Here is a 50827-nt window from a genome sequence, read left to right as displayed (position 1 = left end):
GCTTTCTCTACGGGGCCTACGCCGGATTGGTTTTTTGCCCCGTCTACAACTGGCTGAACCGGCGCTGGGGTCGGGGTTAGATACGGAGGGCCATGGGGCTTTCGGGACTCCCAGGATCGGGGGACGCTTACCGCGCGGGTCACGGGCCCGTTGCAGACCCGATAAGAGAAGCACGAGTGGAAAACCACTGACTGGCGTCGTCATGGCGCCCGTGTCACGACCGTTCACCCTCACCCTCGTCGATGCCGGGTGGCGGCCCCGTAAACTCCAGGCTCGCCGCGCGTCATGGCCAGCACGGGCCGACGATTGTCGCCGACCCGACCAGCCTCAAGGAGGATCGCCATGACTGAAGCCAAAGTCCTGCCGGGACGCACCCGCCTGCGTGTCCTTCGCGTCGCGAGCACGGGCGCATTCGCGACGCTATGGCTCTTTGTTCTGGGGTGGATATGGGCCGCCCTGGGCCTGCCCGGAGCCGACGCCTTCATCGGCCTGTTCACAACGCAACTGACAGACCAATCCGGGGGTTCTGTCGCGGCGCTGGGGATCGGCAGCCTGTGCGCCTTCATCGTGGGCGGAATTTTCGGCGTGCTGATAGCCCACTGCTACAATCTGGCGGGACGGGTGCTCGGCGAATAACGCCCATTGATCCGCCTCAGTGAAACAAACGTGCTGCAGCACGCGGTCCGGCTCGATGATCGGCGGGTGGTGGACCTGGCGGCGATCCATTTCGCCGGCAGAAGCCGCAATCCGGCTCATCCTGCACCGGAGAGGCGGGTTCGAAGCGGTCGTCCGGCCGCGCGGGACGGAAGCCTTGTAATGTCGGGGCGCGGGCGCGCGTCAGTCATCGATGAGCGTTCAGTTCAGATCACCGCGAAAAGGCCGGAAGATGTCTGTCGTCCATTCCTTGCGCCACAGGGCGCGCCCGTTCCTGCTGGGCGTCTTTGGGGCGCTGTCGCTGGCGTCCTGCCAGGCCGAGCCCTCCCATGACCCCTCGCAGACCGTGGACGGCCAGTCGCAGACCTTTGACGGTCAATCCCAGACCGTTGACGGGCTGCGACTTGAGTACGGCGTGGTCGATAGCGCCACCGTGGCCGCCCACCCCCGGTCCCACCCCGAGGCCCGGATGCACGAGGGGCCGCCTTCGGGGACCGATCACGTCACGCTCGCTGTGTTCGACGCCGCAACAAACCGGCGCATCGATGACGCCGAGGTGTCCCTGAGCATCAGCGGGCCACATAACCCCGGGCCCGGAGCCGGGCCGCTGGAACTCATGCCCCTGGACGGTTTCGCCACCTACGGCGGCTATGTCTCGCTTCGGCGACCCGGGCGCTACCTGCTGACCTTTCACGTGGCGCGCCCTGGTCGGCGTGATGATCCGGTCAGGGCCGTCTTCGCCTATGAACGGTCGTGACAGGCCGCGCCGGGTGACGGTTTGACGGCGCCGGGGCACTCATCAATGTTGGCCACGGCTGCCGGCAGAACGAGGACCGGCGCGAAACCACCGCCCGGCGTGCGCATGTTGGTGGTCTGCCCCTGGTAGAGCCGGGCGGCCGCGAGCAGCATCCTCCCCCCGTAGGTGTAGAGGCGCACATCGACCTTCAGACTGACCGGCTCGGCGGCGGGCGGGATGCGTCGTTCCCCCGGAGCGGCATAGGTCTGGGCGACGTAGGTGGCGTTCTTGATCTCTTCCCAGACCCGCCGGGTGAGTTTGTCGCCGCGGTAGGCCGCCTTGCTGGCGTGGCCCCGGGCCGGCTTGAAGAACCAGTTGCGCCGGTCCGCCCAAAGCTCGGCGGCGTTTTCCGGCCGTACGAGGATGGTGCGGGGAACGGCCGCCGCAAGAACCGCGGCCGGCTCCGCCGCCAGTCCCCAGCTGCGCAGGCTGTCGGGGTCGGACAGCAGGGTGAGGTTCTGCTTGTCCGCGAGGCGGCTATAGATGTGGGGGTTGGGCGTGACCACCACCAGGCCTCGCTCATAGGCCTGCCTCAGGACCCCGTGGGTCGGCTGCTCCAGCAGAAAATCGACGAGGCGATTGTAGACGATGTCCACCCGGACGCCGCCGAGCATCAGCGCATCACCTACGATCGTCAGATCGCGAGGGTCCGCGACAAGGGCTTCAAGGCCGGCCGCCCGAAGCTGGGCCTGGGCGAGCCTGAACTCCGGGTAAAGCGGCTGCGCCTGCGGATCATCATCGAGGATGGCCACCGTTGCGGGCGTCCCTTTCCCGTTTTGCAGTCGCCACTCTTTACGGAACATCTCGCCGACCTGCTGCTGGAACGCAGCGGGTCCGGGCGTTTCGACACCGGCGACGACGCCGGCGCAACAGATCTGCTGCGAGCGGGCGAGAACCGCGTTCAGGAAGGCGCCTCCGGCGTTGGTGTTGATCTCGATGAGCTTGGGGCCGGACGGCGTGACGTGGAAGTCATACCCCATGAAGACGCCACGGGGACCGGGATCCCGACGTGCGAGCGGGGGCGTCCATGCAGCCGCCGCTTCGCGATAGCCGGGTAGCATTACAGCCGTTTCCGCGGCCGCGACCACGGCCATCATCCGGTCGAGCGTCTCCGCGGGCAGGAAGACGGGGGACCGCGCGAACAGCCAGGGGTGGGTTTCCGCCAGGTCCGCGGCAAATCCGGGGATCCCCGTCTCACGATCAAGCGCGGCCGCGAGGGCCGTCTGATCCACCCCCACGCAGAAGCAGCCGCCGTTCAGCTGGTCTGCGCGTACGGAGCCGGCCGAGGGCGACAGGTCGGACATCAATGAACGGGCCTCCTTGTGGTGGCGAACCGGCGTGAACCGCGCCGGGTCACCGGTCAAGGCCGAGCAGCCGCGACGTGTGGCGGGCGATCACGCGTTCTTCATCTGTGCGGATCATCCGGACGGTGACGGGAGCGCCGACCGGGCTCAGGCGTCCAGAACCGCGACGATTGGCGGCCGGGTCGAGTTCGACCCCCAACCAGGCGAGCCGTGCGCAGGTCTCCGCGCGGATCCGCGGCGAATTCTCGCCGATGCCCGCGGTGAAGACCAGACCGTCGAGACCCTCCAGGCTCCCCGCCAGGGCCGCGACCTCGCGCGCCGCCCGATAGACGAACAGATCGACCGCCTCCCGCGCGGCCGGGCTGTCGCTTTCCAGCAAAACCCGCATGTCGCCACTGAGACCCGAGACGCCCAGCAGGCCGGAGCGCCGATAGAGCAGATCGACCAATCCGGCGGCGTCGAGGCCCCCGGCTTGCTGCAGATAGAGCACCACCCCAGGGTCCAGGCTCCCACAGCGCGTGCCCATGACCAGGCCGTCGAGCGGCGTGGCGCCCATGGTGGTGTCGATGCTCCGGCCGTTCCTCAGCGCGCAAAGGCTCGCGCCCGAACCCAGATGGGCCGCAACCACGCGTCCCTCAGCCATCGACGGATCGAGCACCGCGAGCTGTCCGGCCACGGATTCGTAGGACAGGCCGTGGAAGCCGTAGCGGCGAAGCCCTCTGGCTTCCCAGAGCCGGGGCAGACCCAGCCGATCCGCCACCGGTTCGTGACCGCCATGGAAGGCGGTATCGAACGTCAGGACCTGAGGCAGATCGGGACACGCCTTGCGGAGCGCCCGGACCCCCGCAAGTCCTTGCTGCTGGTGCAGGGGCGCAAGCGGGGCAAGGGCCTCAAGGCTCTCGAGAACCGGTTCGGAGGCGGCGACCGCCTGGCTGAAGTCGGGGCCGCCGTGGACCACGCGATGTCCGACCGCGGCCACGGGCCCGGCCAGTCGCGCCTCCACCCAACGCAACAGATCTGACGTCGCGTCGTCGCCCCCGGCGACCCAGGGCGTTTCGGACAGGACGCCGCCGGCGGCGTCCTGGCTCACGAGCCGTCGACCCGCGCCGTTAGATTCGATCCGGCCCCGCAACACCGGTGCAAGGTGTCCCCGGGCGGCTTCGAACACGCCGAACTTGACCGTGGAGGAGCCGACGTTGAGGGCGAGGACAGGCGGCATCCTGGCGTTGACCTCGGGCTGGCGCACGCCGGGCGTGCTGTTCACGTCCTGACGCAGCCAATCCTCGCCCGTTACAGACTCGACCGCGCCGGCCGCCTCGCCGCCCTCACCCTCGATCCGGGCGCGGCGTAATACTTTGCCGCCGGCGGCGTCTGACAGGCAGCGATGTTCAGTCTCTCCCGAAAGGATTCAGCCCCATGGCTTCGAACCGACCAGGACGCATCCTGAATCTCCTCACCTTCGCAGCCTTCGGCGCAGGGTTGGCCTATCTGCTCATCGGGGAGCATCGTGTTCATCTCCTCGGCTGGCTGCCGTTCCTCCTGATCCTGCTCTGCCCGCTGCTGCACATGACCATGCACGGCGGTCATGGGCGCGGGCATCGTCAGGGACCGCCGGGCCCTTCGGCCGCCGATTCCTCCCGTCCGCACCAATCCTGAGCGAGGTTCCCATGCCCGAACCGCAAGCCTACGGCCTCTGGTCCCTGGTCATCCTGAACTCGGTCCTCTTCATCTTTTTCGCCTTCACCTTCTTCAAGCCGAGGACGGGCCGGGACTGGCGCTCGTTCGGCGCCTTCAGCGCCTTCCTGGTGGCGCTCTTCACCGAGATGTACGGCTTTCCGCTCACCCTCTATTTCCTGTCCGGCTGGCTGCAAACGCGCTTCCCCGGCGTCGATTGGTGGTCGCACGACGCCGGCCACCTCCTGGAGACGATGTTCGGCTGGAGGGCGAACCCCCATTTCGGACCCTTCCACATCCTCAGCTTCGCCTTCATCGGCGGCGGCTTCTGGCTCATCTCCGCGGCCTGGCCGGTGCTCTATCGCGCTCAGCAGGAAGGCGCATTGGCCGCCAGCGGACCCTATCGGTCCATCCGCCATCCGCAATACGTCGGCTTCGTCCTGGTGATGTTCGGCTTCCTGTTGCAGTGGCCGACGGTTCTCACCCTGGCCATGTTCCCAGTCCTGGTCTTCATGTACTGGCGGCTGGCAAGGAGCGAGGAACGCGAGACCGAAGCCCGCTTCGGCCCGGAGTACGCAACCTACAGGCGGGCCACGCCGGCCTTCATTCCGCGGCTGCGCTCCCGGGCGGCCCCGGCGCCTTCCCGCCTCTGATATTCCGTTCGGGTCCCGATCTCAAAGCTCCCTACGCCCATTACAGGTCGGCGGTTGGCGCCGGCGGCATCCGAAGGGCGCTCCCCACACGACCGCAGGATTCGTTTCAGCTTTCGCCGGACGGCCCTGCCTCGCTCACAGAGCCAATACGCGCCGCAAAGGACAATCCCTCGGAATATCGGCTGCAAATATTCTTGATCTGACCGTTTGATCTATCGCAATCCCGGCCGACATTTCCGAACCGATCCTGCTTTCAAGTTGAAGGACGGGATTTGTCAGATGCGCCTGAATTACGCCTCCATATCGACCCCGCCCGGGACGGCGCGCGCTCCGCTTGGCCTTGTTCCGGCGTCGGCCCGACCCGAGGACATCCAACAGCTCGTGGAACTCCAGCTGCGGACGGGCCGGGCCGGCCATTTGCGTTTCCTCAGGCGACGCCTCCGGTCCCAGGAAGACGCCGAGGACGTTCTGCAGGAGTTCGCCCTGAAGGCCACCCAGGGTGCAAGACGCCTGACCAACCCCGGCAAGATTGACGCATGGCTTGGCATCGCGCTGCGCAACGCCCTGTTCGACCGCTACAGGCGCAATGCGAGCCGCACCCGACTGAACGAGGCCATACGCTCCGAGCTCCCTCGTTCCGCCGGGGATGACGCGTCCGAGGGTCTGGACCGGGCTTTGCAATGCCTGGCGGGAGCACTGGACGACCTGGGGCCGGAGACCGCCCAGCTCCTGCGGCGCGCCGAGCTCCAGGAGACGCCGCTGAAGGTGATCGCCGTCGAGATGCAGCTGACCACCAACAACATCGGTGTTCGGGTCCACCGCGCCCGGGCGGCGCTGCGTGAACGCATGCAGGCGCGTTGCAGCGCCTGCCCGGAGCCCTGCGCCCTCGCGGCGCGGTGGAGGCAAGCCGTCGATACGGCGGGTCAGGCCTCGATATCGATCATATCGCCATGCGACGCCGCATAGTCGAGCGCATAGGCGAGTTCGCCCGCCGTCTCGGCGTGCACCGTCAACAATGGCTGGCCCGCTGAGACTTCCGTGCCCAGGCGCACCTGCATCTGGACGCCGGCGGCCTTGCGTTCAGGCGCGCCAGCCAGCTTGGCCAGCGTAGCGACCTGGCGGTTGTTGATGAGGATGACGCGGCCGGATCGGGTCGCCTGGATGGGCGCCCGCTGGGCCGCGACCGGCGGTGTGCGCATGCCCCCTTGCGCCTCGCAGATCCGCTCAAATCGCGCCCAGGCGCGACCATCAGCGAGAACAGCCTCGGCCGCTTCGGCGCCCAGACCCGCTTTCGCCACGCCGGCGAGTTCGAGCGCGGCGCCCGCCAGCAGGCAGGCGCGCTGGCGCAGGTCCTGCGGCGCTTCGGGTCGGTTCTGCAGCACCGCCAGGACATCAAGCGCTTCCAGCGCCGGGCCGATGCCGACGCCGACCGGCTGCTCCCCGTCGGTCTGAACGCAGAGGGCCTTCAGGTCGAACCGGGCCGCGATCTCGACGAGCCGTTGCGCCAACTTCGCGGCCGCCTCTCTCGTCCGCACCTTGGCGGTGGCGCCGACGGGAATGTCCAGCACCACATGGGTGGAACCCGCCGCGATCTTCTTGGACAGGACCGAGGCGATCAGCTGGCCTTCGGTGTCGACGTCGAGGACCCGCTCCACGCGGATAAAGATGTCGTCGACCGGGCTGAGCTTCACAGCTCCGCCCCAGACGACGCAGCCGTTCTCGGCTTCCACCACGCGGCGCATGGCGGGCAGATCGAGATCGACCGGCGCCAGGGTCTCCATGGTGTCGGCCGTGCCGGCCGGCGAGGTGATGGCCCGCGAGGAGGTCTTGGGCGTGACCAGGCCGCAGGCGGCGAGGATGGCGACGACGATCGGCGTCGTGCGGTTGCCGGGAAGTCCGCCGATGCAGTGTTTGTCCATGACGATATCCGACGGCCAGCTCAGGCGGTCGCCGACGTCCACCATGGCCCGGGTCAGCGCCCCCGTCTCGGCGTCGTCCATCGGCAGCACCGATGTCGCGGTCAGAAAGGCCGCGAGATGGATCGGCGTGTATCGCCCGGCGGCCACGTCCTGGACGACACCCCGGATCGCGGCCTCATCCAGCCGCGCTCCATAGATCCGGCGGCGAACGCTGGACATGGAGTCGATGGCCGGAGCGTGTCGCACGACGACGGGATCGCCCGGCGCCACCGCCAACTGCCGCCAGGCCTCTTCGGAGAGCGCCGCCTCGTCGAGGCCGAGAACGTCGCCGTCCATCTGGTACAGGGTGGCGTAGACCTCCCGGCCGGCGGCCGAAAGCACCACCTGGGAGCGGGACGACAGGCCTTCGGAGCGGCAGACGTGGCAGTCGCGCCGCATCAGCACGATCGACTCGTGCTGGGCGTACAGGCCGAAGCGGCGCGCCTTGAGGGGCGCCGCCGCATGGGGTGCAGTCTTGACCACTTTGCTCACAGCTCGTGCCGCTCCATCATCTGCGGGATGACGCAGTCCCATCCGAGCCGGTCCTGAATCCGGACCCGCAGGGCGTCCGCCGCATGGGGCTCGCCGTGAACGATGAAGGTCTTGCGCGGCGGTCGCTTGAGGCCGGAAAGCCAGCGCAGGATTTCCTCGTAGTCGGCGTGGGCCGAGAGCATCGGCAGGTTGGCCACCTCCGCTTTGACCTGAACCCACTGACCGTGAATCTTCACCTCCTTGGCGCCCTCGACCATCGAACGCCCGCGGGTTCCCGCCGCCTGGAAGCCTGAAAACAGGATGGTGTTGCGCCGGTCCGGGCCGAAGGCCTTGATATGGTGGAGCACCCGCCCGCCGGTGGCCATGCCGCTGGCCGAAAGGATGACCTTGGGCATGGGGCTGGCGGTGAGTTTCTTGGAGGCGTCCACATCGCGCACATAGGTGGCGATGCCGCAGGCGGCGTCGCACACGTCGGCCGGCATGCGATGGTCCTCCAGGTGCGCGCACAGGAGGTCGGTGGCGTTGATCGCCATGGGGCTGTCCATATAGATCGGCGTCAGGCCGATCCGCCCCGCCTGCTTCAGCCGCCAGATGTGGTACAGCAGCGACTGGGCCCGGCCGACGGCGAAGGTGGGAATGACCACGGTCCCGCCGCGCGCGGTGGTGCGTTCGATGATCTCGCCCAAGGCTTCCGTGGGGTCCTGGGGGTCATGGAGCCGGTCGCCATAGGTCGATTCCACGACCACATAGTCGGCCTCCGCCACCGGCTCGGGATCGACCATGGTGGCGTCGCCGTAGCGGCCGAGATCGCCGGAAAACAGGATCTTCGTCCCGTTCCAGGTCACCTCGGCGGTGGCCGCGCCGAGGATGTGCCCGGCGCGCCGCAGCGTCAGGCTGGCTCCGCCCGGCAGCTGGACCGACGTGTGGAACGCGATCGGGGTAAAGCGCTCCACCGCGCGTTCGGCGTCGTGCACGCCATAGAGCGGCAAGGCCGGCTTGTGTTTGCCGTAGCCGTAGCGGTTGGCCTGTTCGGCGTCCTTCTCCTGGATATGGCCGCTGTCGCGCAGGATGATCTCCGCGACATCCCGCGTCGCGGCGCTGGCCAGGATGGGCCCGCGAAAACCGTCCTTCACCAGTTTCGGCAGGTAGCCGGAGTGGTCCAGGTGGGCGTGGGTCAGGACCACCGCGTCGATGCTTGAGGGCTCGACCTGGAGGGGGGCCCAGTTCTGTTCGCGCAGGGTCTTGAGGCCCTGGAAAAGGCCGCAGTCGATCAGGATGCGGCGGCCATCGGCCTCCAGCAGGTGTTTTGATCCGGTGACGGTGCCGGCGCCGCCGAGGCTGGTGAGACTGATCACGATGGAGATCCTTCCGGGGGTGAGATTTGCAGGATGCGGGGGTGTGCTTCGCCGCGGACGGCGGCCATCTCCCCGGGTGTCAGGACGTCGGCCGCGTCGGCGCCGAGGAGGTCCGCACAGGCGACCGCGGCGTGAGCCCAGGTGCACCGGTTGGCGAACAGCATGCCGGGGGTGTCGAGCGTCCCGCCACGGCTGAGGTAGCCGAGCGCCCGGGTGCGCTCGGGCCCTCCGTCGAGGCGGCGCAGCAGTCCGAGCATCGGCTCCGGGCGGGTGTGGGTGAGGATCAGACGGGGCAGGCGTTGGGGAAAGAGCGCTTCCAGCGCCTCGGCCGAGACCACGTGCGCCGCCTCGATCTCGTCCCTCGGGGCCCGGAATCGTCCCGGTTCGAGCAGAGCCGTGACACAGGCGTGGCGGCCGCGGTGCGTGAGTCGCGCAGCCGCCGCCAGCGCCTCCCGCGCCTGATAGGCGCCGACCGCAACGATCTGGATCTCGGCCCTGTCCAGGTCCCCGGCGATGAGCGCCGCGCCCCGCTCCCAAAGATCCTGGGCCGCGGCCCCGTCGAGCACCTGCGGCAGCGTCCGTTTGGGCGTGATCAGGCAGGCGACCTCGCCGCGCCGGCCGTAGACCCCGCGGAGCGCGGCGACGGCGCTGTTGGCGTCCACCGGGAACAGCACCCGGGCGGTATCGGACATCTCCCCGAGCAGCGCCTCGGCGAGCGTGGGATCCTGGTGCGACTGTTCGTTCTTGCCGTTCTCCCAGGTGTGGGATGTGGCCAGCAACGGGACGGCGAGCCATCCGGGGACCTGGCCGCTCTCGCGTTGATGGCGCGCGAAAATCACCTCCTGGCGCAGGAGACCCAGCATCTTCACCGCAAACGCTTCGTAGCTGACGATGAGATTGAGCCCGCCCTTGTTGCCGAGCGCGGCGCCGGCCACCGCTTCTTCATTGAGGGCGGTGATCACCGCCCCGTCGATCGCCTCGGGAACGCCGGGTTCCGGTCGGTTCACCCGGTGGCCAAGCCGGTCGAGCGTCCGTCCCATGCCATTGCTGCGAAGCTCGTCGGGATTGCCGAGGCGGACGCGCAGGCCCGGGTTGGCGTCGACGAATTCCACGAACCAGGCGTCGATCGCCTCCATCGGGGACCTCGCCGTGTCCGACCAGTCCGGAATGGGCCGCACGGGCGGCGGCGGCGCGCGCCGCGCGGCCGGATGGCGGCTTTCCAAAGGCCGGCGCTGCAGGTCGTGGGTCGTGAGAACCCCCAGGGCGGCGTCGAGCTCGCTTCCCTGCACGAACAGCGCCGCCGCCGCGGCGTTGAACGCCGCCCGCGCCCCCTCGTCCGTTCGGGGATCGCCCTCCAGTGGCAGGTTGTGGGCGCGGTTCGTCCCGGCGCCGGGAAAGCCGAACCCCTTGACCGCCCGGGCGATCACATAGGGCAATGGCGCCGGATAGGCCCGGTCGGGATCCGCTGTGAAGCGCTTCAATCGCTCCTCGGAGTCGAGAATGGCCCACGCCACGGCGGCTGGATCGTGACCGTCGATCTCGATCGGGTCGAAACCGTTCAGACGAAGGTGTCGTTCGAGCCAGCCCGCGCCGCCGTCCTGGGCGATCTCCGTGCGCTCCTCTATGCGCCGCCCGTTGAGGATCATGAGGGGCGTCACCAGGCCGCTGTCCTCCGCCCGCCACCATCGCGGCGACCAGTCGGAGCCGCGCTGCTCTTCGAAGGCGCCGTCGCTGAGGAAGGCGACCAGACTCTCGCCGGCCAGCGGCATATGGACATATTCGAGCTCGGCGAACCCGAGATAGCCGCCCTCCGAGACGGCCCCGGCCGTGTCCGGCCCGGCATGGCTGCCAAGCGGCGCGGCGGGCCGGCCGTCGGCGCCAATGGCGTAGCTGTAGAAGTCCGAAACGAGCTGGGACAGGCCGGCGTCCGAGCGGCTGTACCGACCCTTTTGCCGGGCAGAGACATCGCCGGTCAGCGCGTTGACCGCCTCGATCGCAGCCACGCAGTGCCCCTGGCCCATGATCCAGGACCGCGTGACGCCGGACAGGGCGTTCGCCAGCAAATAGCCGACGAAGGCCGGGACCATGTTCAGCGAGCCGCCGGTATGGCCCTCCGGCAAGTCCTTGAAGGCTTCCGTCGGCAAGGGCGCTCCGGACAGATCCACCCGGCGTACATAGGTCATGTGCGCCACCAGCCACATGCCGGCGCTCGCCAGCCGATCGGCGGCGGCCACCAGACGGTAGACCGACTCCTCGTCCGGCCAGACGCCTCGGCGCACGAGACGCTGCGCCATGTCCTCGATCCGCGTGACGGTGTCGGCTTGCCGGACCAGAGGCCCATAGCCGGGTTTCCACGTTTCAGCCCAGGTGATCGACACGATAGCGCCTTGCCACGAACAGACGGGCGCCGTGCCCGCTCCGGAGATATGACGCCCGCCCCCCGGAACGCTTACATCTGGCGGATAGACGGCCGACAGGATCACCGGCTCCAGGACCGGCGCCTGCCGCCTGAGTGACCGACCCCGGTCCTGACATCCCGGTTTTCATCGCCCACGCCCGGCGCGCCGCGACAGCTCATGCGCCTGGGTCCATGCGCCTCGCGTCGGCCCGGGACAGCGCAAGGGCCACCACCCACGGCAGGGTGAAGGCCAACAGCATGCGTAATCGGGCGGTCCTGCGGAGGGGCAAGCTCCCATAGGGTTCTCGGCTCAGTCCGAGATGAAGGAGACGACGATGTTCTACGCTGCATTGGATGTGTCGCTGCGCTCAGTGGCGGTCTGCGTCATCGACGAGGAAGGGAAGGTCCGCCTCGAGCGGTCCGTGCCGTCGGATGTCCCGGACCTGGTCCGCTGCCTGAACGAGTTCGGGGAGCCGATCCATCAGGTCGGTCTGGAGGCCGGCACGCTCACCCAGCACCTGACCTATGGGCTTCGCGAGGCCGGCTTCGACGTTGTGTGCATGGAGGCGCGACAGGTCGCGGCGGCGCTGTCGGCCATGCGCAACAAGACGGACAAGCACGACGCCCGCGGCATCGCCCAGATTCTTCGCTCCGGCTGGTACAGTCGGGTCCACGTGAAGAGCGTCGAGAGCCACCATCTGCGGGCCCTGCTGACCAGCCGCAAGGTGATGCAGCGCAAGTGCATCGACCTGGAGAACGAGATCCGCGGCCTGCTGAAGGTCTTCGGCGTGAAGTTGCCGATGCGCCTGTCGCGCGGGGCCTTCGACGTCGCCGTGCGCGAGACCATCGAGAGCGATCCGGCGCTGAGCCGGGCTCTGCTGCCGATGCTGCATGCGCGCCAGATGCTGTTCGAGACCTTCATGGAGCTGGACCGGCGCGTGAGGAAGGCGGCTCACGAAGACGAGGTCTGCACCCGGTTCATGGGCATCCCCGGCGTCGGCGAGATCACCGCCCTGAGCTTTAAGGCCGCCGTCGACGATCCCGCCCGCTTCAAGAGCTCGCGCACCGTCGGCGCGCACTTCGGACTGACGCCCAGACGCTTCCAGTCCGGCGAGAAGGACAATCCCGGCCGGATCTCCCACGCCGGCGACTCCGACGTGCGCGCCACCCTCTACGCCGCCGCCAACGCCATGCTCATGCGCTCGATCGCGTGGTCCAGCTTGAAGGCCTGGGGCATGCGGCTGATGAAAACCAAGGGGCGCCGGCGCGCCATCGTCGCGGTGGCCCGCAAGCTTGCTGTCGTCCTGCACCGCATGTGGGCCGACGGCACTGAGTTCCGGCACGGATCGGAGGCGGCGGCATGACCTGACCTACCGCACCACAATCCGATCCTGGCCGGATCGTCCCACGCGGACGACGGGATGGATGAAGCCGAAAATGTCTGCTGCGCTTCGAGCGCGACCAATAGCGAGGCTCTCCAGACCCTGATCCCATGCATGCGTGCAGCGGCTCCGCTCGCAAGGAGCCACCCAGACTGCGAAGAGAAGCGTGACCCGCGTGATCGATCAGGCCGACGATCAAAACCAGCTTGACCCCCATGCCCGATTAGAGAAGCAGCCATTTGAAATCGGAGTCGATGGCGAAGTTGGTGACGGCCATGCCGCCGATCGATACCAGCCCCGAGACGGCCGCGACCATCGTCGCCCCGGGCCGGGCGGACCGGAAAGTCGTCATCGCGACATGGACGGTCAGCAGACCGGTGGCGAGCATATAGCCCCCCAGCACGCCGAAGACGCGCCGGAGCCACGGGGCCAGCCGGGGCAGGATGTCCTGGATCTGCGCCACGGTGGACCCCATGTATCTGGCGTCTTCAGGCAGCAGCGCCGGTCGCAGGAAGACGAACCAGAGTCCCATGCCGATGAGGATCATTCCCCCCAGGGCGAGCGCACCCGTCGCGAGCGTGCGCAACGTCATCCCGGTCACGGAAGCCGTTCGTCCCGGTGATCGGGCGAGGCTTGACGGTCACCCAGCTCGATCAGATCCGTCTGACCAAAGGATCGGCTGTAGTCCAGAAGCGAGACGATGGTGGGGCGCAGGCGAACGACCGCCACACCCTCCAACACCCCAGCCGGCGCGGGAGGCCCCGGTCGGGGAAACTTCTTCAGAACCAGTCCAGCCACGTTCAACAGCTCCCCGGGGTCCGTAACCCGCTGCGCCACCGCCGCGAGCGAGATCGCCTGGATGGGTTTCGACGTCTCATGCTCGGGGGTGACGGTCGCGGACACCCGGGAGTCCCGGGCGATGTTTTCCAGCTTCTGCGAGTGAAAAGTCGTCCCGAAATAGAGGTCGAGGTCGTCGTTCACGAAACTCACGACCGTCGCCTGCGGCCAGCCGTCCTCACGGACCGTCGCCACGGTCAGGGTGTCTGCCCGGCCGAGAATGGAGAGGATCAACTTCCTCTGTTCAAGGTCCAACTCAAATCCTCCAAACTGCAAGGGGCGTCGGACCGCGAAGGCAGAGGGTGTCGGGACACCGCCGCACCGCCCTCAAGAGTTCAACCGGGATGGCGCTCAAGCCAGGATTCGAGTTCCGCGATTTCCCGTGTCTGCGCGTCAATGACCGCCTGAGCCATGCGGCGGGCTTCAGCATCGGTGGCATCACTGCCCAGCAGAGCCTGCGACATCGCGATGGCCCCGCGATAGTGGGCGATCATCTTCCGGGCCCACGTGCGCTGTGTGTTCACGTCGGTCGCCATCATCATGGCGCGGTGCATGCCCATCTCGGCCTCGGAAAAGACGGTCCGAGGCATGTTCATCCCCGGCGGCATCGCATGATCCTGGCCCATCATGCCACCACCGGAGGCGGCTTGCGGCATGCCCATGCCCGGCGGCATCGCGTGACCCTGGTTCATCATGCCGCTGCTCGAGGCTGGCTGTGGCATGTTCATGCCGGCCATCGGCCGATCCGGCATCGCCATATCGGCGTCTGACGCGGTGGCGGCGCACCCGGCGGCGCCGAGCAGCGAAAGGATCGACAAGGCGATGGCCGTTCGCCTGACCGAGCGTTCTGTGACGTTGAACATGGCGGTGGGTCCTTTGGATCGAGCCGCCAGCCAAATGGACGTGACGTCCGGACCGCGGCGACTGTCATTTCAACGAACACCGGCGCCGTTGGTTCAGTTCGCCACGCGAGGCGCGCCTGGACTATCAGCGGGGTCGGCGCGCTGGCCCAGCATCCGGGGCAAAACGAGGCTGAGCACCACGCCCAAACCGGTCACCGCGGCCATGACGAGGAATGACGCATCGGGCAACCAGGCGAGATCGTACAACAGCCCTCCCGCCGCCGAACCCACGGCTGCCCCCAGGCTTGCAGCGGCCGTCTGCTTTCCGAGTTGCGCACCCTGCGCCTGGCCGGCCTTGCTGGAGGTCCAGTAGGTCAGGATCGGCGCCAGGATGCCGGCGCTGGCCGCCACTGCGCCGATCACCGCAAGCATCAGGTTGAAATCGGTGGCGCGCGGCAGCAGAAACAGCCCGATCCCCAGGACAGCCAGCGCCGGCGCGATCAGCCAGCGGGTCGTCGAGGGTTTGACCCAGGGCGAAAACACCAGGGCCTGCACCACGAGCATGACCAGGCTGCACTCCGTGAACATCAGGGCGATCTGGGTGGGGGTCATGCCCAGTTCCTGTTTCCCGCGCAGCGCCAGCCCGACCTCGAACACACCGACTCCGGCGGCGACGATGAACCCCAGGATCAGGAGATTGGGGATCAGCCATCGGCTTGTCGGCGATACGGTGGGATCCGGACTGGCGAGCCGACCCTGGCGCCGGGTTCGCGGCAGGGCGAAGACGGCGGCGCCGGCGATGGCAAACGCCAGAACGGCCGTCGCGGCCAGCGGAAACGTCAACGACGCCATCGGATCGGCGGTCGCGACCATGTCGGCGCCGGCGCGAGCGATGAAGACGCCCAGCATGGGTCCCAGTAGAAATCCCGAAATGCCCGCCAGGCTGACGAAGGTCAGGCGGCGCGCCCGCGCCTCTTCGGTCGCCGCCAGATCTCCGATGGCGGCCAGCGCCACCGGCGTGACGGCTGCGGCGAACAGGCCGCTCAGGACGCGCTCCGCGTAGACGGCGAAGAGGCTCTCGACGAAGGCGAAGACCAGCATGGTGGCGCCGAAGCCGATCAGGCCGATCAGCAGGACGACACGGCGTCCATACCTGTCGGACAGGCGTCCCCACATGGGGGCGAAGAGAAACAGCGACAGCATGTAAAGGCCGGTCAGCAAGCCTGTCGCCCGGGAGATTTGTCCTGCCTCAGCCCCCCCGCCAAGCAGGCGTTCAATCAGGAAGGGCAGCAGGGGCAGGACGACTCCGAAGCCCATCGACACCGTGAAGGCTGACGCCATCAACACGGCCATCGCCGCGGAAGAGAGGTTTGATTGAGCGCGGCGTTTCACGCCGCCGCCTCCCCGCGAGACGGCTTCGCCCCGGCGGCTGCGCTCCCGGCATGCCCTCGATGCGCCTCGGCCGCCGCGGGTTCGACCGGCTCGGGGGCGCCTTCGGCCGGCGCCGGGTGGTCCTGGCAAACATGTTTGGGCAGGGCCCCTCCGGCGCAGTGAAAGCCGCAGGCCTCGATCGCGGCCCTGATATCAGACAGGCTGGTCCTGGCCGCGTCATAGGCGACCGTCGTGGAGCCCGAAACCGGGTTCACCGATACGCGGCCGACACCGTCGATGCGGCGCAGTTGTCGCTCTATCCCGCGCGCTCCAAGGACGGAAAACAGATTGCCGACGTCGAGTGTGCGGGTGGTCATGGCTGCTTTCTGACTGGTGACGGGACGTCCGAAGGACACCCCGCTCGATTATCTTCCCCCTCCCTGACGGCGACGACCCGGATATCGTTACAAACCTGCTCGGACAGCGGCGACTCCGACGTTCAGACCCGGTTCCCGGCGAACAGGTCGTTGTCGATCCCCATGGCCAAATCCGTCGCGGCGATCGACCGGCGGCCCGATGTCTCGCGTCCGTCTAGAGCCCTTATGGCGTCGATGGTCTCCGGCACGACGATCGCCTGATTGTCGACCATATAGGCGTAGAAGAGTTCATCGCCCTGCACCGTGAGCATGTCGGCCCAAAGCGCCACCTCGTAAAGGTCGCCGCGGGATCGGCCCCGATCCGCCATCAGCTCCTTGACGGCGTTGAGGGCGTCCAGACCATACGCGTCCTTCATCAGCAGGATGCGTGACGAGGATCGGAAGGCGTCGAGCACCTCCTCCTTGTCCGCCGGTCGGGTCATCTGGACCGACCAGTAGTGCAGGTGGGCGATCGTCTCCGGCACCTTGACCGCCATGGTCACCACATCGAGGTCCGGATCGACGGTTTGGGCGTCGGGACCCTGGTGACTGGGGATTTCGGGCTCGGGAACGAGGGTGTTCATGATGCCGCCCTTGTGGCTTTCCCACGGATCGGTCGCGCGTCGAAGCAGGGTGCCCCGGGCCCGCTGAAGCAGCCCGGCGCGCTTCAAAGCGCTCAGAGTGCGCACCGTCGCGGTGGTGTTGCACGACACGACCCGGGTCGCCTGACGGCCGACCGCCGTCTCGAAACTGGCCTCCGCGACGAAAGAGTGTCCCGTCACGGCGTGCTTCTCTCCCCCCTGAAGGATGAACTTCAGGCTCCGGGCCCGGTAGAGGGGAACGTTGTCCGCCGCCACGTGCTTGGGCGTGCAGTCAATGATGACATCGACCTCGCCCAACAGATCGTCCAGCTGACCGGCCGTTCGGCGTCCTGCGGCCCGGAGTTCGTCAAATGCCTTGGGCGTGGCGGCAAAGAGCGGCACGCCCTTTGTCTGAAGGACCCGGGTGCGCCAGTCCGTCGCGACGTCGGCCACGCCGATCAGGGTCATGTCCTTCTGAGCCTTGACCGCATCGGCGACGCGTTTGCCGATGACGCCATATCCGTTCACGGCGACCCGTATTGGTTTGATCATAAGGAACTCTCGCTTGGGAGACATAGAACAGGCGATGCACGGCCGGCGCGTTGATCCGGATCAAGGTTCGGCGCGCCGATGCATGTCATTCTGGACGGATGGCGGATGAAGCGGAAGCCCTACACGAATGACCGCAAAAGCCGGATCGTGGGCGGATCGCAGCGAATGCTGACTGCGGGCATCTTCGACGTGGATGGGGTCCTGCTCGCATCGCCTCACGAGCGAGCGTGGCGCGACGCGCTCGGCAGCTTCGCTGAACGCGAGCGCTTCACGACGGCGATGTATCAGTCCCAGGTCGCGGGCAAGCCGCGTCTCGACGGCGCCCGTTCCGCCCTTGAGGCCCTGGGCGTGAGCAAGGCTGAACGCCACGCGGCCATTTACGCCGAACGAAAGCAGGCACGGCTTGAAACGCTGATCCAGACCGGCGCGGTCGCAGCCTTCCCGGACGCCCTGCGTTTCGTCGAGGCGGTCGCGGCTCTCGGCTGGCCCATGGCGGCCGCTTCATCGTCCAGGAACGCCACCGACATGATGCGGCCGATCATCCTCAGCACCGGCCAGAGCCTGCTCGACATCTTCCGCGTCAATGTCTCCGGTCGCGATCTGAAGCGCGGCAAGCCGGACCCGGAGCTTTTCCTGATCGCGGCCGCAGAGCTCGGTGTTTCGCCGGCGCAGTGCTTCGTGGCCGAGGACGCGCCTGCGGGCATTCAGGCGGCCCGCGCCGGCGGCATGGCGGCGCTCGGCGTCGCCCGGCTGGGCGACGCGGACCAACTGTGGGCGGCGGGATCGGACCTGGTCGTCAAAACCCTGGACGACGTCGCGGTGGTCGATCTCGCGCTGGGCCGTCTCAAGGCTCGGACACCGTGAAGGAACCCAGGACCATGAAACAGGCGCTGGAGCCGACGGCGGATGCCGCATGGGTCCTGAACGACGATGGCTGCGATCCGCTCCGCGAGAGCGATCGCGAAACCCGCTTCACGGTCAGCAACGGTTTTCTCGGGGCCCGGGCCTCCCACGCCGTCAATCGATCGTTCCGGCGCCTCGTTTCGCCGAACTCCTATGTCGCCGGGCTGTTCGATACGCCGGACACGGACCGGCCGGTCCCGGAAAGGGTTTTCGCTCCAGACTGGTTGGACGTCCGCATCGGCCTGGCGGGAGGACCGCTTGTCCACCACTTCGGACAAGGGCCCTCACACCCACTGACGCTCGACATGAGGCGCGGCCTGGCGCTCGCCGAATGTCGCCTGGTGGAAGGAACAGCCGTGAGCGTCCGACTGGGTCTCCTGCGCTTCGTCTCGCTGAGCCGGCGGTCGCTCGGCCTGCAGTTGCTGCATCTGGAGGTCGATCAGGGCGCGACTGACATCACACTGGAAGCTTCTTTCGAAGGCGGCGATCACGACCTCATTTCCGAACGCCTCGAGACCGAATTCGGCCTGTGGCGCACTCATCACTCCGGCAAACGTCTCGCCATGGCGGCAGCCGCGGCCTTGCGGATCGACGGTCAGGATCTGCCGCCGACGGCGCTCGCCCCGCTCAAATGGTCGTGGACCTGGCGCGCCCGCCCGGGGCAAGTCGTCTGTCTCGAGCGGATCGTGACGGTGGCGCGAAGCGACGGTCCCGATCAGGATCCTGGCGCGATTGTACGGAAAGAACTTTCGGACGCCCGACGGTCAGGCTGGCGAAGCGTGATGGAGCAACACGAAACGGCATGGGCAAATCGTTGGTCGTGCAGCGACGTCGAGGTTGAAGGCGACGCCGCGGCGCAGAAGGCGATTCGGTTTGCGGTCTACCACCTCAACAGCGCCGCCAACCCGGACGACCCGCGTGTCTCGATCGGCGCTCGGGGCCTGACCGGCGCCGACTATCGCGGGCATGTCTTCTGGGACACCGAAATCTTCCTGCTGCCCTTCTATATCCTGACCTGGCCCGAAGCAGCCCGGTCCTTGCTGATGTACCGTTTCCACACGCTGGACGGCGCGAGAGCGAAGGCGGCTGACCGGGGCTGGCGAGGCGCCTTTTACGCCTGGGAGTCCACCGACACCGGCCTGGAGGCGACACCTGAGCAGGCCGTCGGTCCGGACCGGCAGATCATCGACATCCTCACCGGCGCCCAGGAGCAACACATCAGCGCCGACGTCGCCTATGCCGTCTGGCAATACTGGCAGGCGACGGGCGACGACGAATTCCTGGTCGCGGCCGGCGCGGAAATCCTTCTCGAAACCGGACGCTTCTGGGCCAGTCGGGCCCAGCCCGAGGCGGACGGCTTGCATCACATCCGCGGCGTCATCGGCCCCGACGAGTATCACGAGGCCATCGACGACAACGCCTTCACCAACGTCATGGCCCGCTGGAACATTCGTCGGGCGCTCGAGGTCGCGGCCATGCTGCGCGAGCGGTGGCCCGCAGAATGGACCATTCTCTCCCGGCGCCTCGACCTGGATGAGGCCGACCTCGGGCACTGGACCGGCGTCGCCGAGACGATGGCGACCGGCCTGGATCCGGACACGGGCCTGTTCGAGCAGTTCACGGGCTATTTCGATCTCGAAGACGTGGACCTGGCGGCCTATTCGGGCCGTTCCGTTCCGATGGACGTGGTGCTCGGCCGCGAGCGAACCCAGCGGTCCCAGGTCATCAAACAGGCCGATGTCGTCGCCCTGCTGGCCCTGTTGCCCGAAGAGTTTGCAGGCGAAACCGGAGCGACCAACTTCCGGTACTACGAGCCCCGTTGCGGTCACGGCAGCTCATTGAGCACCGCCATGCACGGGCTCGTCGCCGCCCGTCTGGGCGATGTCGAGATGGCGCTGGACTATTTCCACAGAACCGCGGCGATCGATCTCGCCGACACCAAGGTGGCGATCGGCGGTGGTATTCATATCGCGGCGCAGGGCGGCCTGTGGCTGATGACGGTCTTTGGGTTCGCCGGGCTGTCGCTGCGAAGCGACGGCATCGGCCTCGCCCCCCATTTGCCGGCGAGTTGGCTCAGCCTGGGCTTCGGCCTCCAGTGGCGAGGCCGAAGCCTCGCGGTCAGGATCGACCAGACCAATCAGAAACTCGACGTCTCGCTGGAATCCGGACAGCCGATGATCATCACCATCTATGGACAACCGCACAGTCTCAGCCTCGACCAGGCCCTTGTCACAGACATCAAGCGACCGGGCCAAAGTGATGATCGTTCGCGGTAACCATCGGCCAAGGCGATATGGATCAATGCGAGGACGCGCGGACTGGCCCTCCTGGCGTGGTCCTCACCGCGCCGCCTCCCTGAACGGCTGCCGGCCGGCTAAGGTCTCGAATGGTTCTGGACGTCCTGAAGATAGGCGATCAGATCCGTAATCTGGTCGCCCTCCAGGGTGATTTCCGGCATCTTAGGATGTCCGTTGGTTAGGCCCTCGGCGAAGGCTTCCTGAAGATCCGTCACGGGATAACGGGTTCCGAGATGACGCAGCGGGGGCGCGGCCGCCACCGGGCTTTCGCCGGTCGGCCCGACGGAATGGCACGCCGCGCACCGGCTCTGCACGAGCGCTCGCCCCCGCGCCGCCGAGGCGAGGTCCACAGCCGGTTTGGGATAGTATTTCGCCGCGTCAGCCGTGCCAGCAGCTTCGCGATATTCGGGACCAGCTGTGCATCCCATCAGCATCAACACGGCAGCAATCGCGATCAACCTCAAGACGCTCTCCATACCGCACATTCGACCAGCCTGATCCTCGACGAAGCGCCCGGCATTGATTTCGATCAATGTCATCGTGGCGCACCCGTTGGACCTTCGATGCTTGTCGGGAGCGGAAACTCCGTGAAAAAATGTCGTCCTCGCTGGCGCGCAAACCCCGCCTTCCGTCCAGGACTCACCTGACCCCGAAGACCTGGTGAGGGCCTTGGTAGAGCGAGGCTTCTACGTCTTCCGTCGGCTCAATGCTCAGCACGCCGGCAAGCATGCTCCGCATGCCGGCAAGGGTGAAAAGATCGTCGCCTCCACAACGCAGGACGTTGCATGGGGCAGACGAGCCGAACCGGTTCCGCCATTTGAGCTGGGCACAACATCGGTGGCCGGCCCGGCGCCATCCTCCAACCTGATCGATGGACCGTCCTCATCGCATGACGCTCTGAGGATCAATGGGGGTAGATCGCCGTCACCTCTCCCGCTCCGTCCCGTACTGTCAGATCGAACTGGATGCGATCACCGACGGCGGCCTCCCGCAACACAGCCGGCGAAGCCTTGAACGTCATGGTCATCGCGGGCCAGCCGATTGAACGGATGGCCTCGTGGTTGATGGTGATCGTCGCCGCCGCCGGGTCCACGGCTGTGATGACGCCCGCGCCGTCTGCGGTCGTGGCGTCGGCGGCCGGGGACGTCGAGGCGCCATCCGCGCCAACCGTCGGTGATCCGGGCTGGGCCATCGGGATCGCCGGGCTTTCGGGTTCCGCCTGCTGACCGCAGGCGGCCAGAACAGCGGCAATACCGGTCAGCAGGATTATACGGCGCTTCATTGTGTGTCTCCTCGAAGGACGGGGGTCGAACGGAACCTGCGACGTCTCAGCAGCAGATAGCCCGCGGGGATAACGAGCATCGACAGCAAAGGCGCCGTGATCATGCCGCCTATAACGGGCGCGGCGATCCGGCTCATGATCTCCGAGCCGGCGCCGTGGCCGATCAGGATCGGGAACAGGCCCGCCAGGATCACGGCCACGGTCATCGCCTTGGGCCGAACCCTGAGCAGAGCGCCTTCCCGGACCGCTTCCTCGACCTGCAGGGCGTCCGGGTCGGGGCCGCGATCCCTGAGCGCATGCTTGAGGTAGATCAGCATCACGACGCCGAACTCGGCCGACAGGCCGGCCAGGGCGATGAACCCCACCCCGGTCGCGACCGACTGATTGAAGCCGAGCAGGTAGAGCATCCATACGCCCCCGGTCAGGGCGAAGGGCAGCGTGGCCATGATCAGGGCGGCTTCGTCGAACCGGCCGAAGGTCAGGTAGAGCAGCAGGAAGATGATCGCGAGCGTCGCCGGCACTACGATCTTCAGGCGGTTGGCGGCGCGCTCGAGATATTCGAACTGGCCGGAGTAGGCGATGCTCACCCCGGGACCGAGATCGACCTCCGCAGCGACCGCCCGCCGCAGGTCCCCCACCACCGACGCCAGATCCCGGCCTCGCACGTCGATATAGACCCAGGTTGAAGGCCGTCCGTTCTCGGACTTGAGCATCGGCGGCCCGTCGGCGATACGGATGTCGGCCACCGCGCCCAGGGTGATCTGCTGGCCCGCCGGGGTCAGGACCGGAAGATTCCGCAGCTGTTCGGGATTGTCGCGCAGTTCGCGGGGATAGCGGACGCTGATCGGATAGCGCGCCACCCCCTCAATGGTTTGACCGATGGTCTCGCCGCCGATGGCGCCGCCGACGATCGACTGGACATCGGCGATGGTGAGCCCGTAGCGGCCGGCGGCGGCGCGATCGATGTCGACATCCACATACCGGCCGCCGGTCAGGCGCTCCGCGATCGCCGAGCTCACCCCCGGCACATCCCCCGCGACCTCGGCGACGCGGCCGGCGATGCGGTCGATCACGGCCAGATCGGCCCCGGAGACCTTGACGCCGATGGGGCTCTTGATGCCGGTCGCCAGCATGTCGATGCGGTTGCGGATTGGCGGCACCCAGACGTTGGCCAGGCCCGGAACCTGAACCGCGCGGTCGAGCTCCTCGACCAGCTTCTCCGGCGTCATGCCGGGGCGCCACTGGTCGCGCGGCTTGAACTGGATCGTGGTTTCGAACATCTCCAGCGGCGCTGGGTCGGTGGCGGATTCCGCCCTGCCCGCCTTGCCGAACACGGTGGCGACCTCGGGAATGGTGCGGATCATACGGTCTGTCCTCTGCAGCAGCGCTGACGCCGCCGCCGCCGACAGACCCGGCTGGGCGGACGGCATATAGAGCAGATCGCCCTCGTCCATGGCGGGCATGAACTCGCCACCGATCTGGCTGAGCGGCCAGGCCGTGGTGGCGAACGCGATGACAGCGATCGCCAGGGTCGTCCGCGGTCGCCGCAGCACCCAGTCGAGCGGGCCGCGATAGACGTGCGTCAGCCATCGGTTGACGGGATTGGACTGCTCCGCGGGGATGCGCCCCCTGATGAGATAGCCCATCAGGACCGGCACCAGGGTGACCGAAAGAATGGCCGCCGCCGCCATGGCGTAGCTCTTGGTGAAGGCCAGCGGCGCGAACAGCCGACCCTCCTGGGCCTGCAGGCTGAACACCGGAATGAACGACAGGGTGATGATCACCAGGCTGAGGAACAGGGCCGGACCGACTTCCGCCGCTGCGTCGGTGATCACCTTCCAGCGGGCCTCTCCCGCGAGTGTTTCGTCGGGGTGCTCATGCTCCCATTGCTCGATATGCTTGTGGGCGTTCTCGATCATGACCACGGCGGCGTCGACCATGGCGCCCACGGCGATGGCGATGCCGCCCAGCGACATGATGTTGGCGTTCACCCCCTGCAGGTTCATGACCAGAAAGGCGGCGAGCACGCCGAGCGGCAAGGTCAGGATGGCCACCAGGGCGGACCGGGCGTGCCACAGGAACAGACCGCAGACGAGGGCGACGACGATGAACTCCTCGATCAGCTTTGTGCTGAGATTGGCGATGGCGCGGTCGATGAGCTGCGAGCGGTCATAGGTCGTCACCACCTCGACCCCGGGAGGCAATCCGGCCTTCAGGGTCTCGAGCCGGTCGGCGACGGCGGCGATGGTGGCCCGGGCGTCGCCGCCCGAGCGCAGGATGACCACTCCCCCGGCCACCTCGCCCTCGCCGTTCAGCTCGGCGATCCCGCGCCGCATCTCGGGACCGACCTGAACCGTGGCGACGTCGCCGAGGGTGACGGGCACGCCGCCCGCCGCCGTGCGGACGGGGACGGCACGGAAGTCATCGAGACTGGTCAGATAGCCGTTGGCTCTGACCATATATTCGGCTTCGGCCAGCTCCAGCACCGACCCGCCGGTCTCCGAGTTGGCGCGCCCGATCGCCTCGACCACGGCCTGGTGGGTGACGCCATAGGCGGCCAGCCGGACGGGGTCGAGCACCACCTGATACTGCCGGACCATGCCGCCGATGCTGGCCACCTCGGCCACGCCTGGAACGGTTTTCAGCTCATATCGGAGGAACCAGTCCTGCAGGCTTCTCAACTGGGCCAGGTCGTGGCGGCCGGAGCGGTCGACGAGGGCGTATTCATAGACCCAGCCGACGCCGGTGGCGTCCGGACCCAGGGCGGGACGGGCGCTCTCGGGGAGGCGGGCCTGCACCTGGTTCAGGTATTCGAGAACGCGCGACCGCGCCCAGTAGAGGTCGGTCCCCTCGTCGAACAGGACGTAGACGAAGCTGTCGCCGAAGAAGGAGTAGCCGCGCACCGTGCGCGCGCCGGGCACCGACAGCATGGTGGTGGCCAGCGGATAGGTGACCTGGTTCTCGACGATCTGCGGGGCCTGGCCGGGATAGCTGGTGCGAATGATGACCTGAACGTCGGACAGATCCGGCAGGGCGTCGACCGGGGTCGTCCGCACCGCCCAGAGGCCCGCCGCCGCCAGGGCGACGGCGGCCATGAGCACAAGAAAGCGAGCGCGAACGGAGGCGCGAATGAGGGCGGCGATCATTGCGCGGCTCCACCGTGGCCGGCGTGCCCGTTCACCGCGGCCGGCGCAGGGGGCGTGGCGGGTGAAGCCGGAGGCACAGCCGGGCGCTCGCCCGAAATCGCCCGGGCCGCCATCCCGGACAGGCTGGCTTCGGAATCGATCAGGAACTGACCGGAGGCCACGAGGCGTTCGCCCTCCGCCAGCCCGGCCACGACCTCGGTCATCCCGCCGGATTCCCGTCCGGTCCGGACCTCGGCCGGCTGGTAGCGCCCCTCGGGCAGGGCCAGCATGACGAGGGTTCTTTCGCCCGTTCGGATCACGGCCTCGGACGGAACCACCAGCACCTCTCCGCCGCCGCCGCCGAAGGTGATCTGCCCGTACATGCCGGGCCGCAGGCGTCCCGCGCGATTGGCCATCTCGATGCGCGCCGTGAGCGTGCGGCTGTCCCCGGAAACCTCGGGCAGCAGCGCCGTCAGACGTCCGCTGAACCGCTCGCCGGGGAAGGCCGAGAGCGCGACCTCGACGGATTGGCCAAGGCGCAGCCGGCCCGCCTGGAGCTCGGGTATGGCGGCATTCAGCCAGACCGTCGACAGTCCGCTGATCTCGGCCAGGGTCATGCCCGGGGTGACGCTCATCCCGGCCCGAACGCCCAGGGTGCGGATGGCGCCGGCGGACGGACTGACGATGGTCACCGTGGTCCTCGGCCGTCCGGTCCGTTCGACCTGGACGATCAACGCCTCGGACATCCCGAGCAACAGGAGCCGCCGCCGGGCCGCCTCGATCAGGGCCGCGTCACCCGTCCGGCGGACGGCCAGATACTCGCCCTGGGCCCCCGCCCACTCCGGGATGAGCAGGTCGACCAGGGGGGCGCCGGCGGCGATCACGTCCCCGGGCGCGCGGCTGTAGACTCGCTGGACGAAACCGGCGGCGCGGGCCTGGACGATGGCCACGTCGCGCTGGTTGTAGTCGATGACAGCGGAGGCGTTGAGATCGCCCTCCAGCGACGCCCGGCGCACCGTCGCCAGACGCATGCCGAGATTCTGGGCCAGGGAGGGATCGATGCGCACGCCGGGCGCGCCGTCCGCCTCGTCGGCGTATTTCGGGATCAGCTCCATGTTCATCGAGGAGCGGCCCGGACCCGGGTAGCGTTCATTGGGCAGCATCGGATCGTACCAGTAGAGAATCTCGCGCTCCGCGGATGCGGTCTGGCCGGCGGCGGCCCCATTCGCGCGCTCCAGCATGGGGCGGCCGATCAGGCCGGCCGCGAGGCCCACGCCGAGGACCAGGACAGCGCCCGCGACGAGCGCGACGCGAGGGTTGGAACCGGTCATTGGTCGTCGCTCCTGTAGGCGAGGGTGATGCGGACGGTGTCGCGAGCGACGGCGGCTTCGCGGTCGAGGGCTTCCAGACGCGCGTCGGCCAGGGCGGTGAAGGCGTTCAGGACATCCGCCAGGCCCGCCCGCCCGGCGGCGTAGCTGGCGGTTTCCAGATCGGCCTGCTGGCGGGCGGCCGGGACGATGACATCGCGCGACCGGACCCACTGGTCGCGGCGGGCGGCGAGATCGGCGAGGTCGGCGTCCAGGGAGGCGCGCAGTTCGCGCGCCGCGGCCTCGCGCTCCAGCCGGACGCCCAGGGCGTCGGCCGAGCGGGCGGCGATCAGCGGCTCCTGGCGCTGATTGGCGAAGAGCGGCAAACGGACGCTGGCGCCCACCGACAGCATGTCTCCGAACATCGGATCGCGGCGACCGTAGCTGACCTCGAAGGCCCAATCGGGCCGTCGCCCCGATCGGGCGAGGGCGACCTCGGCATCGGCGCGGCTTCCAGCCGCCCGCCAGGCCTGCAGGGTCGGAAGGCGCTCAAGACCCGCCCTCAGACCGGTCGGGTCGATCTCGAGGTCGGGAGCCGGCCCGCTCGCCGCCGGGTCCGCGTCGCCCGTCCAGCGCGTCAGTTCGGCGCGCGCCCTCGCCACATCGGCCATGAGCCTGCTGTGCCTGTCCTGCAGGGCGGCCCGCAGCACGACGGGGGTCAGGGCGCCGGCCGGCCGGTCCGTTCCGGCGGCCACGCCCGCGGGGGCGGCCTCCCAGAGCGGCTCCAGCGCCGACAGCACCTCCTCGAGCGTCGCGAGCCGGCGCCCGGCGTAGTGCAGATCGAGCCAGGCCACGCCGGCGGCCACCCGCGCCTCGCGGCGCGCGATCGCGTCGGCGGCGGCGGCCACGTCGATGTCGGCCTCCGCCATGGCGCGTTCCGCCCGTCGCCGGGCGCGGCTGGGGACCTCCTGCATGAGGCCGATGCGGGCCATGGTCATTTCGTCGTCGCCGAACCGCCCGGCCATGGGGCCCGAGACCGGCAGGTTGTCGATTCCGAACCGGAGCTGTGGATCCGGGAGCCGACCCGCGGCCGCCGAGGCCGCCGAGGCCGCCTCCACGCCGAGGGCGCTGGCCCGCAGCTGCGGAGCGGTGGTTGCGGCGAGCGCGAGGGCCTCGTCGAAAGTCATCGGCTCCGCCGCAGCGGGCATGCCAATGGCGGCGAACAAGCCGATGGCGGCCGCGGCGGCGGCCACCGTTCCCCTGGGGGCGATCCTGGCCAGCCGGAGTGATTTTCCGCGATCGGGATCGACCGCGGCGCTCGACATGTGACGGCCTGGAGCCGTCCGATAGCCGGAGTTCATGGGAATGTCCTCGAGCCCCGCGTCGATCACCTTGGTGCGACGCGGGATGCTAGTCGTTCGATCACCGCCCACGCGTGCGCGGGCCATGGTCAGCGAAGTCGGGCTATGCCGGAGTCTTGGGAGGGTCACCCAGGGGCGTCGGCCGCTCCCCTGCACGGGTGTCGTCGGCGCTCAATGCGACCTGCTGGCGATGCGGCGGCGACGGCCGGGCCGTGACGCCCGCGTCGGACGGAAGAGGAACCGCGACTGCCGCGCAGGCAGCGAGACCCAGGCAGTGGGGCCCAGAGTCATCGCAGGGCGCCGGACCTTCGGCGCCTGCCTGCATCATCATTTCGGCGCAATCCGGCATGGCGGCCATGGCGTCTGCGGTCACGCCCGGCCGCTGGGGCGCGGCGAACGCCGACGCCTGGCCGATGGAGCCGGCCAGGGCGAGGGCGAACAAAAGCGTGCGAACGATACGCCACATGCCATCGACGTTCCGCTTCGCTCTCCGGCGTGTCAAGACGGCGAGCGCTCCGCTCAAACCCCGGCTTGACATTCCGAACGAGAGGGGTCTGCGGCCGTGCCGCAAGCTCGCCGGGGCGAGCCTCCGGGCGCCGATGAAGTGGGAACGAACCAGGTTCCACTGTCCGCGTCTCATTCGCCTCTCCCTTGCGAGATGTTCATCCCGGACCCTCGGTGGTCCCGGCGCCGGAATCGGACCGGCGGCGGCGGGCCGGCCCCGCTGCGTCAGGTTCCCGCAGCGCCGACGCCAGCAGCGGCGCCAGGGAGATGGCGTTGCTCGGATGCGGCACGCTGTCGGTGGACACCACCTGATCGGATATCCGGGCCAGTTCCTCGAAGGCGTTATCGGCGAACACAGCATGCACGACCACGCAGACCGGCGGCTTCAGGCCCTGCGCCTGCAGCCGTCGAGCAGCCTCGATCAGGGTCCGACCCGAGGAGGCGATGTCGTCGATCAGCACAGGCCGTCTGCCGGTCCAGGCGCCGAGATCGGGCAGAACGATCTCGACCTCGCGATCGCCCCGGCGGATCTTGCGCAACACGATGTGCGGGGCTCCCACCCTGGCGGCGACGGCCGCGACCCATTGTTCGCTCTCCTCATCCGGACCTATGATCAGGGCATCCGGAACCTCGGCCGCGATCCAGTCCGCCAGCACGGGCGCCGCATGCAGCGTCGCGGTCGGAATGGCGTACAGCGCCGCCAGATCCGGATAGCGGTGCAGATGGGGATCCACCGTGATCAGTCGGTCGAACGCCCCGGAGAGCAGACGCGCGAACGGACGGGAGGTGATCGCTTCCCCGGGCTTGAACCGCCGGTCCTGGCGCATATAGGCGAGGTAGGGCGCGACCAGGCTCACCCGCGCCGCGCCGAGATCCCGCGCCGCCTCGGCGGCGAACAGCAGGCTCAGAAAGCCCGGGTCCGGGCGGGCCAGGCTGCAGACCAGATCAACCGTCCGCCCCGCCATATCCGAGAGGTGACGGACGTAGCTCTCCCCGTCCGGAAAGCGCCGGGTTTCGAGACGGCCCAATTCGAACCCGCCGGCCGTGGCGAGCCGTTCGGCGAAGGCCTCATTTCCAGGCAGCGGCACGATCAGTCGCACGAGAACCTCCGATGGACCGGCGGACGGCCGGCAGGCTCTCCGACAGACGCAGGCGCGCGTGAAATCTTACGGCGGCGCCGGACTGATCGCGAAAGCGGGTGTCGGCGGGCGCGGAAGGATGCGGCTCCGGCGGTCGGAACCGCATGTCCGACGACGCTCAGGTCGGCCCCCCCGGCGATGGTGAGGCCGGCGTGACCGCCGTCACCACGTTCCGGGCCGCGCCCGCGGCATAGGCTTCGATGTTGCCAAGGGTGGTCTCGGTGATCCTGTCGACCGCCTCCTGGGTATTGTAGGCGATGTGGGGCGTGACCAGGACATTGGGCAGCCGAACCAGGGCGTGATCCGCCAGCAAGGCGCGCAGCCGGGCGGGGTCGACCTGGGCGTCCTGCCGGAAGATCTCCGCCTCATCGCCAAACGCCTGCTCCTCGGCGATGACGTCGAGGCCGGCGCCCGCGAGCCGGCCCGACGAGAGCGCGCGAAGAAGGGCGGCGGGATCGACGGCTCCGCCGCGCGCCGTGTTGATGAGCAGGGCGCCGGTCTTCATGAGTGCAAACTCCGGATCCGACAGGCGCAGGCCGGAGCCGCCCGGGGCGTGCAGCGAAATCACGTCCGAGGCGGCGAGAAGCTCCGGCAATGAAACAGCGTGGAAGTCGGGATCTTTTCGCGCTGCGGCGTCCGGAGACGGGTCGGACGCGAGCGTCCGCATGCCGAAGCCGCGCGCGATCTGGAGCACGCGGCGACCGATCCGGCCGGCGCCGATCACGCCGAGGGTCTTTCCCGTAAGCTCCACCCCGCGGAGGTCCCGCGCCCGGACATCGCCGCGGCGCACCCGCTCCGTCGCCTCCGGAATATGTCGGCACAAGGCCAGCAGCAGGGCGAAGGCGTGCTCGGCGACGGTATGATCGCCGTAGTCCGGCACATTGCAAACGGTGATCGCGGCCTCTCGGCAATAGGCGAGATCGACATGGTCGTATCCGGTCGATCGGGTGGCGATCAGCCGCAGCCGGGGCATGCGGGCCAGAACGGCGGCGCCGAGGTTCGAATGGACGAAGGGACTGATCACCTCCGCATCGGCGAAGCGGGCGACGTTGTCCGGGCGGAGTGGTTCCGGAGTGCAGGCCAGGGCATGGGGCCCGGCGAGGCGGGCGCAGGCGGCCGCCTCCCACTGCTCGGTTTCGAAAATCACGATCTTCATTTCGGGCCCTCCCGGTCCTACCAGCGGCGCCTGAAGACCAGCCAGGCGCTCAGGAACATAGCGCCGCTGATGGCCCCCAAGGCCAGCGCCTGCCGCCACAGTTCGGCCAGTCCCGCCCCCTTCAGGAACAGCCCCGATACAATCTCGACATAGTGGCGTTGGGGACTGGCCAGCGAGGCGGTTTGCAGCCACGGCGGCATGCTCTCGATGGGGGCGATGCTCCCGGACAGGAAGAGAAGCGGAAACAGGCCGAAGAAGCCCACGAGCATCGCCTGCTGCAGCGTCTGGGTGATGGCGCCCACAAAGGTGCCGAGCGAGACGGCGCTCAGCAGGTAGACGACCGTGAGAATAAGCAGGATGAACACGTCGCCCCGCATCGGCACGCCCATCAGCGTCATGATGACCAGGGCGGGAAACACCGCGCCGGTGCAGATCACCAGGGTCGGCGTGATCTTGGCGATGAACAATTCGTGGGCGCGGATCGGAGTAACCCGAAGTTGCTCGATCGTGCCTTCCTGCTTTTCCCGAACGATCGCGGCCGCCGGCAGGACCACGCCGAGCATCAGACCGGCCTGGGCCAGCATCGACAGGGCCATGAACCGGGTGTTGGTCAGGTCCGGATTGTACCAGACCCGCACTTCCGGCCGGACGGCGGCCCGCCGATCCCCGGCCGGACGCCGGCTCTCCACGAAGCGGGCGCTCTGTTCGATCACATAGGCGCGCGCGCGCGCCGCGACATTGCCGTTGGATCCGTCGACCACGACCCCGAACGACGCCGGGCGTCCGGCGGCCAGCCGGGCGCCCATGCGCGGCGGTATTTCGACGACCACGTCGAGCGCGCCGCGCCGCAGCCGGTCTTCCGCCTCGCGCAGGCTGGTGAACTGATCGGCGAGCACGAAATTGTCGCCCGTGGTCAATTCCTCGATCAGGGCGCGGCTGACGGCGGAGCGGTCGTGATCGACCACGGCCAGCTTGAGATGCTGGACGTCGAAACCCAGGGCCATGGTGCACATGACCAGTTCGGCCGTGTAGAGAAAGATCACCACGAACAGCATCACCGGGTCGCGCAGAAACTGGGCGAATTCCTTGGTGATCAATCCCGCGAGACGGCCGGACAGCATCAGGCGATCCTCTTGCGGAACCGCCAGGCGGCGAGCGCGAACACCGTCGCGGTATAGGCCGCCAACACGAGGACGTTGGGCCAGAGGTCCCCGAGCCCCGCGCCCCGCAGCACGACCCCGCGTGAGAACTCGAGAAAATAGCGCGTGGGCAGGGCTGAGGCGTAGGCCTGAAACGCCGGCGGCATGGTGAAAAGCGGATAGACGAAGCCGGAAAACAGGAAGGCCGGCATCAGGGTCACGATCAGGGCCGTCAACATGGCGGCCAGCTGGGTGCGCACGAGGGTGGAGACGAGCAGTCCGATGGAAACCGTGCAAAGAACGTAGAGAAGCCCCACGGCGAGGAGCAGCCCCACGCTTCCCCGTACGGGCACCTCGAACCAGACTACCCCGCCAAAGACGACGAGGAGAAGTTCCGCATAGGCGATCACGGCGTAGGGCAGCAGTTTGCCGGCGATGAACTCGCTCCCGGTCAGGGGCGAGGCGTAGATCTGGGCGATGGTGCCCAGCTCCTTTTCGCGCGCCACGGCCAGCGCCGTGAGCAACGGCGGAAAGGCCATGAGGATCACCGCGAACAGGCCCGGTACGATGAAGTTGCGGCTGCGCAGTTGCGGATTGTACCAGACGCGCACCTCGGGCCTGAGAGGAAGGCGCACCTCCTCCGGATAGGCGTGGAGGATGGCCCGGCCATAGGCCGACAGGATCGCCGCCGTGCTGGCGTAGGTGCCGTCGACCACGAACTGCACGGGCGCGTCCTCGCCGCGTCCAAGGCGGCCGGAGAAGCCCGGCGGGATGAACAGGGCCGCCCGGGCCGTCCCGCGCATCAGGGCGTGTTCGGCCGACCGTTCGTCCTCCGGCGCCGCCTGGAGGATGAAATATCCCGAGTTGAGAAACCGGGCCTGCAGCTCCCGGCTGGCGGCGGTCCGGTCATGGTCCACCACGATCAGCGGCGCCCGGTCGACATCCAGCGATATGCCGTAGACGAACAGGAACAGCATCATCAGGGGCATGAGCAGCGCCACCCCCATGGTGAAGCGGTCGCGCGAGATCTCCAGCACCTCCTTGCGGGCGAAGGCCAGAACGCGCCGCGCCTTCACGCCGCCCTCCCCTGCCCGGTGCGTTCTCGCTCGATGAAGCCGAGAAAGACCGCCTCGACATCGGGCGTCACGAGTCCAAGCTCGTCGGTCAGCCTCGTCAGCGGGCCCAGGGCGATGAGCCGGCCGTCCATCATCAGCCCCAGACGATCGCAGAACGCGGCCTCCTCCATGTAGTGGGTGGTGACGACGATCCCCACGCCGTCGGCGGCCAGGGCCGCGATCAGGCGCCAGAACCGGAATCTGGACAGGGGGTCGACCCCGGAGGTCGGCTCGTCGAGGAAGAGCACCCTGGGCCGGTGAACGATGGCGCAGGCCAGCGCCAGCCGCTGGCGCGTGGCCCCGGACAGGTCCCGCACCGCGCCCTCCCCCGCGTCCTCGAGACTGGCGCGCGCACTGGCCCAGGCGATTCGGCCGCGCAGTTCGGATCGGGGCACGCCATAGGCGCGCGCGAAGAATGTCAGGTTCTCGCGCGCGCTCAGGTCGGGGTAGAGGGAAAACCGCTGGGACATGTAGCCGATGCGCGCGCGCACCGCCTCGCTCTGGCGCGCCACGTCGAACCCCGCCACCTCGGCGGTCCCCTCCCCGGGCGAGAGCAGCCCGCACAGGATGCGGATCAGGGTGGTCTTGCCGGCGCCGTTGGGGCCGAGCAGGCCGAGGATCTCCCCCTCGGCGACCGTGATCGTCACATCGTCCACAGCCTTGAAATCCCCGAACCGAACGCTGACGCCGCGCGAGACGATCACGTCATTCCGGATGCGCGGCGGCGGCGGCTGCGGGGGCGCGGCGGAGGCCGCGCCAGGCGGCGCGGGCGGGGGCGCCGAGGCGAAGGTGAACACGTCCTCCATGGTGGGAACGGCGGCCTCCGCCACGGCCGCCTCGATCGGCGCCAGCCTCGACCCGTCCCGGACCTGCGCTCGCACTTCCCGGCCCGCGCGGCGCTGGAAGCTGATCACGCCGACGTCGGTCTCGAGCGCCGCCTCGATCCGGTCCAGGGCCGGACCGGTGATCCTGTAGACCTGCCCGGCCACGTCGCGTCGCAACTCCTGCGGGGCTCCAAGCGCGAGGGGCTTTCCATCCCGCAGAAGCAGGACGCGGTCGCAGGCGTCGGCCTCGTCCATGTAGGAGGTCGCGAACACGATCGTCCGGCCCTCGGTTCGCGCCCGGTCGAGGATTCGCCACAGCTCCCGTCTCGACAGCGGGTCCACACCCAGGCTGGGCTCGTCGAGGATGAGCAGCGGGGGCTCGTGCATGAGGTTGGCGCACAGGGCCAGCTTCTTGCGCATGCCCCCCGACAGTTGTCCCTCGCGGCGGTGCTGAAATCGGTCCAGCCCGGCCATGCGGAGCAGCTCGGCGCCGCGCACGGCCCGGTCCGGTCCGGTGACGTCGCGGATGTCCGCCGCGAAGGCCAGGTTTTCGGCGACGGTGAGGCGATCGTACAGGGAGAAGCCCTGCGACATGTAGCCGACCCGCGCCTGCACCCCGGCCGGATCGCGCCGGACGTCGCGCCCCAGAACCTGGCATGTCCCCGCGCTCGGGCGCAGGATGGCGGCCAGCATCTGCAGCAGGGTGGATTTGCCCGCTCCGTCGGGGCCGACCACGCCGAACACCTGCCCGGCGTGGACGTCGAGGTCGATGTTCTCCAGCACGCTACGGGCGCCGTATCGGCGCCCCAGTCCGCGGGCCTCGACGACAGCCTCGGCCATCCCCCTACTCCGGCACGGCGAGACGGTCGGGCCAGCCGGCGGAGGCGTCCCACAGAATCCATGCATCGGCCGGCATGCCGGGCTTGAGCAGCCCGTCCGGATTTTCAGCCTCCAGAGTGACCCCGTAGACGGTCCGGCCCCGTTCGTCCTGCATGTGAATGTCGCGGGGGGTGAACTGGGCCTGGGCGTCGACCCGGGCCACGCGCGCCGGGAAATCCCGGCCGGGAAAGACGTCAACCCGCAGCCTGGCGGGAGCCCCCAGGCGGACCTTGCCCAGGTCCGGCTCCCGAACGAAGACACGCAGCCTCACCCGCGACAGGTTGGCCAGCACCACCACGGGCTGGCCGGCGACGATCACTTCGCCGGGCTCGGCGAGACGCTCCAGCACCGCCCCCGATATCGGCGAGGCGATATGGGTCCTGACCAGCTGCGATCGGCCCAGGGCCAGGGTCTGGGACGCCGCCTCGGCCTGGGCGACGGCCTCGCCGCGACGCGCCTCAAGCAGGCTGATCTGATCCACGGCGGCCTGATGGGCGTTGCGGACAACGTCGAGGCGTTGGGCCGTGACATAGCCCTCACGCGCGAGCGCCTCATAGCGCGACAGATCCGCCCGGGCCGAAGCGGCGTGATGGCGGGCCAGATCGATCTGGCTGCTCACCTGGGCCACGGTCTGCCCGGCGGCGGCGCGCTGGGCGGCGGCGCGATTCATGAGCAGACGGGCGTCGGACGGGTCGATGGAGGCCAGCGGGGCTCCGGCCCGAACCGGGGCGCCTTCCAGGGCGTGGTTCTGCAGTAGACGGCCGGACAGCTCAAACGAGACACGCACCTCGTCGACCTCGATCCGCCCGCTGCCGTAGATGACCTGGGCCGGCGCCGGAGCGGTCTGCAGCCGCCAGAAGGCGACGGCGGAGCCGGCGGCGACCAGAATGAGTCCGACGGCCACCAGCACCGTCAACCGTCGCCCCTGAATCCTCACATCCTGCCTCCGGACGCGCTCGCCTGTTCGATGCGCTGATCCTGAAGACGCCGGGTGGAAGGATTGCTTACGCCCTCGGAAAGCCGCCCGCGACGGCGGCTGTGCGCAAGGGGCAGCCGCGCTTCGAGCCGGGAGAGGAGATCCGGCGCCGAAGTCCCCCCAGGCTTCGTCGGACACGATCGCGCCAGCCGGGGGCCCCGCGGCGTGCGTCTCGATCCGGCCGCGCAGACAGGGCGCCAGTCCGCCCGGCCCCTTGGCGAAGACGCCGAATTAGCAGGTCGAGGCCCGCTGTTGGGAGCGACGATGAACGGCTTGCCACGACTGGATCCTTGATCGGACAATGACCTGATGGCCCAGGGTCTGACGCCGGCGACCGGCGGGTCTTACGACCGTCGGCCTTCCGCGTCGGTAATGATCGGTCGGGTGAGGCGTCAGACGGCGGACGGTGTTCAGAACGGAAGGGGCCTCGCATGACCTCCAATTCCCCCGGGATCGGCCGGGTCTTCACGCGGCGAGTTCTGGCTCATCTCCGCCTGGCCGGTGCTTCATCGCGCCCAACGCGAGGGCAGGCTGACGACGACCGGTCCGTGCAAATCCATCCGCCACCCGCAGTAGGCCGGCTTCGTGTTGATCATGATCGGCGTACTGCTTCAGTGGCCGAGGCTGCTCACCTTGGCGATGTTTCCGGCGCTCGTTGTCCTGTACTGGCGCCTGGCCGTGGAGGAGGAGCGCGAAACCGCCGCCCGCTTCGGCCCGGCCTGGGCCGGATACCGGCGGGCGACGCCGGAGTTCCTCTCCCGACTCGGTCCCGTGTCCCGGCCCGCGCGGCCTGAAGTTTGATTTTCACCGGAGTTCTTCTTGATGCGCACCACCACCATCGACGTTTCCGGATTCCGCACCCCGCTGGATCCGCTCGTGATCGAGAAACACCTGCGGGGTCTGAAGGGCGTGCTGGACGCCGCCGCCAACTTCGGCTCGGCCACCGCCACGGTGCGCTACGACGAGGCCCGTCTCAGCCAGGCCGAACTGGAACAGGCGGTGCGGGACTGCGGCTTCCATTGCCGGGGCGAGGTCGTGCCCCGACACGTCTGCGTCCCGAACGAGGATGCCGTGGACGCCCGCGCCGCGCACCCCCGCCATCCGGCGGCCCCTGCCGCTCCCGACGATCATGCGGCTCGCCCCGGGCACGGCGCCGCAGCCGGTCCCGACGACATGGCCGAGATGGGGCACGGCCCCGGCATGGACATGCAGGCCATGGCCCGGGACATGCGCAACCGCTTCCTGATCGCGCTGGGCTTCACCGTTCCAATCTTCTTCCTCGCCCCGATGGGCATGGACTTCATGCGCGTGGCGCCGCCGTTCGGCCTGCCGCTGAAGCCGCTGCTGTTCGTTCTGGCCAGCGCCGCCATCCTCTACCCCGGCTGGCCCTTCTACATCGCCGCGGTCCGGGCGCTGCGACGCGGCGTGCTCAACATGGCGGTGCTGGTCCTGCTCAGCGTCGGCACCGGCTATCTGTTCAGCGTCGGCGCGACTTTCCTCTATGACGCGCCGGACTTCTACGAGGCCTCGGCCCTGCTGCTGGTCTTCATTCTCATGGGGCACTGGCTCGAGATGCGGGCGCGGGCCGGCGCCTCGGACGCCATTCGCAGGCTGATGGACCTGGCGCCGCCCACCGCCCGGGTGCTGCGCGACGGCGTCGAGGTCGAGGTCCCGACCTCCGCCGTTCTGGTCGGCGACCGGGTGGTGGTGCGGCCGGGCGGCCGCATCCCCGTGGACGGCGTCATCGAGGACGGCGGATCGGAGGTCGACGAATCCATGCTCACCGGCGAATCCCTGCCGGTGATGAAGGGGGTCGGCGATGCCGTGACCGGCGGCGCCATCAACAAGACGGGGGCTTTCCGCTACCGCGCCACCCGGGTGGGCGCCGACACCGCCCTGGCCCAGATCGTCAAGCTGGTGCAGGAGGCGCAGAACTCCAAGGCCCCCGCCCAACTGCTCGCCGACCGCGCCTCCCAGTGGCTGGTGCTGGCGGCCATCGTCATCGGCCTGCTCACCTTCGGAATCTGGTTCTGGGTCCTGGGCCAGACCCTGCTGTTCGCCCTGACCCTGACCATCACCGTCTTCGTCATCGCCTGCCCCGACGCGCTGGGCCTGGCCACGCCCATGGCCATCATGGTGGGCACCGGGCTGGGAGCCCGGCACGGCGTGCTGATCAAAAACGCCGCCGCCCTCGAGGATGCGGTCAAGCTGGATGTGATCGTCTTCGACAAGACCGGCACCCTGACCCTCGGCGCGCCCAAGGTCGTCCAGGTCACCCCGGCCGCCGGGGTGGACGAGACCGACCTGCTGATCACGGCCGCGGCCCTCGAGCGAGGGTCGGAACACCATATCGCCAAGGCCGTGCTGGAACGGGCGAAGGAGCTCCCCGAAGTGGCGGCGACCGGCTTCGAATCCTTCGGCGGCAAGGGGCTGCGGGCGACCGTGGACAGGCGCACCGTGCTGTCCGGCAACCGCATGCTGATGGCCGACAACGGCGTCGAGCTCGGCGAGCTGGCCGCGGAATCCGAACGGCTGCAGGGCGCCGGCCGCACCGTCGTCCACATCGCCCGCGACGGCCGCGTCATCGGCCTGATCGCGGTGGCCGACGCCGTGCGGCCGACCGCCGGGGCCACCATCCGCCGGCTGCAGGGCCTGGGCGTCAAGGTGGCCATGATCACCGGCGACAACCTCGGCACGGCGCGGCGCATCGCGGACGAACTGGGCATCGACATCGTGCTGGCCGAGGTCCTGCCCGGGGACAAGGCGCTCAAGATCAAGGAGCTCCAGGGCGAAGGCCACAGGGTCGGCATGGTCGGCGACGGCGTCAACGACGCCCCGGCCCTGACCCAGGCCGACGTCGGTTTCGCTATCGGGGCCGGGACCGACGTGGCCATCGAGAGCGCCGACGTGGTGCTGATGCGCAGCGATCCCGCCGACGTGGTCAAGGCCATCGAACTGTCACGCGCCACCCTGCGCAAGATGCATCAAAACCTGTGGTGGGCCGTCGGCTACAACGTCATCGCCTTCCCGCTGGCGGCCGGGGTGCTCTATCCCTTCACCCTCAGCCCCGAGATCGCCGCGCTGTCGATGTCCGGCAGTTCGGTGCTGGTGGCGGTCAACGCGCTGATGCTCAAACGGCTGCGGCTCGGCGCCGGCATGGGCGCCCGGCAGCCCGCTACGTCAGGGGCGGCGCCGATCTAGCTTCGCCAGCACCGCGTTGTCCCTGGTGACCGAGGCCCGCTGAGCGCCGCAGCGGACAGGGCGGCTCCTCCAGCCGGAGATGCTCCAGCGGTTCGGCGGCGGACGGTGAGGTCGTCGGGGCGGAGCTGATGCGCCTCACCGCCAGGCGCCGGTTTGGCTTGACGGGAACCTTCTCTGGAAAGAGCAGGCGGGGCATCCGACGACATCGGCTGGTGGAAACCGGGTGAAGCGGATGTCTATACGCATCGCCGCTCCGTATCCCTCAACAAAACAGGAGTCGAAGGGAATCTTTTTAAGCACTTGATTCAGCGCAAATCTAGGCGTTGCTTACTCAGGAATCTTCCCTGACTTCATGCAGGGGACCAACCATGAGTTTACAGAGCCTCGTCACCGCTTCCAGCCGGGGAACACTGTCCACATACCCCCGGCTTGCCGCCTCCGCGACGCCGGCGGCTGAAATTCGCCGCCTCGTCGAGCGCCGTCTGCGCGAGGATCGTCCGACGCATTTGCGCTACCTCGTCAAACGGCTGCGCTCGCCCGAAGACGCCGAGGACGTCCTGCAGGAATTCGCTCTCAAGGTGACCCTGGCGGCGGGCCGGCTGACCGACCCGGGCAAGGTGGACGCCTGGCTCGGGATCGCGTTGCGCAACGCCCTGTTCGATCGTTACCGCCGAAACGCGGCTCGAGCCCGGTTGGCGAACGCCCTGGACGCCGAGCCCCGATATGACGAGGGGAACGGAACTGACGACGACGTCCACCGCGCGCTGCACTGTCTCGCGCAGGCCCTCGCCGAGCTTCCGCCGGAAACCGCTCGCCTGCTGCGCAAGGCGGAAATGGAAGATGTCCCGTTGGCGACGATCGCCGACGAGATGCGACTGACCGCCAACAACGTCGGCGTGCGGTTGCATCGGGGCCGCGCCGCGCTGCGGCGGCAGATGCTGGCGCACTGCCAGGCCTGCCCGGAGCCCTGCGCCCTGGCGGCCGCGGCCACCGCCCGCGCGACGCGGGCCGGGCCTTTGGAGCGTCAGGCTTCGACCTCGATCAGGTCGCCATGCGACGCCGCATATTCCAGGGCGTAGTCCAGTTCGCCCGGCGTTTATGAATGAACCGTTGGCCAAGGCGTCGCCGGCCGCCACTTCCATGCCAAGGCGGACGTGCATCGGCCCGTGCTGGCGGGCAAGCTAGTCATCTTCGCGCGCATGCTGATCCTGGCGGCCGCAAATCGCGTCCACCTGGCCCCGGATCTCGCCAGCGCCCATCACACTCCCAAGGACTTCCGGCGCGGTCGGACGTCTGAAGCGCGACCTGGTGATGGAAACCCTGCTCGCTCTGGCGCTCCTCGTCGTGGTCGTGGTCGCGGTGGCGCCCTGGCTCCGGTCACGCCCATCACCATGGCGAAGTCGGCATGGCGGCTGGCGCGCGACTCCCTTGCCAGACGACCCCCGCCGGGCCCCGGCGCCCAGCCGCCGCCCGCCTGGCGCCGGTGGCGCTCACGCACCAATCTGACTAGGCTGGGACGGAGATGGAATCCTGAGGGGGCGGCGTGCCGGATCGACTTCAAGAGCTTATCGAGCAGTGGCGCGACGACCCTTCGGCCACCTATCAGACGTGGTTCCTGTGGGATGAACGGCTGAAGAATTTCCGGTCCATCCGCCGGGGCATCGGTCAGGTCGTCGAGGAGATCGAGGCGGGCCGGTTCGGCGTCGCCTATCGTGGCTCGTCGCTGGAGACCATCGTCCATTCGGTCGCCGAACAACGCCAGATATTCAGGGGCGCCGACCACGCGTTCCTGTGGAAGCCCAAGCTCCGGATTCCCGACATCTACGAGAACCCGCCCAACCAGCGCGCCTTTGGCCGTCTGCTGCATCACTGCAGCTGCTGTTCAACCGGCGCCGAGATCCTGTCCGGCATCCGCACGATCGATCAGCTCAAGATCAAGGGCCTCGGGCCAGCCGTGGCCAACCTGATCTACTTCCTGCATCCCACGCACGCCCCGCCGTTCAACACCGCCATCGTCAATGGCTACAACGCAATCACCGGGTCGAAAGTGAAGCTGGGCAGCTGGGAGCACTATCTGGCCATGCGAGAGGGAATTCTGGAACTCAACGCCCGCTATCGCGACCTGCTGTCAAACGACCTGGGCGCCATCGCCGGCTTCCTGTTCGACATCGGGTCAGGACGATACCCCGCTCCGCCCCTGGAAAGCGAAGATCTCTCTGACCGTGACTGGGATCGGCGGCTGGCTGAAGCCCGGGCTGAAGCGGTGAAGTTCGAGAAGACCGCGCTGCAGCAACGCGACACTGATCGCACCCACACCGAAGTTCAGGCATGGATCCGGGATCTGGGGCGAGCGCTCGGCTATCGCGTGTGGATCGCCGCCAATGACCGCAGCCGGCCTTATGACGGCGCACGTCTCGGTGATGGCTGTCTGGACCAGCTGCCGGCGGCGCTGGCGAACGGCGCGGGTGCAGAGTCGATCCGCCTCATCGACGTCCTCTGGCTGGAGGCCGGCGCGGATCGCGTGACAGCCGCCTTTGAGGTCGAACACTCCACCACGATTTATTCCGGTGTCGTGCGCATGCTGGACCTCGCCCTGTCTGGCGAGCTCCATACGTCCGCAGGCCTGTTCCTGGTGGCGCCAGACAGCCGCGAGGGCGACGTCCGCGCCCAGCTGCGGCGGCCCGCCTTCAGCCGGATCGCGGACCTTGACGTGCGTTACCTTCCCTATGGGGAGCTGGAACGGCACCGGGCTTCAATCGCCCGCTTCGGGACCGACCTTCGGGCTCTGACAGAAATCTCCCACCGCCTGATCTGATGGCGGGCCGGGCGCCGGGCGGTCAATCGATCCGGGGGCGCGTTACTCACGCCGGACAGCGCGCTGCGATGCCCGAGCCGCCTTCAGATCCCGCGCCAGCCGAATCCAGAGCAGGATGAACCCCGAAACCACGATGCTCAGCGTCAAGGCCGTGGTGATGATGATCAGAGGGTGATTGAAATCCTCGCCGTCGTTCCAGTCCATGACGTGGAGCCGCCAGAAGAAATCGAAAATCCGCCAGACGCCCGAGCGGCGCGTCACCACCTCGCCGGTGGCGGGCGACAGGTAAAAGGACGTCTTTTCGCGGTCTGCGAAGTCCACGCGCCACAGCGGCCCGGTTCGGCCGGTCTCCTCGGGCGCGGTGTTGAGGAGCACGGCGCCCGAAACCCCCGCCTCACCCTTATAGGCGCGCTTGGCGAACGCCGAGACCTCGGCGGCGGACATCGGTCCGAACGGCCGACCTGTCGCGGCGGACACGATGACCGGCTCGCCCGCCGCCGGCTTCAGGGTCCAGGCCGGCCCCCTCGGCGTGGAATGAAGCTCCGCCTGGACGGGCGCGACGCCGGCCCGACGGGCGATCTCGCCGAGGGCCGGAAGCGCGCCGAGCTCCAGCGGACCCGGCTTGAGTTCGACCGCGCGATGTTCGCCGCGCACCGTCTCGATCGGGATGGCCGTCATCACCAGACCGCCGCCGACCCAGAACAGCACCTGAAGACCGACGACCAGCGCGATCCATTTGTGCAGTTGGGTGGAGAGCTTGAGAATCTTCATGCCCTAGCCGTGACGCGCGAACACACGCGTGCCGCCGCTCTTGAGGATCAACAAGGTCTCGTAAGGCTCCCGCCGGCCGTCGGGCGTCTCCATCCCGGGCGATCCCAGCGGCATCGCCGGCACCGCGAGACCCACGGCCTCCGGACGTTCAGCCAGGAGTTTGCGCACATCCTCCGCCGGCACATGACCTTCCAGCACATATCCGCCAATCAAGGCCGTATGGCAGGACGCCAAGGACTCGGGAACGCCTTGGGCGCGGCGGACCGAGCCGGGGTCGGCCACCTCGGTTATCCGCGCCTGAAACCCCGCCGCTGTCATGTGTTCGACCCATGCGCCGCAGCAGCCGCAGGTGGGCGATTTGTAGACGGCGAGGTCGGACGAAGGACGCGGGGTTTGAGCGCAGGCCGCTGCTGCCGAGGCGCTGACGCCGAGGATCAGAAGGGAGCGGCGCGAAAGCGACTTTATCATTGGCTCATTACTCTGGTGATCGGGACGCCGGGCAACCCGTTTCCGCGTCTTCAGGTCGCCCGGCGCAAGGGCCGAGCCGAAGAGTGATAGATGGCAAACCTCCACTCGTCGCCCCGCTTGCGCAGGACGCTTGTGGCGACGCCGCGGCGCTCGATCGGTTCGCGCGCCGTGTCCTTGAAGGTGATGTGATAGGTGTAGGTCTCGCTCACGAATGCGGTATCGCCGTCGATCTCCACAGTCATCTCGTGGTTGCGAAACTCGAAACCCGCCAGATCGGTAAACTCGGGTCCGAGATGGTGCTCGAGGTAATAGGCGAACGTCCCCTCTACGCCGCCGTTCTCGAAAATTGCCGAGTCCTCCCAGAACAGAGCCGGGGTCTGTGACACGTCCATCCGGGTAATGGCGTCCTTGTAGGCGGCGACGACGGTTCGGACCTGCGCCTCGTCAGCGGTTTGCGCATGGCCGGGGGCGTGTGCCGAGCCTGGGGTGTGGGCCGAGCCGGGGGCGTGAGAGTGGGGCGCCTGGGTCTGGGCCTGGGCGGAGGTGGCGAGGACGGCGGCGAGCGCCGATCCGGCGAGTGCTGAACGAAACGACATGGATCAAGCTCCTGGTTAGCCGCGGCCGCGAAAGCGTCCTGGTCCGGCGAAAGTGGATGGAAAACTATGTGGCGGGCGACGCGTGTCCTTGAGGCCCTCAGAACATCAGATGTCTCACGCCGTGGGTCAGCATCCCGCCCAGCAGGCCGTTGACGATCACGGCGGCGGCGGTAAGCGTCAACAGGCCGACGTAGATCAGCTCACGCCCGCGTCCCGGTCGGCGGACCCAATGTTCCTTCGCCCACCAGCTCAACAGGCCCAGAACGGCGATCGAGGTGCCGAGCCACCGGTGATAAGCGTGGGTCGCGTCGTCCTTGCCGGGGAGGCCCATGGCGAACCACCCCAGCGCCACCGCGGCGAGCGCAGAGATCGCGGCCAGGGCGATAATGACGCGGGTGCCCTGGGTCAGGACCGGCCGGCGGAGCGTCAGCGCGGCGATCTCGAGAAGGGCGGCGACGAGGAACAGCGCGATGGGGAAATGCACCGCGGCCGGATGCATGGCCCCGAGCCAGCGATACAGGCGCTGGGGCATGGGCTTGGGAGCCTCGTCCGCCATCATGGCTCCGTGGTCCATGTCCTGGGCCATGCCCGGCATGGCCATCACGCCGCCTTCCGGAACGGCGGCCGTCGGCGTGGCGACCTGGGCCCGAGCTGCTGCGGCCTTCTCGTGGGCCTCATGCGCGAACGCCGGCGCACTGATTGACAGCGCCAGCGCCAGGGCGAGCCCCGGCAGAAATTTGCGTATCGCCATTGTTCTCTCCCATCCTGTGCCTTCTGCTAACTACGCATCCGGGAAGCCGTCCCCTCGTTTGAGGGATTTCACCCGTTTCGGCGTAGTAGGGATTAGGGGCGCGAGGAGAGTGTTCGATGACGCGTAATCTTGATGATCTTCTGAATCGATCGGCGGCCATGTCCGCCGATCGGTCGCTCGACGGGCTCGAGCCGCTCGTCTGGCGCCGGGTCGACGCGCTTCGCGGCGAAAGGCTGACCGGGCAACTGCGCCTTGGCGCCGTCGCCATGGCCCTGGTCACCGGCTTGACCGTAGGCGGCGTCGGCGCGGTCGCCGCCCCCCGACCGCATGGGGACATGGCCATCTTCACGGTCGATGCGGGTCTGTCGCCCTTGGTGCGCCTGGAAGCCGGCCGGTGATGCGCGGCTGGCGGGCGATCGCACTGACCGCCGTGCTGGCTGCGGTCGCCAGCGGCGCGGGCACCTGGATCAGCGCCAGCTGGGTGCTAGGGCGGCGCGAACCGCCGTCCCTGCACGACATCGTCCACCATGACCTGAAGCTCTCGCCTGATCAGCTGACCCGTATCGAGGCGGTCGAAGCCCGGTTCGCCGCCCGCCGGCCCGCGCTCGAAGCCGACATCCGCGCGGCGAATCTGGAACTGGCGCGCGCCATCCAACAGAGTGATGGCGACGGACCCCAGGTCCAGGCCGCGGTGGACCACTTTCACGTCGCGATGGGCGCCCTGCAGAAGGAGACCATCACCCACGTCTTCGAGATGCGGTCCGTGCTGACGCCGGCCCAGGCGGAGGTCTTCGACGACCGCATCGTCGCGGCTCTCGCGCCCAACGAAGACTAGCGGTCCGGGTGGAGAGTTCAGCGGACCTGTCAGCCCGCGCCGCCGGGGGCGACCGGGCGGCCTTCAGCGAGTTGATGCGGCAGACCAAGACGGCGCTGTTCCGCTTCATCCGGCGCTATGTCGGCGACGAGCAGGAGGCATGGGATCTGTTGCAGGAGACCTATGCGGCGGCCTGGATCAACATCCGCCGTTACGATCCGACGCGCCCCTTCGAGGCCTGGATCCGGACCATCGCGCTCAACAAATGCCGGGACTGGAGCCGCCGCGGTCTTGTCCGACGGCTCATCCGGGGCGGCGTCGATCTCTCGTCGCCGGAAGCCATGTCCGTGCCGGACGGGGCCGAATCGGCGGATGAACGGATGGAGGCCCACGACCGGCTCGCCCGGCTGAACGAGGCGATGAGCCGTTTGCCCCCTCACCTCAAGGCGCCGCTCCTGCTCACCACGATCGAGGGACGCAGTCAGGGGGAAACGGCCGGCCTGCTTGGCGTCTCTACAAAGACGGTGGAGACCCGCGTGGCGCGCGCCCGTCGCAAGCTGTCTGAGGCCCTGGGCGGCACGGCCGCCTTTCGGGCCGTTCCGGACTGAAGGCTTCGGGCCGTTCGTCTATGCTCGCTGATCACTGCATTCCTACGGGAGCCAAGGCCGGTCGATCCACATCGGGCGAGGGCTGCGGCTCGCGCCCGCGTACTCCATTATGAAGGCGTCGCTCACTCTCGCTCGACGGCCGCCCATTTCTTCAGGAGCTTGCCACATGAGACTCTCGATCCTCGCCGCCGCTGCGGCGTTCACCCTGGGCGCCTGTCAGCCGGCCGCCGAACCTCAGCCAGTCGAGGCCCAGCCGGCGCCGGACGCCTCGGCAGCGACGCCGATGGACGCCGCGCCGGTGGTTGCGCCCGAGCCGACACCGCAGCCGCAGGCCGCCGCGCCGGCGCCCGCCACGGCCCCGCGGGCCTCGACACCGCAAGCCCCGGCGGCCCGGCCCGCGCCGGCTCCCGCTCCGACGCCGCCGCCCGCCGATCCGATGGCCGGCCATGACATGTCGAAGATGGACGGCATGACCATGCCGCCCAAACAATAGTTCGCGTAAGCATCAGGAGCTTTCTCATGAACCGTTCAATCCTCGCCAGCCTCGCCGCCGCGGCGGCGCTGGCTCCCGTCTCACTCGCCCACGCCCAGAGTCATTCGCACGCCGGCGTGTCAGCCCAGGAACACGCCGCCGTGCAGGCGCCTGCCAACGGCGTCGTCACCGCGCCGGCGGACAACGCCATGCTGGCCGCCGCCCCGACGGCGTTTTCGGCGACATTTCCGCACGCCATGACCCTGACGTCGCTCAGGCTGACGGGCGCCGCGGGCCAGCCGGTCGATGTGGTGGTGTCATCCGAGGCGCCGCCGGCCACAACCGTCACCGCGCCTCTGCCCGCGCTTGCGCCGGGATCCTATTCCGCCGCCTGGGCCGCGAAGGGCGCCGACGGCCATCAGATGAACGGCGTCGTCCGTTTCATGGTTCACTGAGGAGTCGGCCTCCCGCCCCCTTGGGGGGCCGACGCCTGATGTGGAGGAACGCCGCGCAACCTGCTGCGCGGCGTTTTTCGTCGTGGATGGGCTTCCGTCGCCTCCGGGTCCGGGCGCCGGAGGTCACCCTCCGCCGTGAGCATTGTCGGCTCCGGGCGGTCGCAACCCGGCGCGATCACTCGCTCCATGGCGGCCTCGCCGCTCCGGGGAGATGGGTCGCCAGGCTCGCCAGGGTCCGGACCACGACGTGGGCGTCCCCTGAACCGCGTCCAACAGCTTCGCCAGCCTCCGGATCGTACAGAATTGTGAAACAGCCCAGCGCCATGGCCGGGCGAATGTCCCATACCAGACTGTCGCCGACGACGCAGACCTCTGCCGGTTCGACGGCCAGGGCGGCGAACATTCGCCTGAACGCTGCGGGATCGGGCTTCCCCACGCCGACCTCGCCTTCAATCTGGATGTGGTGGAAATGCGAAGCCAGGCCGAAACGCTCGATCTTGGCGCGCTGCAGGGGACCGGCGCCGTTGGTGAGAAGCGCCAGCCGGTATCCGGCATCCCGCAGATGGACCAACACGGCGTCCGCCCCGGGTTCGAGCCGCATCTGCCGGTCGCGATGAAGGCTGAAGGCGTCGGCGATGCGCTCTGCGACTTCGGCGGAAGGCGTTGTATGCCCGTCGCGGCGGAGACCCACGAAGGCCTTGGCCGCGATAATGCGCCGGGCTCCTCTCGGGTCCGCGCGGCCCACGACGTGGCTTTCCGGGTCGCTCCAGAAGGCCCGCCCCGCCTCCGTCAGGGCGTGCGCCGCAAAGTCCGGATCAAGGTCGCCAAGCTGGGTCTGAAACGCCTGGCAGACGCACAGCCACGCCAGATCCGGGCGGCGGTAGGCCGAGATCAGGGTGTCATCCAGATCGATCACCACGGCCCGAATCCGCCGCGTTGCCGTCATTGGACGGCACCGAGCGAGCCACCGGCCTGACCAAGAGACAGGCTATGGTGACGCCCCGATCCTGGACGGGGCGTCCTAACGACCGACTCGCGTGTTCCCTTTGCGGGCGCCAGCATCAAAACGAGACCCGCCGCCGATTGTAGCTAGAACCAGGCCCGAATGCCGACGACCAGCCGGGTGTCTTCCGCGCTTCGCCCGTCAGCTTCCAGAAAGTCCGCCGTATTGCCGAAGCTCCTGGTCCATTCCACGCCGACGTAGGGCGCGAACTCCTTGCGGAATTCGTACCGCAGCCGGGCCCCAACCTGGAGCGAGGACAGGCCAGATCCGATACGGAGCTCGGGGATGTCCTCCGCCGACAGCACCACCTCGGCCCGGGGCTGGACGATCCAGCGATTGGTGATGCGCTGATCGTATTCGGCCTCTCCCCGCGCTGTCAGTTCGCCCTTGTTGGACAGGAAGACAGCTCCATCGACCTCGAACCAGTAGGGCGCCAGCCCCTGAATGCCGACGACGAGATCTGTCCGGTCGCCTTCGGGCCGGTAGGTCTGCCGCAGGCCGGTCTGGAAGTCGAAGAAGGGTCGGAACGCCCGGCTGTAGAGGGCCTGGATCTCGGCCTCCTCGACCTCGCCGCCAAAAGCGCCCTCCCCTTCCGACTTCCACCAGAAGCGATTGATGTCGCCGCCGCTCCAGCCCTGGGCATTCCAGGCGTAGCCTTCCTCGTCGTCCCCGAAGGTCGCTTCCAGCTGGTCGAGGATGACCGCCGTCGTGCGGACGTTTCCATGCTCGACTCGGAGCTGGGCGCGGGCCGCCGCCATTTCAGCGGGGTCGAACAGCAGGTCGGCGGCGTTGGTCGGCCCGCGTGTCGCGCCCGCCGGAGCGGGAGCTTCCGGCGGACGTCCCGGATTGTCCGCGCTGGTCGGGACGTCGGGCGGCATGGCCATTCCGGACATGTCGTAGCCCGCCGGCGTCTGGCCCATGGTCGACATGTCATGACCCGCCGGCATTGCTGGAGCGGGAGTCTGGCCCATCGTCGACATATCGTGACCTGCGGGCATCGCCGGCGCGGGCTGGGTTTGACCCATCGTTGACATGTCGTGCCCCGCCGGCATCGCCGGAGCGGGCGGGGTCTGGCCCATGGTCGACATGTCATGGCCAGCATGCGGGGACGCGGCGGCCGGAGCCGGCTGCGTCTGGCCCATCGTCGACATGTCATGGCCGGTGTGAGGGGACGCAGCGGCCGGAGCCGGTTGGGTCTGGCCCATAGCGGACATGTCGTGCCCGGCACGAGCGGACGCCGCGGCCGGAGCAGGCGTCTGGCCCATGGTCGACATGTCGTGTCCCGCCGGCATCGCCGGAGCCTGCAGACGGACCGGCACCGCGCCCGTCGGGCACGTCGGCGCTCCGGGCATGCCTGTCCGGGATGCGTCGGCGGTGGGGGAGCCGCGCGCGACGCAACCCTCCGGAAGCGCCTGGCGAACCGGCGCGGGCATGGCATGTCCAGCGTGGCTCTGCGCCAGCGCCGGTGTCCCCGCCGCCGCGGAAGCCGCCGCGAGGATCAGGGGAAGGATGGCGACCGACGTCTTCACGATGCGGCTCCTTCCATCGGACGGACCGTGACGACGTTGAACATCCCGGCATGCATGTGCAGCAACAGGTGACAGTGGAAGGCCCAGTCGCCCGGATTGTCCGCGGTCAGGTCGAAGCTGACCTTGCCGCCCGGCGGAACGTTGACGGTGTGCTTGAGCGGCTGGTGACCGTCCGGGCCGCCGGTGACCAGCTCGAAGAAATGGCCGTGCAGGTGGATCGGGTGCGCCATCATGGAATCGTTCACCAGGGTCACGCGCACCCGCTCGTCCCGCTCGAACCGGATCGGCTCGACCAGTTCGCTGAACTTGCGGCCGTCGAAGCCCCACATGAACCGTTCCATATTGCCGGTCAGGTGGATCTCCATCGTCCGCGATGGCGCGCGCTGATCCTTGTTGGGCGCGAGCGACACCAGGTCCGTGTAGACGAGGACGCGATGCGGCACGTCCTGCAGCCCGATCGGCCGCTCGCCCATGCGATTGGCCGGCGCCATCGCGATGGCGTCGACGCCCACGCCGACCGCCATGTCAGGCGGCGCATTCTCGGGATCGCGCATGTTCATCCCGGCCATCGATCCGTGATCCATTCCGGGCATCGCCCCGGCAGGCTGGGCAGGCACGGAGCCGTGATCCATGCCTGCCATGGCGCCGCCGGACGCGCCGGCCATCGCGCCATGATCCATCCCGGCCATGGCTCCGCCCGGCTGGGCTCCCATGGACCCGTGATCCATCCCGCCCATGCCGCCCATGTCCCCCATGCCCATGTCGCGCATGGTCAGGTTCGGGACCTCGCGCAGCGGCGGAACCTCGGCCGTCATTCCAAGACGCGGCGCCAGGGTGGCGCGGCCCATGCCGGAGCGGTCAATGGCTTCGGAGACGATGGTGTAGGCGCGGTCCTCGGTCGGCTGGACGATGACGTCGTAGGTCTCGGCCACAGAAATCTGGAACTCGTCGGTCTCGACCGGGCGCACGTTCTCGCCATCGGCCTGGACCACCGTCATGGGCAGGCCCGGAATCCGCACGTTGAAGATCGACATGGCCGAGGCGTTGATAATGCGCAGCCGGACCCGTTCACCGGGCCGGAACAGGCCGGTCCAGTTCTCAGCTGGCCCATGGCCGTTGATCAGATAGGTGTAGGTCGAGCCGTTGACGTCGAGGATGTCGCGCGGATCCATCCGCATCTCGCCCCACATCCGGCGTTCTTCCAGGCTCATCCGGTCGCTGCCGTCCAGCAGGCCGGCCAGGGTCGTGCGCTGGCGGTTGAAATAGCCCGGGCTCTTCTTGAGCTTCTCGAAGATTTCGTGGGGGTGCATGAAGCTCCAGTCCGACAGCACCAGCACATGCTCGCGGTCATAGGCGACCGGATCAGCGCCCGCCGGATCGATGACGAGCGGACCGTAGTGGCCGAGCGCCTCCTGAAGTCCCGAGTGGCTGTGGTACCAGAAGGTGCCCGACTGCCGGATCGGGAATTCGTAGACGAAGGTCTCGCGCGGGCGGATGCCGGGGAAGCTGACGCCCGGCACGCCGTCCATCTGGAACGGCAGCAGGATGCCGTGCCAGTGGATGGATGTGTCCTCATCGAGCTGGTTCGTCACCGCGAGCCGGACGTTCTGGCCTTCGCGCAAGCGGAGCACCGGCGCGGGAAGCACGCCGTTGATCGTTGTGGCGGTGGCGGTGCGCCCATTCACGGTGAAGGGCGACTGGCCGATCGTCAGGTCGATGTTCGGGCCGGTGAGGGTCGGCAGGTCCGCCCGTAGCCCCGGCGACCCCGTCTGGGCCCAGGCGGGCATCAAGCCCTGCAAGGCCGCGAGGCCGCCTCCCGCGACGGCGCCGCGCAGCAGTAGTCGACGATCCAGCTTCATGGGGTACTCCTGAAAGTCATGACCGCGCGTCCGTACGGCGACGATCTATAGGGATTTACGCAAGCGGCGCGGCCCGCCCTCGCGACACGCTGCCGCAGAGCCGACCGCGCCAGCGGCACTCGCGGCCGCCCGCCGAATTACCGCCGCGCCAGAAGGGCCTTCATCTGGGCGATTTCCCGCGCCTGGGAGCTGACGATCTCCTCGCACAGACCG

General features: G+C 68.5%; 46 protein-coding genes. 17 read left to right on the top strand and 29 right to left on the bottom strand.

Annotated elements, in window-relative coordinates; all coding sequences use genetic code 11:
- The first annotated feature begins 342 nt into the window (after positions 1–342).
- Both Q0588_RS13200 and Q0588_RS13195 read left to right on the top strand, forming a co-directional pair.
- Entirely contained in the window at positions 343–636 is a 294-nt protein-coding gene (locus Q0588_RS13200; protein ID WP_298746935.1) for a hypothetical protein, read from the top strand.
- Between the two features lie 250 nt (positions 637–886).
- On the top strand, positions 887–1411 hold the full coding sequence (locus Q0588_RS13195) for a hypothetical protein (RefSeq protein ID WP_298746933.1): 525 nt from the start codon (positions 887–889) through the stop codon (positions 1409–1411).
- Here Q0588_RS13195 and Q0588_RS13190 read toward each other — a convergent pair.
- Positions 1396–2754 carry a hypothetical protein gene (locus tag Q0588_RS13190; protein WP_298746930.1) on the bottom strand — a complete coding sequence of 453 codons (1359 nt, stop codon included), beginning with the start codon at positions 2752–2754 and terminating at the stop codon, positions 1396–1398. The two genes, Q0588_RS13195 and Q0588_RS13190, sit on opposite strands and share 16 nt — an antisense overlap.
- 49 nt (positions 2755–2803) lie before the next feature.
- Positions 2804–4018 (bottom strand): acetate/propionate family kinase, encoded by a 1215-nt coding sequence (locus Q0588_RS13185; RefSeq protein WP_298746927.1) that lies wholly within the window; start codon positions 4016–4018, stop codon positions 2804–2806.
- A gap of 152 nt (positions 4019–4170) precedes the next feature.
- On the opposite strand from Q0588_RS13185, the gene Q0588_RS13180 reads away from it, so the two are divergent.
- From Q0588_RS13180 to Q0588_RS13170, 3 genes are all read left to right on the top strand, one after another.
- The gene (locus Q0588_RS13180; protein WP_183197577.1) at positions 4171–4410 is read left to right on the top strand and encodes a DUF2933 domain-containing protein; all 240 of its coding nucleotides are present in this window, start codon (positions 4171–4173) and stop codon (positions 4408–4410) included.
- 11 nt (positions 4411–4421) lie between these two features.
- A complete protein-coding gene (locus Q0588_RS13175; protein WP_292072560.1) occupies positions 4422–5081 on the top strand; it encodes an isoprenylcysteine carboxylmethyltransferase family protein in 660 nt (219 codons plus the stop codon).
- A gap of 381 nt (positions 5082–5462) precedes the next feature.
- Positions 5463–6047: a sigma-70 family RNA polymerase sigma factor gene (locus Q0588_RS13170; RefSeq protein ID WP_298746922.1), complete on the top strand. Its 585-nt coding sequence runs from the start codon at positions 5463–5465 to the stop codon at positions 6045–6047.
- Here Q0588_RS13170 and Q0588_RS13165 read toward each other — a convergent pair.
- Genes Q0588_RS13165 through Q0588_RS13155 form a run of 3 tightly spaced genes read right to left on the bottom strand, consistent with a single transcriptional unit; the run spans position 6005 to position 11180 of the window.
- On the bottom strand, positions 6005–7531 hold the full coding sequence (locus tag Q0588_RS13165) for a thymidine phosphorylase family protein (RefSeq protein ID WP_298746917.1): 1527 nt from the start codon (positions 7529–7531) through the stop codon (positions 6005–6007). The two genes, Q0588_RS13170 and Q0588_RS13165, sit on opposite strands and share 43 nt — an antisense overlap.
- On the bottom strand, positions 7528–8886 hold the full coding sequence (locus tag Q0588_RS13160) for an MBL fold metallo-hydrolase (protein ID WP_154725713.1): 1359 nt from the start codon (positions 8884–8886) through the stop codon (positions 7528–7530). The genes Q0588_RS13165 and Q0588_RS13160 overlap by 4 nt, the downstream gene beginning before the upstream one ends.
- Positions 8883–11180, bottom strand: a complete 2298-nt coding sequence (locus tag Q0588_RS13155; protein WP_298746913.1) for a xylulose 5-phosphate 3-epimerase — start codon at positions 11178–11180, stop codon at positions 8883–8885. Before Q0588_RS13155 ends, Q0588_RS13160 begins: the two co-directional genes overlap by 4 nt.
- A 439-nt stretch (positions 11181–11619) precedes the next feature.
- Between Q0588_RS13155 and Q0588_RS13150 the strand changes: the two genes are divergently transcribed.
- A complete protein-coding gene (locus tag Q0588_RS13150; protein ID WP_183197583.1) occupies positions 11620–12648 on the top strand; it encodes an IS110 family transposase in 1029 nt (342 codons plus the stop codon).
- Between the two features lie 241 nt (positions 12649–12889).
- On the opposite strand, the gene Q0588_RS13145 is transcribed toward Q0588_RS13150, so the two are convergent.
- From Q0588_RS13145 to Q0588_RS13120, 6 genes are all read right to left on the bottom strand, one after another.
- Entirely contained in the window at positions 12890–13267 is a 378-nt protein-coding gene (locus tag Q0588_RS13145; RefSeq protein WP_298746907.1) for a hypothetical protein, read from the bottom strand.
- Positions 13264–13758, bottom strand: coding sequence for a pyridoxamine 5'-phosphate oxidase family protein (locus Q0588_RS13140; protein ID WP_298746904.1), 495 nt, complete (start codon positions 13756–13758; stop codon positions 13264–13266). Before Q0588_RS13140 ends, Q0588_RS13145 begins: the two co-directional genes overlap by 4 nt.
- An 80-nt stretch (positions 13759–13838) precedes the next feature.
- Positions 13839–14366: a DUF305 domain-containing protein gene (locus Q0588_RS13135; RefSeq protein ID WP_298746902.1), complete on the bottom strand. Its 528-nt coding sequence runs from the start codon at positions 14364–14366 to the stop codon at positions 13839–13841.
- Between the two features lie 93 nt (positions 14367–14459).
- Positions 14460–15737 carry an MFS transporter gene (locus Q0588_RS13130; protein ID WP_298746900.1) on the bottom strand — a complete coding sequence of 426 codons (1278 nt, stop codon included), beginning with the start codon at positions 15735–15737 and terminating at the stop codon, positions 14460–14462.
- Complete coding sequence (locus tag Q0588_RS13125) at positions 15734–16093, bottom strand: heavy metal-associated domain-containing protein (protein ID WP_292126490.1); 360 nt, start codon at positions 16091–16093, stop codon at positions 15734–15736. The genes Q0588_RS13130 and Q0588_RS13125 overlap by 4 nt, the downstream gene beginning before the upstream one ends.
- A gap of 122 nt (positions 16094–16215) precedes the next feature.
- Positions 16216–17265: a type II glyceraldehyde-3-phosphate dehydrogenase gene (locus tag Q0588_RS13120; RefSeq protein ID WP_298746896.1), complete on the bottom strand. Its 1050-nt coding sequence runs from the start codon at positions 17263–17265 to the stop codon at positions 16216–16218.
- 78 nt (positions 17266–17343) lie between these two features.
- Here Q0588_RS13120 and Q0588_RS13115 point away from each other — a divergent pair, with 78 nt between their 5' ends.
- Together Q0588_RS13115 and Q0588_RS13110 are read left to right on the top strand one after the other, a co-directional pair.
- On the top strand, positions 17344–18129 hold the full coding sequence (locus Q0588_RS13115) for an HAD-IA family hydrolase (protein WP_298746894.1): 786 nt from the start codon (positions 17344–17346) through the stop codon (positions 18127–18129).
- A 14-nt stretch (positions 18130–18143) separates the two neighbouring features.
- On the top strand, positions 18144–20444 hold the full coding sequence (locus Q0588_RS13110) for a glycosyl hydrolase family 65 protein (RefSeq protein WP_298746892.1): 2301 nt from the start codon (positions 18144–18146) through the stop codon (positions 20442–20444).
- Positions 20445–20542: 98 nt separating this feature from the next.
- On the opposite strand, the gene Q0588_RS13105 is transcribed toward Q0588_RS13110, so the two are convergent.
- The 11 genes from Q0588_RS13105 to Q0588_RS13055 form a co-directional block, all read right to left on the bottom strand.
- Positions 20543–21004 carry a cytochrome c gene (locus Q0588_RS13105; protein ID WP_298746890.1) on the bottom strand — a complete coding sequence of 154 codons (462 nt, stop codon included), beginning with the start codon at positions 21002–21004 and terminating at the stop codon, positions 20543–20545.
- A gap of 365 nt (positions 21005–21369) precedes the next feature.
- Entirely contained in the window at positions 21370–21747 is a 378-nt protein-coding gene (locus tag Q0588_RS13100; RefSeq protein ID WP_292072316.1) for a copper-binding protein, read from the bottom strand.
- Positions 21744–24893: an efflux RND transporter permease subunit gene (locus Q0588_RS13095; protein WP_298746888.1), complete on the bottom strand. Its 3150-nt coding sequence runs from the start codon at positions 24891–24893 to the stop codon at positions 21744–21746. The genes Q0588_RS13100 and Q0588_RS13095 overlap by 4 nt, the downstream gene beginning before the upstream one ends.
- On the bottom strand, positions 24890–26203 hold the full coding sequence (locus Q0588_RS13090) for an efflux RND transporter periplasmic adaptor subunit (protein ID WP_298746882.1): 1314 nt from the start codon (positions 26201–26203) through the stop codon (positions 24890–24892). The genes Q0588_RS13095 and Q0588_RS13090 overlap by 4 nt, the downstream gene beginning before the upstream one ends.
- A complete protein-coding gene (locus Q0588_RS13085) occupies positions 26200–27540 on the bottom strand; it encodes a TolC family protein (protein ID WP_298746880.1) in 1341 nt (446 codons plus the stop codon). The genes Q0588_RS13090 and Q0588_RS13085 overlap by 4 nt, the downstream gene beginning before the upstream one ends.
- A gap of 662 nt (positions 27541–28202) precedes the next feature.
- The gene (locus Q0588_RS13080) at positions 28203–29144 is read right to left on the bottom strand and encodes a ribose-phosphate pyrophosphokinase (protein ID WP_298746877.1); all 942 of its coding nucleotides are present in this window, start codon (positions 29142–29144) and stop codon (positions 28203–28205) included.
- Positions 29145–29301: 157 nt separating this feature from the next.
- Complete coding sequence (locus Q0588_RS13075) at positions 29302–30339, bottom strand: hydroxyacid dehydrogenase (RefSeq protein ID WP_298746874.1); 1038 nt, start codon at positions 30337–30339, stop codon at positions 29302–29304.
- Between the two features lie 17 nt (positions 30340–30356).
- Positions 30357–31460: an ABC transporter permease gene (locus Q0588_RS13070; RefSeq protein WP_154725702.1), complete on the bottom strand. Its 1104-nt coding sequence runs from the start codon at positions 31458–31460 to the stop codon at positions 30357–30359.
- Positions 31460–32554, bottom strand: coding sequence for an ABC transporter permease (locus Q0588_RS13065; RefSeq protein ID WP_154725701.1), 1095 nt, complete (start codon positions 32552–32554; stop codon positions 31460–31462). Before Q0588_RS13065 ends, Q0588_RS13070 begins: the two co-directional genes overlap by 1 nt.
- Complete coding sequence (locus Q0588_RS13060; RefSeq protein WP_298746871.1) at positions 32551–34257, bottom strand: ATP-binding cassette domain-containing protein; 1707 nt, start codon at positions 34255–34257, stop codon at positions 32551–32553. The genes Q0588_RS13065 and Q0588_RS13060 overlap by 4 nt, the downstream gene beginning before the upstream one ends.
- Positions 34258–34261: 4 nt before the next feature.
- A complete protein-coding gene (locus Q0588_RS13055) occupies positions 34262–35233 on the bottom strand; it encodes an efflux RND transporter periplasmic adaptor subunit (RefSeq protein ID WP_298746868.1) in 972 nt (323 codons plus the stop codon).
- A 624-nt stretch (positions 35234–35857) separates the two neighbouring features.
- Here Q0588_RS13055 and Q0588_RS13050 point away from each other — a divergent pair.
- From Q0588_RS13050 to Q0588_RS13035, 4 genes are all read left to right on the top strand, one after another.
- Positions 35858–36073, top strand: coding sequence for a hypothetical protein (locus Q0588_RS13050; protein ID WP_298746864.1), 216 nt, complete (start codon positions 35858–35860; stop codon positions 36071–36073).
- 21 nt (positions 36074–36094) lie between these two features.
- Complete coding sequence (locus Q0588_RS13045) at positions 36095–38473, top strand: heavy metal translocating P-type ATPase (RefSeq protein WP_298746861.1); 2379 nt, start codon at positions 36095–36097, stop codon at positions 38471–38473.
- 368 nt (positions 38474–38841) lie between these two features.
- Positions 38842–39552 (top strand): RNA polymerase sigma factor, encoded by a 711-nt coding sequence (locus Q0588_RS13040; RefSeq protein ID WP_298746859.1) that lies wholly within the window; start codon positions 38842–38844, stop codon positions 39550–39552.
- A 464-nt stretch (positions 39553–40016) separates the two neighbouring features.
- A complete protein-coding gene (locus Q0588_RS13035) occupies positions 40017–41288 on the top strand; it encodes a type II restriction endonuclease (protein WP_298746856.1) in 1272 nt (423 codons plus the stop codon).
- A gap of 42 nt (positions 41289–41330) precedes the next feature.
- Here Q0588_RS13035 and Q0588_RS13030 read toward each other — a convergent pair whose 3' ends face one another.
- The 4 genes from Q0588_RS13030 to Q0588_RS13015 all read right to left on the bottom strand — a co-directional run bounded on the left by Q0588_RS13030 (position 41331) and on the right by Q0588_RS13015 (position 43874).
- Positions 41331–42059, bottom strand: coding sequence for a PepSY domain-containing protein (locus Q0588_RS13030; protein WP_298746854.1), 729 nt, complete (start codon positions 42057–42059; stop codon positions 41331–41333).
- A gap of 3 nt (positions 42060–42062) precedes the next feature.
- Entirely contained in the window at positions 42063–42527 is a 465-nt protein-coding gene (locus tag Q0588_RS13025; RefSeq protein WP_298746852.1) for a DUF411 domain-containing protein, read from the bottom strand.
- A 50-nt stretch (positions 42528–42577) separates the two neighbouring features.
- Complete coding sequence (locus Q0588_RS13020) at positions 42578–43123, bottom strand: nuclear transport factor 2 family protein (RefSeq protein ID WP_298746850.1); 546 nt, start codon at positions 43121–43123, stop codon at positions 42578–42580.
- A 97-nt stretch (positions 43124–43220) separates the two neighbouring features.
- Positions 43221–43874, bottom strand: a complete 654-nt coding sequence (locus Q0588_RS13015; protein WP_298746848.1) for a DUF2231 domain-containing protein — start codon at positions 43872–43874, stop codon at positions 43221–43223.
- Positions 43875–43990: 116 nt separating this feature from the next.
- On the opposite strand from Q0588_RS13015, the gene Q0588_RS13010 reads away from it, so the two are divergent.
- From Q0588_RS13010 to Q0588_RS12990, 5 genes are all read left to right on the top strand, one after another.
- Positions 43991–44272: a hypothetical protein gene (locus Q0588_RS13010; RefSeq protein WP_298746845.1), complete on the top strand. Its 282-nt coding sequence runs from the start codon at positions 43991–43993 to the stop codon at positions 44270–44272.
- Positions 44269–44709: a Spy/CpxP family protein refolding chaperone gene (locus tag Q0588_RS13005; protein WP_298746842.1), complete on the top strand. Its 441-nt coding sequence runs from the start codon at positions 44269–44271 to the stop codon at positions 44707–44709. Before Q0588_RS13010 ends, Q0588_RS13005 begins: the two co-directional genes overlap by 4 nt.
- 8 nt (positions 44710–44717) lie before the next feature.
- Positions 44718–45296, top strand: a complete 579-nt coding sequence (locus Q0588_RS13000) for a sigma-70 family RNA polymerase sigma factor (RefSeq protein ID WP_298746837.1) — start codon at positions 44718–44720, stop codon at positions 45294–45296.
- A 166-nt stretch (positions 45297–45462) separates the two neighbouring features.
- Entirely contained in the window at positions 45463–45789 is a 327-nt protein-coding gene (locus tag Q0588_RS12995; protein WP_154725686.1) for a hypothetical protein, read from the top strand.
- A gap of 26 nt (positions 45790–45815) precedes the next feature.
- Entirely contained in the window at positions 45816–46223 is a 408-nt protein-coding gene (locus Q0588_RS12990) for a copper resistance CopC family protein (protein ID WP_298746834.1), read from the top strand.
- 175 nt (positions 46224–46398) lie between these two features.
- On the opposite strand, the gene Q0588_RS12985 is transcribed toward Q0588_RS12990, so the two are convergent.
- From Q0588_RS12985 to Q0588_RS12975, 3 genes are all read right to left on the bottom strand, one after another.
- Entirely contained in the window at positions 46399–47142 is a 744-nt protein-coding gene (locus Q0588_RS12985; RefSeq protein WP_292124857.1) for an HAD family hydrolase, read from the bottom strand.
- A 170-nt stretch (positions 47143–47312) separates the two neighbouring features.
- A complete protein-coding gene (locus tag Q0588_RS12980) occupies positions 47313–48197 on the bottom strand; it encodes a copper resistance protein B (protein ID WP_298746832.1) in 885 nt (294 codons plus the stop codon).
- Between the two features lie 554 nt (positions 48198–48751).
- The gene (locus Q0588_RS12975; protein WP_298746830.1) at positions 48752–50614 is read right to left on the bottom strand and encodes a copper resistance system multicopper oxidase; all 1863 of its coding nucleotides are present in this window, start codon (positions 50612–50614) and stop codon (positions 48752–48754) included.
- Positions 50615–50827 lie beyond the last annotated feature (213 nt).

This window comes from uncultured Brevundimonas sp., assembly GCF_937870815.1.
Classification (GTDB): Bacteria; Pseudomonadota; Alphaproteobacteria; order Caulobacterales; family Caulobacteraceae; genus Brevundimonas.
The sequence above is the reverse complement of the archived record's forward strand: the minus strand, read 5'-3'. Positions and strand labels throughout refer to the sequence as shown.

Excerpts from the sequence above, each read along its gene's own strand:
- Q0588_RS13155 (WP_298746913.1), bottom strand. The coding sequence starts at position 11,180 with ATGGCGCAGCGTCTCGTGCGCCGAGGCGTCTGGCCGGACGAGGAGTCG.
- Q0588_RS13135 (WP_298746902.1), bottom strand. The coding sequence starts at position 14,366 with ATGTTCAACGTCACAGAACGCTCGGTCAGGCGAACGGCCATCGCCTTG.
- Q0588_RS13030 (WP_298746854.1), bottom strand. The coding sequence starts at position 42,059 with ATGAAGATTCTCAAGCTCTCCACCCAACTGCACAAATGGATCGCGCTG.
- Q0588_RS12980 (WP_298746832.1), bottom strand. The coding sequence starts at position 48,197 with ATGGGCCAGACTCCCGCTCCAGCAATGCCGGCGGGTCATGACATGTCG.
- Q0588_RS13070 (WP_154725702.1), bottom strand. The coding sequence starts at position 31,460 with ATGCTGTCCGGCCGTCTCGCGGGATTGATCACCAAGGAATTCGCCCAG.
- Q0588_RS13025 (WP_298746852.1), bottom strand. The coding sequence starts at position 42,527 with ATGATAAAGTCGCTTTCGCGCCGCTCCCTTCTGATCCTCGGCGTCAGC.
- Q0588_RS13200 (WP_298746935.1), top strand. The coding sequence starts at position 343 with ATGACTGAAGCCAAAGTCCTGCCGGGACGCACCCGCCTGCGTGTCCTT.
- Q0588_RS13045 (WP_298746861.1), top strand. The coding sequence starts at position 36,095 with ATGCGCACCACCACCATCGACGTTTCCGGATTCCGCACCCCGCTGGAT.
- Q0588_RS12995 (WP_154725686.1), top strand. The coding sequence starts at position 45,463 with ATGAGACTCTCGATCCTCGCCGCCGCTGCGGCGTTCACCCTGGGCGCC.
- Q0588_RS13195 (WP_298746933.1), top strand. The coding sequence starts at position 887 with ATGTCTGTCGTCCATTCCTTGCGCCACAGGGCGCGCCCGTTCCTGCTG.
- Q0588_RS13125 (WP_292126490.1), bottom strand. The coding sequence starts at position 16,093 with ATGACCACCCGCACACTCGACGTCGGCAATCTGTTTTCCGTCCTTGGA.
- Q0588_RS12990 (WP_298746834.1), top strand. The coding sequence starts at position 45,816 with ATGAACCGTTCAATCCTCGCCAGCCTCGCCGCCGCGGCGGCGCTGGCT.
- Q0588_RS13150 (WP_183197583.1), top strand. The coding sequence starts at position 11,620 with ATGTTCTACGCTGCATTGGATGTGTCGCTGCGCTCAGTGGCGGTCTGC.
- Q0588_RS13100 (WP_292072316.1), bottom strand. The coding sequence starts at position 21,747 with ATGAAGCGCCGTATAATCCTGCTGACCGGTATTGCCGCTGTTCTGGCC.
- Q0588_RS13180 (WP_183197577.1), top strand. The coding sequence starts at position 4,171 with ATGGCTTCGAACCGACCAGGACGCATCCTGAATCTCCTCACCTTCGCA.
- Q0588_RS13095 (WP_298746888.1), bottom strand. The coding sequence starts at position 24,893 with ATGATCGCCGCCCTCATTCGCGCCTCCGTTCGCGCTCGCTTTCTTGTG.
- Q0588_RS13175 (WP_292072560.1), top strand. The coding sequence starts at position 4,422 with ATGCCCGAACCGCAAGCCTACGGCCTCTGGTCCCTGGTCATCCTGAAC.
- Q0588_RS13060 (WP_298746871.1), bottom strand. The coding sequence starts at position 34,257 with ATGGCCGAGGCTGTCGTCGAGGCCCGCGGACTGGGGCGCCGATACGGC.
- Q0588_RS13075 (WP_298746874.1), bottom strand. The coding sequence starts at position 30,339 with ATGAAGATCGTGATTTTCGAAACCGAGCAGTGGGAGGCGGCCGCCTGC.
- Q0588_RS13120 (WP_298746896.1), bottom strand. The coding sequence starts at position 17,265 with ATGATCAAACCAATACGGGTCGCCGTGAACGGATATGGCGTCATCGGC.
- Q0588_RS13190 (WP_298746930.1), bottom strand. The coding sequence starts at position 2,754 with ATGTCCGACCTGTCGCCCTCGGCCGGCTCCGTACGCGCAGACCAGCTG.
- Q0588_RS13010 (WP_298746845.1), top strand. The coding sequence starts at position 43,991 with ATGACGCGTAATCTTGATGATCTTCTGAATCGATCGGCGGCCATGTCC.
- Q0588_RS13110 (WP_298746892.1), top strand. The coding sequence starts at position 18,144 with ATGAAACAGGCGCTGGAGCCGACGGCGGATGCCGCATGGGTCCTGAAC.
- Q0588_RS13105 (WP_298746890.1), bottom strand. The coding sequence starts at position 21,004 with ATGACATTGATCGAAATCAATGCCGGGCGCTTCGTCGAGGATCAGGCT.
- Q0588_RS13085 (WP_298746880.1), bottom strand. The coding sequence starts at position 27,540 with ATGAACTCCGGCTATCGGACGGCTCCAGGCCGTCACATGTCGAGCGCC.
- Q0588_RS12975 (WP_298746830.1), bottom strand. The coding sequence starts at position 50,614 with ATGAAGCTGGATCGTCGACTACTGCTGCGCGGCGCCGTCGCGGGAGGC.
- Q0588_RS13115 (WP_298746894.1), top strand. The coding sequence starts at position 17,344 with ATGCATGTCATTCTGGACGGATGGCGGATGAAGCGGAAGCCCTACACG.
- Q0588_RS13020 (WP_298746850.1), bottom strand. The coding sequence starts at position 43,123 with ATGTCGTTTCGTTCAGCACTCGCCGGATCGGCGCTCGCCGCCGTCCTC.
- Q0588_RS13040 (WP_298746859.1), top strand. The coding sequence starts at position 38,842 with ATGAGTTTACAGAGCCTCGTCACCGCTTCCAGCCGGGGAACACTGTCC.
- Q0588_RS13015 (WP_298746848.1), bottom strand. The coding sequence starts at position 43,874 with ATGGCGATACGCAAATTTCTGCCGGGGCTCGCCCTGGCGCTGGCGCTG.
- Q0588_RS13090 (WP_298746882.1), bottom strand. The coding sequence starts at position 26,203 with ATGACCGGTTCCAACCCTCGCGTCGCGCTCGTCGCGGGCGCTGTCCTG.